Source organism: Legionella moravica DSM 19234 (assembly GCF_000423305.1).
Lineage (GTDB): Bacteria > Pseudomonadota > Gammaproteobacteria > Legionellales > Legionellaceae > Legionella > Legionella moravica.
Genome location: NZ_AUHS01000011.1, coordinates 115,343 through 173,013 on the forward strand (window position 1 = coordinate 115,343; position 57,671 = coordinate 173,013).

A 57,671-nucleotide genomic window follows, 5' to 3' on the forward strand; every position below is an offset into this window, starting at 1 on the left:
AAAAGGGGAACAATTTATTCTCAATGTTCTGTACTTGTTCCTCAATCAATACAATCCAGTCCAAAACCCTTGTTATTTGAACCCAACTTAGATATCATTCCCTACCAATCGGGGCGTAGCGCAGCCTGGTAGCGTACTAGCATGGGGTGCTAGTGGTCGAAGGTTCAAATCCTTCCGTCCCGACCAGTATATCCCCTTTAAAATCAGTTAGTTGAATCTTCTTAGCAAACTCCTTTAAAAATCAAAAATTCTGCTAGGTGTACTTCTGGGTGTACTTTGTATTCTGATATTCCCAAAGTAGCCTTTGATGGAGCGATGCGTTTTATGTACTCACTTTAGCAAACGGTAGAAGGGAGTAAAATTTAGGTTGGAACTAAATTTTTAAGATTAAACGTTCATACTTAGCATTAGAGTAATAAGGTAAGGATACAAATGAGTGATATAAACCAAAACCCGGCAAAAAATTTAGGTATTTTTTCAGTACTTGATGCAGCAACGGAGATAAAATTCTTTCTTTTAGCTGTAGCTTTTGTTCTTTGGGTTGATAATGTTTTTTTATATTTCCATCAGCCTGCAATTTTAGAACTGATGAGCAATTCAGCATTACAAAATGCTAGCCTCTCATTTAAATTGATATTTATTCTTGTGGCTTTTTCGTTTATGACTTCAATAGTATTACCTGTGTTTTGCCGTTTAGCTAATGAATTGTATTTACAATTTTTGTGGAATGGAGTGGAGAAAATTTTTGGTTTTGATCAAAGAAATTATGAAACACCTTCTGATTATGTGTATGCACACGAGCTTCAGAAGGCCGCGCATGTAGCTAAAGATAAATTTTTAATCGATATATATAATGCTTATGAAAAAGTTAAGTTCGAAAGAGAACGTTCAATTAATAAGATAGCTTCGTTAGCTCTTTGTAATCTGTTTCTATTATGTATTAATTATTTTCATTATGGACAGGGGAATACAGTTTCAAGATCTTTATTAACTTATTCAGGATCTTCGCAATTGATATGGTTTTGTATTGCAGGCTTATTATTGCTTGTGTTTATTCGGTTTCATATAGATGATAGGCAGTTGGTTTTTTGCCCTGGTTTATATCAAGATCTTGATGAGAAAAAAAAACAAAATTTCCCACAAACAGAGCCAATGGAGCAAATACGCAACTCAATATTTTAATTTGATTTGAGTATCATCCCAAATAAGTTTTAGTAATATTCAAACGCGAATGCCCGAGTTCAGAAAGCCCGTGGGGTCAGGCCTTGAATTTTGAATTACAACCACTTGCTAATAAAAAACCGGTACAATTCATAATTCAAGGCCTGACCCCATTGATGCACTGACCCCTCTCTGTTTTCACACTTCAAGCCCTGTCCCCTCTTTGTGCTTGTATATTATTTGGGCTTGTGCAAAAATTAAACATATTATTGTGATCTATAGAAAAAACAGGTTTGTTACAGGTTCCGAGTCTGTTTTTTTAGTGATTTTTTTATAATACCCTTACTTTAAAGGATAAATTAACTTATGCCTAATTCGATTTCCTTAGAAAAAGTTACACCGACTAAAACTTTTATTATTGATTCCATGCCTTGTGAAGAAAAAGCGGCACATATACGAAACGAGGCTATACAAGCCATTAAACAAAATAATGATATGGAGATGGGGTATCGATATCTTCAGAGTAGGAGCGGAAGAATCAGTACTTCTCGTGAAGCTAAACTTGCGGGAGCGTATGCTATTATTATGTTTGTAAAATTTTGTAGCGATCCTGAATTTGTATCGATGTTTGCTATGTTGTTTTACATTGCCAATATTTTTCCTAATATAAGTAACTCTTCACGTTATGAGGAAACAGAAACCGCTAGTGCTGATTTGTTGAAGAAAAAATTCGGTGAACAAGAATTCAAAAAAATCCAAGATATGCCATATAACTCAAATGGATTAGCTCGTCTTTCAATATTTTTTGAAAGTAAAAATATTACAGCTGACGAGAAAAAAACTAAAAAGATAGAAGTAATCCAAGATAGTTTCCTATCATTTACAATAGCCTGCTTCATGCCAGAATTAACCATTTTGATGTTTGGAATGCAATTGTTGACTATTCTAAAAAAGAAATTAGATTCACATTTAAATTTAGAGTCTGTTGACAATTTATCCCAAACTCCACGCTCTCCAGTTTGCCTCCGAGATCATCAAGAGGGGCAGGCTGCTTTTTGGCCCTAGTAAACCCGTGGGGTCAGGCCTTGAATTTTGAATTACAACCACTTGCTAATAAAAAACCGGTACAATTCATAATTCAAGGCCTGACCCCATTGATGTGGTTGTCTGCGCCTGTGATGACGTATTCTGAATTGCTTTGTGCTTTTAGTTCTCGCAATTATCTCTGATTCGCACCATCTCAGGAGATCCTGTATTACGACTTCGTCTAATACAGGCTTGCTAATTAAACTCAAAAATATTGAAATATTTTATTTCTTTCTCGCGACTATTTCATAGTAATGGTCAAATTTTCCGGAAATGGTCGCTTCTTTTTTTATTTCGTTTAAAGTTAAGATCTCAAAATCGTCAAAGAGTTTTATGGTTTCATTTTTCGTATGAAAGGTCATATTGTCACGATCTTTTTTATCAAATGCAGTAAAACCGGGATCAAAGGTGTTTCCGATAAAATAGCCACCTGGTTTTATGTGTTTAGTGACTTGTTGCCAAAATTGTTTAAATTGCTTTGGCTTGCAAAAGGCTAATGCGAAGCTGGCTATGACGATTTCAGATTTGGGAGTATTTTTTAAATTCAGTTTTTCAAATGATGATTCATATGTTTGTAATTGATTTTGATATGGCTTGATATCTGTTCTATTGAGTAAAATGTTCAAAGCAGACTTTTGATTATCTATTGCTAATACTTTATAACCTTTTTGAAGCAATAATAGAGTTTCATGGCCAACACCTGCTCCAAAATCTATTGCAGTGGCATTAGAGCTTGGGTTAGGAATAGATTTTAATGAATTTACAATAAATTCTCTGGGAGCATCGTTTAGTTTTTTTTGAAAATATGCATCCCATCGGTTCGGCTTTAACATTAAAAGAATGATGACTACAATGCATATTAAGGAAATAAAAATAATAAATTTTTTCATGATCTTATCAATAACGTGTCTTTGAGAAGTGCGAAATTTTAAAAAATTGCATGATACAGTTATCTATTTGAAATTTCATTCTCTATTTTAGTTCGTCATGTATGATTGAAAGTAGATCATAATGACGAGAAAAATATATAATATCATCAGTGAAAATTTTGAAGGTAGCTATTAATAACTACCGTTTGAGGGAAAATGATTCAATCCTTCTGTGTGGTCTTGGTAAAAAACTGATTTCACATGGAAAAAACACTCTAAATCCATATCCGCTGGTGACTTAGACCAGAAGGCATTTAAAATTGTTAATGAGAATATGGCAAAACATATGTATTTAAATCAAATTAAAAGAGTTGCCTAATATGAAAAAACTTGTGCTGTTATTATCAAGCCTGATTTTTATATTGGGCAATTTAAATGCAACCCCTAATAATTTTGATATTTATGGAGTTGGCCCAGAGTTACAGGAACAAATTTTTTCAAAGTGTAAGGAGGAAATTAGTGAGTATGATCATTTAAGTCAACAAATCAAATTATCTTTAAAAGTAGATAAACGAATTATCAAAAGACATGAAATTGAAACGTCAATTATTAAGAAAGTGAATACACTTGGAGATTTTAGTGTAGTTGGCATTTCAACAATCACTTATCCGCAAAATCAAACCACTTATTCAACACTTGATATAGTTCAAAAAAATGACGCCAGTCGACTTCCAAAATCACCTATTCAGCATGAGAAAAAAACTATAAAAAAATCTGAGGCCTTAAAAAAATTATTTCAAATATGGAACAATTATATTAATCGAACCATAATTTTAATGAATCAAAACAAATTTGATATGAAAGTACGATCATGTCCTTTTATTCATTGTACATGGGGCTTTGACAAAGAAGAGCTGAAAAATGATGCACCTGAATTAAAAGCCGGGTCATCAAAATACAAAGATCAGCTTATCGATATCATTAAATACAGTAATAATGATGAAGAGAGAGGGCAAGCGATTTTCATTCTGGCAAATACCGATGATTATCATGAAATTACTCAGCTGATGATAAGCCTAACTAATGATCCTAGTGAACTGGTAAGAAATAATTCTATGAGAGTATTAGGAGCTATTTTGTCAAAATATGATATCCATGGTTTGGATATACATAATATTCTACTGGCACTAAATTATCCCTATGTTACTGATAGAAATAAAGCCGCTTATGTTTTGTGGGACATGGTTCGCAAGGACAAATCCATCCATCGATTAGTAATAAAGGAGTCCGGAAATACTTTAATTAATTTATTAAAATTAAAGCAACCTAATAATCATGATTATGCTTTTCTTATTCTTAAAGAAATAAGCCATCAGAACTATTCTGAGCATGATTTCCAACGTTGGCAACAATGGATTGATTTAGAAAATAATAACCTAAAAAATTCTTAATTGGGGATAATAATTTTATGGAAAAACAATCCACCTTATTTAGAAAAGAAGTGATGGATAAGCGCCTCAATAGAAACTTAGGTACTTTCCGAATTAATGTTCCGTTAAATTATCAAATAACAGGTATTTTAACCTTGGTTTTACTTATGATTATTACTTTTTTTATGTTTTGCTGAAACTTCTGAACGATCTTATATTCGAGGTTCTTTAGATTCAGATGTTGGGGTTATTACGGTTAACTCAGAAGCATCATAAAAGACGTTGAGCAATTAAGAAAACCCATGCAACAAGTCGCTAATTCTATACTTAAGCATATGATGGAGACGGCGGATATTTGTTAATCAAAAAAATTTAATCTCTTGCACCGTTGCTCTAGTAATTCGAGATACTTTTCCTGCATTGGTTGAGATAAAAAACTGAAACCGATCAGCTCTTGCCATTTTGGTATTACCTGATGGAACTCTTGTACTATTCCATCGATCACGTTCTGGTTTAATCCTAATTGTTCAATGGCAAAATATTTAAGAAAATCACTCTTTGTTAAATTATTTTTTTTTCCTTTTAGAGGTAAAGCCAGTTCTTCTTTGGTATTTTTTTGAGCGATAGTTGAGTTAAGTAAATCATATGCTGGTGATATGGAAATTTTTCTATCCTTAGTAATTAATGAAAAATTTTTTAGATGCATGTCTTCATTGCCGATCAGAAAGTTAAACAACGTCAATTTAAATAATTTCACGAATTCAATTTTTGGGAATGTACAAAACTGTTCTATAACTGAAATCACTTTTTCCATAGAGCTTTTATATTTTGTATGTCGATCTTCACCCGATAGCTGTGCAAAATCTTCTAAAGCTAACTTTTTTTTATGGCCTATTCGATCAAAGCGTTTAATGAAGTAGGTCAAACTGTTGTCTTTGGAATAAACCAAACCATGAATCGGAACTTCAAGGCCAATGGTCTTTGCAAGGGTCATAGTAATGGCTTCATTTTCAGGCAATTCCGGATAAATATCGCTTTGTGGTTTTAAAATATATTGACCCTTTTGATCAACAATTTCAAAACGACCTTCTTTAATCTTTAGTTTTGCGCTTAGTTTCTTTTGGACGCCTTGAACAGACATCTTTCCTACTCGAGCAATTGCTTCCTGACGCTGTTCATCAGCACTTAAATCTATAGGACTAAGGTTTTTTAATTGAGGAGAAAGCAAATGCAATCCATGTTGCGAATAGTTTTCTTTGTCACTAATCTTTTCATAAGTAATAGGGCAGTGTTTCATCTTATTTCCTCAATAGTCACTGCGCCTACAACATCTTGGCCAACTAGTATCAACTGAGCAAAATAGTCATTTTTGTCAATTTTATATTTACGTAATAGTGCTTCAAGCATAATTCCTTCAGGAAGCAATCCTTCAAAAAAGGGTGGAAATACGTCAAAATCATAGATCTTATTGTTCAACGGCATAGTGAGTGAAACAGGCGCGCCCTGATAATCATCAAAGTAAGTAAATTGATATACTCCAGCTTGTAATTCTTCTAATATTCCAGCTTTAATACCATTCACTGATACGTATGCTTTTCTCATATACTATGATCCGTTGTTTGAGGAAAAGGCGTTTCAAATTTCATTTGGATATTTAAAACATCGAACACTTTTAGCAAGGTGTTCAAGCGCACCGATTCTTTCCCTTTTTCAATATCATAGATAACCGTCTTACCGACACCCGCTAACCGTGCTAATTCTTGCTGCGATAAGCCGCTTTGCTTTCGGTAGTAATGGACTAAATTGGCAATCTCGTTTGTGGGCATGGAACACCATAAATTAATCATATATTACTGTTATAGCAGTAAAAACGATAGAAATAAATTTATAATTGCATTTTTTTGCATTAATTAGCTATAAATTACTGCTATGGCGGTAAATTTGATTGATTTCCTGATTTTACCTAAATTTATTTATTAAAAATTCTTGAAAATTACTGTTACCGCGGTAAATTTTTGAGGGAATAACAAAAAAGTCATGTTCAGTCTCAAAAATTTGTCCATTATGGATTAAAGGTTCGGCTAATATGGAATATAAGTTCGTTTAAAATGGAATGAGAATAGATTTCTATGATCAGGTAAAAAACATCGGGACAGAAGAGGGGCAAGTGGGCTCCTCTTATCATTACTGGTCTAATTCGCTGATTTTTTTAATTAATACTATATTAAGCACCCGTGGGGTCATCACCCGTAGGGTCAGGCCTTGAATTTTGAATTACAACCACTTGCCAATAAAAAACCGGTACAATTCACAATTCAAGGCCTGACCCCATTGATGGTGCGGAATATTGGGTGTTTTGGCCATTTTTATTATAGAATTGCCTGTATTAACAATGAGTAAATTATAGTTCATTTTCATCCAGTAACATTTCTTCCGGAATCCTTATAGATAAATTATGAAGCTGATAATTAATGACTGAATCACAAAAAACGTGATTTAGAAATAAAAGACTGGGATTTTCCAAAGTGCATCCTTCCTTTTTGGCAAAATAAGCATGTTGATTAAACTCTTCCCACTCTTGTGCTATATGAGGTTTTAAGTCACTGGTGCTCTGGAGTGCTTCTTTGTAAATGCAAGGAGTGTGTCTTAAATTACCTGAAAATTGAGGGTGAGCAGCAAAATTAGCCAAAAGTATTTGCATCAATGAGTATCGGCTTAAACGATTTAGGAGTGTTGAGGGGGCTTCTGCTGTTTTTGAGTAATCAATAACTCCTTCGCAAATAATAGCAGTTTCAAATTGAGCGTTGATTTGTGTGGTAAAACAAAACTCCTTTTTATCAAATGAGGGCATGAAGCCTAAAATAAGTTCATCATGATAATGATGCTGCACATATCGAGAGAGCTTGATGATAACTGGAGTATTATCTTGTAATGCACTTAAAAGAATGACTTTGGCTGTTGCATATTGCGGGAGGTAGCTTCGTTTGTGATCATCATAACGAGTTACAAGCAGTTGATTTAGAATCGTATTGCTAGAAAGTTGGCTTTTCTTTTGAATAAAATGGCATGACATCGCAGAGAGTTCTTTTTGAGCACTGGAAACCAGTGATTTGATTTTATTATGGACCAGACCCAGAGTATTCAATGCTTCCAGACATGTTTTTTCATGAAGCATAAAAGAGGTAGATGGGAATTGCTTTTTAGTTAATGTCAGCACATGTGACAAAAAAACAAATTTAATATCAAAAAGAAACGCCTCATCTAGCTCGGTATAGAGATGGTTCTCTTGAAGATAGTCTTCAATCGTTTGCTTGGTATGTTCGCTAATAGGAGGTAATGTATTAATTTTTTCTATAAGTTCTTCTATGGTTTGGATAAGTACTTCCCATTGATGCCAATTATTGTTTTTTTGGTACTTATGAACCATATGCCATAGAGTAAATGCTCTGATATGACACGCATTCTCACAAACCAGAGGATCAAGGGCATACAGTTCTTTGTTTATAAACAGTTGCGCAGATTGTTGGCATAGTTTAAAAAGGTTTGTTAAGGTTTCTTTAGGAAAATTAATCAGTTTATGAAGAAAGTCGTGAGGGAAAATAGAAATGAGGTTTGGCGGCATAATGAATTATCCATAATTACACGGACTGGTATTGTATAAAAATATTACACAAAAATCAATTAATCAGCACGATTGATTAATTTTTTAGGCTCTCATTAAACGACCACATTTTGATACTCCAAATAGAGTAGGGAGATGTCTTGTGTAGTAATATTCTTTTTTATCAGATACTTGAGAGAAGAGCATATAAATTAGATACAGTTCCCGAACTGATATTGAGGCTTCGCCCAACATCACGGTTACTAAGCTCTTGTTCATGCTGTCGAAATACACCTTGAGTTTTTCGAATACTTAATAGTCTCTCGATGATCTCACCTTGGGTCACAAGACGAGTATTCTATTAACGGAATCACTGATAAAATGCTCCGGAATTGGTGATCAAGTAACGCCATAATCACTGATCAAGTGTTTCCAGAATCTACGATTAAATACGGCTGGAGTTGGTGATCATTTCATTCCGGAATACACAGACAGGCAAGATTTACTTGGGCATCGTTCAGGAAGGATTACAACTCACTATTCTTCAGCTGCACAACCGTGGGGTCAGGCCTTGAATTTTGAATTACAACCACTTGCTAATAAAAAACCGGTACAATTCATAATTCAAGGCCTGACCCCATTGATGCTGACCCCATTGATGTTCAGCTATATTGGGATAGTTAAGGCGAATAATATTATTATATTCTTCTTCATTACTGTATTTATAGCTCGCTTCGTCTTCCCACAATAAATTCATTAAATTTAAGAGAGTTTTAATACTCGATTCAGCTACATAATCTAAAGGTTTAACCTTTGGTATTAGACCGGGGGTTGCAACTATTGGAGGTCTTACCAGGGCTTTATCAAAGGATGAAGCATTGTCTCTTCCTGTAAAATACAAAGGAGATTTAGTACTAATAAATTCATAGAGATCATGCGCAAGGTATCGTTTATAAATTTTTAATAGCTCCTTATCTGCAAGTGTACTAATTTTTTCTTCTAATGGTATAAGCATTTCAGTGATTTTTGCTGCAGTAACCCAGCAAACGCGGCGTGCGGGTTTATCAGATTTTAAATAATCAACTATTGATACTGATGTTTCCTTATATTTGTCTAGATAAAATCTTGAGGTGGATAGAATATCATTTTTATTATTTCTATAAGCCTGGTATGTGATTGCTGAGGCAGCAAAAAAAGCAGCGCTGCATGTAAATGAATCAAAGTTATCCATTGGAAAAAGAAGTCCTTGGCTAATTGCAACAATGCCGGACAAACTTAAAAAAACGGTTGAGATTAGAGGGAGAAACCTTAATAAGGTACTAATTTTTTTGCATTTAGAGTGAAAGTGCATTACAACCTTAAGACTAAAGAATTGAATTGCTGTTGTTGCTAGTTGTTATCTGTGAGTGCCCCATCAGTGCCCCTCAGAGGTCTTAAATTTATTCGAAATACTCGTAACTACTTGATTTTATTGGTGGGCCCACTAGGACTTGAACCTAGGACCAACGGATTATTAGTCTGTAAAATACGGGTTTTAGCACGTTTTATCAAATTTTAAATTCTTTAAAAACCTTTTAAAATCAACGTTTATAAGCCATAATTTGCCATATTGAAATTTATTTAGTTTTAAATAAAGTGTCTACATGGCGTCTACATGGGATTTTAGAGGTGTATTATGGCGGAAGCTGAAAAGGGTATTAAATTAACCAAAACCATCGTTGATAAACTCGAACATATCCCCGGTAAAACCCAAACGTTTTATCGTGATAATGATTTAAAAGGCTTTGCTTTGAGAATTACCTCAGGTGGCGTCAAAAGTTTCATTGTTGAAACCAGAATCAATGGTAAGGTTAAAAGAGTCACTTTAGGCAAATACGGCAACTTGACAGTTGAAGAAGCCAGAAAGCAGGCCAAGAGTCTTTTGGGTAGTGTGGCCAGAGGTGATGATCCCATTGCTGAAAAGAAAACCAAGAAAGTTCATGCCATGACCTTACAACAAGTGCTGAATGATTACTTAAAAGCAAGAAAAGATTTAAAGCCACGTACCTTAAACGATTATCAATGTGTGCTGCATGAGGTCGTACCTGACTGGCTTGATAAACCTCTGGTAAATATTACCCGCGAGATGATTGCCAAACGGCATACCAAACATGGCCACGCAAATAGTAAAGCTCGTGCTAATAATGCCATGAGAGTATTAAGAGCCATTTTTAATTACGCCATGTATGAATATCAAGATGGTAACGGACATCCAATTATTACTATTAACCCAGTCAAATATCTCTCGCATACCCGGGCATGGTATCGAGTAGATCGAAAACAAACAGTCATCAAACCCCATCAATTAGCTGACTGGTATAAAGCAGTTATTGTACTGGTAGAGACCGATAACTACCGTAATGCCTTATTATGGCATGATTATTTTTTATTGCTTTTGTTTACCGGCATGCGAAAAATGGAAGCTGCATCTTTGCGCTGGGAAGATGTGGATCTCAAATCAAAAACTATTACTTTGCAAGACACCAAAAACCACGAAATCCACACACTACCTATGTCTGATTTTGTCTTTGAGTTAATGGAACGCAGGAGCCGGAATAAAACGAGTGAGTTTGTATTCCCAGCTGAAAGTAAAACAGGTTATATCTATGAGCCTAAAAAGGCGGTGAATAGGGTAGTGGAGTTATCAGAGGTACCTTTCACTCTCCATGATCTTCGAAGAACTTTTGCTACTATAGCCGATAGTCTTGATCTTCCAGCTTACGCATTAAAGCGACTTCTTAATCATAAAATGAATAATGATGTAACTGCCGGGTATATCATGAAAGATGTGGAGCGATTACGTAAACCAATGCAGCAAGTTACCAATTTCTTGCTTGAGCATATGGGAGGACAAAGCGTATGATGATATCTAAACCTAGAGGAATTTTCTTATGACTTTAAAAGATTCAATGCCATCTTTATTTGAGGTGGGTGATCTTGAAACCAAGGCTGTTTTAAAAGCAGCAGCTAAAGCTCATCAGGCCTTAGGTGAGGTAAAAGGGGTTGCTGCAAATATTCCTAATCAATATATCTTGATTGGTACTTTGTCCTTGCAAGAGGCCAAGGAAAGTTCTGCCATTGAGAATATAATCACAACGCATGATGATCTATATCGCAGTGATTATGAGTCAAAAAGCTTTGTATCCCATAGTGCAAAAGAAGTGCATAACTATGCCCAAGCATTAAATCGTGGGTATAGGATAGTTAAAGAAATGGGATTAATTACAAACAATACGCTATTAACTATTCAGCAAACACTTGAAGAAAATGACGCTGGTTTTCGTACTCAGGCGGGTACACAACTGAAAAATGATCAGACTGGTGAAGTGATTTATACACCACCACAAGATAGGGATGAGATTATTCGGCTGATGTCTGATTTAGAACGATTCATCAATGAAGATGAACGCTGTAGCTATGATGATCTGGTAAAAATGGCATTAATTCATCATCAATTTGAAAGTATTCACCCTTTTTATGACGGCAATGGAAGAACAGGTCGGATTCTCAATATTCTTTATTTAGTAAAACAAGGGTTGCTGGATACACCTATTTTGTATTTGTCGCGCTATATAAACCAGAATAAACAACAGTACTATTCATTATTACAAAAAGTACGCGATGAGAAAGATTGGGAGTCATGGATACTCTATATATTAAAAGCGGTTGAAAGCACTGCAAAGCAGACAACACTTTTAATTAGCGAGATCAGGGCACTAATGCAAAGTTATAAAGTAGAAATGAAAGATAAATTGCCTAAAGTTTATAGTCATGAATTATTAAATAATTTATTCAAGCATCCCTATACCAAAATAGACTTTGTAGTGAGTGATACGGGCAAATCTCGTCAAACGGCCTCAAAATATTTGGATGAGTTGGTACAAATTAAATTGTTATCCAAGCACAAGATAGCAAAAGACAATTTATACCTTAACGACAATCTTTATCGATTATTAATGAATATTCCCATTGTAGATTAAATAGTCATGTTAAAGAAATCGCATTTTCTTAACATGACCTCATTCTCATGTTAAGAAAATGCGATTTCTTTAACATGAGAGGTGATATAAGTTAAATTATTTGAATATTGTTAACATGATGTTAAATAGAAACTACTGGGGCAAAGCAATGAGTATAAAAAAATAAGTATGTATTTTGTTTGTTTATCCATTTGCGGAATATTACATGCAATGCTCCCTGTTGAAGTGATTCAATCCTGCAAAAACAATAACCCAGCAAATAAATCCGTTCTCATGACCTGCATCAAATGCTTATCAGTATTTTATCGCTTCAGATCCTTATAATGAAAAAAAATCAAATTATGAGATCTCGTTCTATTTTTTTGAGAAACATGATTAATCAACATTCCTTTTCACGAGTTTAAATAAGAATGAAATTGACATTATACCTTTGCCCGAGGTTGTGAATTTTATTAGTAACTTTCTTATGCCTAAAATTGTCAAAGAATCTTTAAATTAAAATAATCAGGTGGTAGTTGCAAAGTTACTATTGAAGTGAGGGACAAAAGGGACAACCGGGATGCCCTCGTCTTTATTGGGTTAGATGGGTCCCTTGCTTATTTTGAAATGGTGTGATCTAGGAGACATAATAATTGTTTAAGAGGGACAGGGGGCAATTCTTTTAACTAATGGAAGGTATAAGATTCAGCTTGCATTTAGTTTTTATCGACATTAAAATGCCGCCGCTGTAATTATTTTTAAGGATTACTTATGGAAAATGTATTTTTGAAGCATGGAATAAATGTTAATTTGGTAAGACCTCCCGCAGTTATTGAAAGTGACATTAGGTTAATACAAGAAAACGCATCCGTAATAAGCAAAAAGGCTATGGAGCTGACTGATTCATGGGCTGGTGTTATGTTTGTCTTAAGCCAAGAAGTAGTTGAGAAAGTTGCCACTGCTGTGGGTTTTGATATAAGAATTGCAAAAAATATTCACAAAGAAATTAAGAAATTGAAGTATGCCACGACAGAGAGCCAGACAACTTTTAATGAGCCTCTTGCGACTTGGCATGCCATTGATGCGACGTTGCTTGTTTTGAGAGGAGCAACAAATCTTGATCACGCGCTGTCTGATTTTTCTAACGAGAATATACAAAGCATATTAGATGCACATCAAGATGTTTTTCAACGTATTAGAGAAGCGCTACCCGAATATACTGCTCAGATGAATTTTAATCCAGAAACAGCATCTGCTGTTTTGCGATCATTTGGAGCTGATATTTCTTCAGATATGCTTTATGCCCTTGCATCAAAATATGGAACTTCTTCATGTGTTGATTTGGAGGGTCGAAGAGGTGTCTCATCTGATTTTATTCGATGTGTTACATTAACTTTAGCTTATGCTTTGAGTTAATTTTGAGTCTTGAGCAGGTTTGTAACAACCTGCTCAAACTTAAATTCATTCAAATTTCTTGTCTCAAATAAAAAAATCCTGCTTCATGGCTTTCTTAACAAGGTTTAGTGTTTCATTTGCGACTTCATTTGCCTTGATTGTTCCCTGTTGTAAAATGCTTAGAATTTCTTTTGGATGAGCCGCATACTCTTGTCGTCTTTGTCGCATAGGTTGTAATATTTGTTCAATGGAGTCGATTAGTTTTCTTTTGCATTCAACGTCACCTATTGTACCGGCTTGATATTTTTGTTTAGCTTCTTCAACCCAGTCTTTATCTAGTGTAAATGCATCATGAAAAATCCACAGAGGGTTATTCTCAATAGTGCCTTTGTCCGTAGCGCTTAACCGATTCGGATCAGTGTACATGCCCATGATTTTCTTTTGTACAGTCTTGCTGTCATCTGATAATAAGATGGCATTATTAAGCGATTTACTCATTTTTAATAAACGCCCCTCATCATTAGGTCCACCAGTACCCACTAATTTTTTTACCCTTCCAAGTTTCGCATTTACAATCGGTAACAATCCCCCTAGTGCTAAATTTTCATCGTCAGTCGCATGAGAGTCCACACTACAATAGAGTTGGTTGAACCGTCTAGCAACTTCACGGGTCATTTCAAGATGAGCAATTTGGTCTTCCCCAACAGGAACAATTTCAGGACGAAACGCCAATATATCAGCGACTTGTCCCACAGAATATAATGGAAATCCAAAAGAATAACTTTCGCCTAATTGCTTATCTCTGATCTCATCTTTAATCGTTGGATTGCGCATCACTCGAGCAAAAGGAATTAACATACTAAAGAGAAATGTTAACTCGGAAATGGCTGGCACCTCAGATTGTATAAAAATATTGCTTTTGTTAGGATCTATACCCGCAGCTAAGTAATCCAAGGTGATATCCAATACACTTTGTCTTATGTCACTGGGGCGCTCATGTCGAGTTGTGAACGCATGCATATTGGCTAACAAAAAGAAGCAATCATAATCATCTTGCAGTTGCACACGATTTTCTAATGAGCCAACCCAATGACCAAGATGTAACTGTCCTGTCGGAGTGTCGCCTGTTAGTAATATTTTTTTGCTTGCCATTTACTTTACGCCCCCCAGATAAAAAGGCACATTATATAAGGTTATCACTACGTAGACTATTTATCTGTGCAAAATTCGCTATATTCATCCAATGATTTTGAAACATAATTTTGATAAGACTTTAATGTGTATCAATAACTATATTTGATACATTCTTAGCATAACCTATGATAGCATCCCCCAACTTTAACGCATAAATTAAGCGGCAACCTCCAGATTACTACAACCTATAACTTTTTAAGAATATGGCTTAAGAGAATTGATTCATGAATGACTTTACTACCCCCGTTACTATCTCACTGAACGAGATTTCTACACAACAAATTAATAGTCTGAAACAAAATGGATATTGTTATGTAAAAATAAATCAAGAGGCAGAGTTAAATCTAATACGACTTTTAGAAGTTGGACACCGGTTTTTCAATCAAACTGAAAACTTAAAACTACTGTCTGCTTTTACTGATGAAAAATCTGAAGGTTTCCAAAATTGTGAAGAAAAAAATATGGTTCTGCAGCGCTATGCCTACAGAGGTGGTCCATTAACTGAACCATTATTGATTGAACAATCGACTATGGATAACGTAAAAGAACAATTAAAATCTCAAGTAGCTTCTGTTTTAATAAAAAAAATATTTGATCAAGGAGGCATTAGTAAATACTGCCCGGAGGTATTAAATAATTGTTCACCTACTTTAGTATACAACTTCTATAAGTATTCTCTTTCTGAACCTAAAAATAAATTAGTAGCGCATAAAGACATCACGCTCCTTACAATGATTTTTTCATCTGAGCCGGGTCTTGAAGTTTATAATAATGGAATGTGGCATAGTATAGTGCCTAAATCAGGTCATATAGTATTAATAATAGGGAAAATCCTAGAAGTAATTACAGGCGGAGAATATTCATCTGTTTTGCATAGAGTTAGTCCCCCTTTGTGTCGAGACCGTTTGTCTGTGTCAGTTTATTTAAAACTTGAACCCCATTTTTCGCTTGTAGATTACAAAAACAATAAATATATAAATCAAAACCAAAATGAATACATTAAAGAAAATCTCCAGGACGGGCTTTTACGAGAATAAGAATAGTAAGCGTATTAGCTTACCACCAGTAATCGAAACAATTACAGAAGCATAGAACGATTGTGCATTTCGATTGGGCAACATTTGTTCAATGATTGAAGTAGTGAATTAGTCTGTTAATTTGATTTAACAAGTTGGGCCCATGTTTTGTCTTTGAATAGGATCAAACCAATGCAAAGGCAAATAATTCCCATCCCACCACAAAGCAACCATATACCGTCACCAGACCTGTATTGATACGCCATACTGCCTAATATCGGGCCTGTAACATTAGCAAAAGCGTAGACAGCTTGATAAAGTCCCATATGAGTGGCTTTATTATCGTCTTTAGCTCTGTTGTACAATAGGGTCTGTAGAATTGGGAACGTTAATATCTCCCCAGTTGTCCAAATAAAACAGGATATTATTGCCAGAAAATATGAGCTACCCATAATAAGTAGGTACATGCCAAAACCAATAAGAAATGACCCAATAGCGGCGCTAACAAAAAGATTATATTTGCTAGCGAGATCAACAATAACGACCTGAAACAGGACAATCAGCAGAGTGTTAATCAAAAAAATACTGCTGAATCCCTGTTCATCAAGGTAATACTTATTGCGCATGTATATAGGATAATTCACCCATAACTGAGAAAATGTTAATGTTGCTAATAATAGTAACAGGTAAATCCAGAAGAACCCTTTGTTTTCGAAAAAGAGGGGAAGAGTCAACAATTTCTGCTGTTTTGTTTTTAGTACAGTGCTGTTATTCCGCACCACATTTAATTCTCTATTATTCGTTTTCAATAACAACAATATAATCGCGGAAAGCAGAAATGCTGTACCATTGAATATGAATAAAATTTGATAACTCAATTTCGCTAAAATACCTCCGATAACAACAGCGATACCCATTCCTAGATTGGCCATCATAAAACGTACGCTATTCACTCTAGCTCTCTGATCTTCTTCACATTGTTTCATTAACCAAATGCGATTCGCTGGAATAAATGATGAGTTCGCAGCCCCCATAACACTAGTCACACATAGTAAGGAATAAAAATCTTTGCAAAGAAGTATTGACATCAAAGCAATCGAATTTAATATTAACGAGCAAATGGAAACGGTTTTTGGCGTATATTTTTCACATAAGCGACCACTAAGATATGCACCGAATATTGCCCCAACGCTAAATAAGCTGATTAGCTCACTTGCCTCCGTAATACTGAGTCCCAAATCAGAAACGAAATAAAGAGATAGGAACAACATTGCCATTGTACCAAATGAATTCACAAAAACGGCAACCATACCCCACCATACTGGCATTGATAACTTGCCGCCACTGCTACCACGATATATTTTGGTTATATTGCTAATCCAGTTCATACTCAACATCCTATAATCCAAATGATTAAATAGAGGGCCGTACAGGTTTTGCCAGCAACAGGTGATGAAATTTTGGTTTTACCTGAAAAATTTATAGCAATTTGCCCCATGATTAATGTTCTGCTATTTCTCATTTCAATATTAGGCATAATGTATACTACTATTGCAGATAGCCTTGATTTACCTGCTTATGCTTTAATCATAAAATAAATAATGATGTTATAGCAGGGTATATTATGAAGGATGTAGAACCTTTACGTAAGCCTATGTAGCAAGTTACCAACTTTATACTCCAGTATATGATGAGATCTTCATAGCATAATGACTACCTTTTATTTGGTTGATAATACTTTTATGAATTCTTGTGTATTTATAAAAATACTAGGCGGTATGTGTTTCCAAAAAAGATTATTTATAAATAATGCATTCGCAATGACCAGTAAAACATGGATTAAGCCTAGAGTTCTACCAAATTGCTTACCAATTCTATATAGGGGAAGAGCAAGTAACTTTATTTGAAGCATAAATATCAATATTACTGTTACTAGAAGCATAAGATTTAGCGTTGCTCCTAATTCTTCGTGCGTGAAGACACTACTATTAATTCCTATTAAAAGAGGGATTATTATAAGAATATAAGAGAGGGATAAAACTCTAAAGACTCGCCAAAATATACCAGCCTCATAAAAGGTATGAGTCTTTATTTTATAAATAAATCCAATGCTTTTGCACAACCCCCAATGAAAAAGCACTATTACTGCAGCAATAAGAAATGTATTGGCTATTAATAAAAGCATGATTGGAATAATATTAAAAACTTTAAAAGGATCATATTTAAAGTATGTGGGGAATAGGCTGATGCAAACAAAGACTAAGATGTTTATAAGTCCTAGGCTGTAAATGAAATCGAGAAAATCAAACTCATAAGCTGCTATGGGATATTGGGTAATATCTGGTTTTTTGTAAACATCCAAGTGCCGTTTTATAAAAGCAATATGCTCTAGCCGACCAAGGGCTACTTTAACTGGTTTCGCAAATTCCATTGTAATTCTCCGTAATGTCTTAATGTAAAACCGATACTATTCAATACAGCTAGCAATAAACTTAGTGAAGGGAACAATATTCTGATTAACACTAGCTTGTTCAAGTGCTTCCATATACTCATTTCTTCTCTCCACAGGAATAATAGTCCATGGATAATAGCCACTTGCTAGCATAACATTCATCAGAAAACGTCCAATTCTGCCATTACCATCTGAATAAGGGTGGATATAAACAAAAAAGAAATGTCCGAGAACAACTCTAACAGCAGGCTCCTTTTCCTGAATTATTAACTGAAAAAACTCTTCCATTAGTTCACTAACAATTTGCCAACGTGGAGGAATATGTTTGGATTGACGTATAAATTCAGGACTTCGTCTATATCCTGCCAGATCAGTTGGTTTTAAAAGCCCTACAGCAACGCTAGGTTGAAATAATTCTCTATACCAATCCCCATGTTCTTTTTGTATTATTTTTCCGGGGCTGTCTCCATTCAATATTTCCATAAGGCTCTTTTTTACTGCTTGGAATGCTTGCCAATATCCACGGGCAGCTAATGCACTGCGGTGATTTCGATCTTGTTCTGTAGCATCGGGATTCCATTGTCCAGAACGAACTTTTTCAATTAAGTCGCGGCTTACTTGATAACCTTCAATAGATAGAGAATGGTAAGCGTCCGAGATGTACTTTTCATCTACCTGTTCTATATATTTTTTAATATCGATTGTTGTAAGACGAGGTTTAGGAAAGTTTTCTCGAACTACATCGCGCATCTCATGCCACATAACTTTCAAACGACTTCGGTACGCTGGCTTATAAGTTGCGGAGAAATCTATCGGTGTATTTGTTAAAAAAGGATCTTCTTCTCGTATTTGATAACCGGCACTCTCCATGGTTTTTTTGATCTCTTCTGCCACGTGAGATTTGCCAATATTTTGAAGTGCGCCACAAATCCTTCCTGCTATCCAAGAATGTCCTTCTTCTAATAAATAATGCAGAAAATCAGATGCACTATTAAACATTGATAAAACTGAGCGTGCTTCAGTAGGATATTGAGAAAAAAATTTAGGTGAACAATAGAGCAATGCTGGCACTATTGCATAAATTCGCATGTCCTGCTTAATCTCTATATCCTGAGTCGATGGCATTTTGTATTGTACTGAAAATAAGGCCGTATTATGAGGCAACTCCATATTACGATTTGTTCCGTTGGGGCTGCGTATCATGAGTTGTTTAGGCACAGTCCAATTTTCTGAATGAAGAAGTAAAGATTGTTCTGGGGAAAGGCACCATTCGTCACCAAATCGTTCATTTAAATATGAAGCACAAAAACTCCAGAAAGAAGCATACCAAGCCGTACTTTCGCCTTTTTGTTCATCAGGTTTTATAGGTACATACCAACCTTTTACAACCTCTTCTAAAAATGCATTTTCTACAAGTCGCTCTCTATGAGTACGACTTATATCTTTTGATTGGATAGCGTACTTACCTTGCTTTTGTAGATTGTGTAAAACTTCTAGTGATTCCGCTAGCTTTTCTGAAGGTTTCATAATATTTCAATTTATAGTTGTATGTGGAAATTATAGTATATTATGTTGTGGAAATCATAGTTTATTGTGTTGTTGAGATTATAGTTTATTCGGTTGCGGAAGTTATAGTTTATTGCGTTATTAAATAGATGAAAACATTAAAAATAATTATTAAACATATGGTTAAATTCGTCCAATATGGATTTTAAGTCCGTCTAATATTGAATATAAATGATTTTTTTCATTGAGGACCTTGTAAGAAATGCCTGGGACTGTTGGGACAGGTGGGGCATCCAAGCCATTACTGAGCTAGACTGGTCCCTCGCCTATTTTGCAACCTTGGGACGTATGGGACACTGATAGTTCTGCATTTAAGTTATAATATCAAAAGCTATGATAAATTCGCGATTCGCGAATTGCGAATTTATGACATGTTATATTTCATTTTTAGTATCAATCAATATCGTTCGATAACACATCTTTGAAATTGATCTTTTGTGCTTGACATTCTTTGAGGGAATACGAGATACTTTTTCCAAGCTTAAGGAGTAAGCCCGATGTTCCAATGTAGGCAATTGGAAGTCAAAGGATTAGGAGAAAAGAATATCAATCAATTGTCCAGGGTGATACTAGATGATGCGTTGAGTTCTGTTCAAGGAAGATACATCTCGGCATTTGGCTGAGGAGTAAACAATTGAGGAATGTCCTATGACTTTAAAAAAACCATCCCGTTTACATCTATTAAACGAATTTGAATCTGCGCCACATTCAGCGTTTTTTAATCAACAAACGATTGCTGCGGTATTAAGCTGCTCCACTCAGTTACTTGAACGTAACCGTTGGTCGGGTGGTGGTGTTCCTTATTTAAAAATCGGTCGTAACGTGTTGTACCGAAAAAGCGATGTGGTGAATTTTCTCCAACGACAAAAAATTTATTACTCAACCAGTGACGAAGGTCAGTTACAGCTCGTTGAGAACGCATAAATTTAAAATTCGTCAGAATGAATTTGATTCATTCTAATGGTTCACTGCTGTTTGGAGAATAATCTATGTCACAAAATCATGTTATTGAATTAGCAAATACACTAAAGCAGCGTCCAATTGTATGCGACTATGCCGGTGGTCGCTTTCGGTTAACTAGTGGGGGGCTAACTTTTATAGGTATTGATAAGGATTGCGCTCCTTCACCACCGTGGATATATGCACCATTGCATGTCGTTGCCAAAACTCGAGATGCTCAGAGCGGCGAATGGGGTCGTTTGCCAGAATGACAGGATGATGATGGGGTAACTCATCAGTGGGCGAGGCCATTGGCTTTATTGTAGGGTGATGCCTACGATGTAAGGCGAGAGCTGGCAAAATTAGAATCGAGTATTTCACCTAATAGAACAGCTCGCGATTTATTAGCCTCTATTTACTGGTTTTCCCGGTAGATACTCGTGCACGATGTGTTGATAAACTGGGTTGGGATGGGGATGTCTTTGTAACAGTTGCTCAATGTATTAGGAACTCAAAAGAAATGATTGTATTCCATAGTACCAATGCTACTGAGCCGGCTGTGTTCGTTAAGGGCAGTGTTGAAGAATGGCGCGACTCAATAGGTCGGCTGGATTCCAGCAACTCAAGATTGGTATTTAGTATTTAAATAGTACAAATATATAAGTCCAATTGGCGCAATGAATATTGCTCCAGCCCAGCATAGAGTTATTGTAAATGTTTTGATTAAGAGCAACAATAATGCATTTACTATAAACATATTATTGCCTAGTATAAAGTTAACAAAACTCTCATAAATAAAACGAGAATAGGGATATAAAATTGTATTTATAATACAATAAAATATGGCATTAATCGGAAACGAATGCCCCTTTAACATTATAAGAAAAAAAATTACAGGAAAAATTAACCCGAAAGTTAAATGCCGAAAATAATTTTCGAGTGGAATACCTGCAAATGTTTTAAGCCAAAAGTTACGCATTTTTTTCCATAAACCACATTTTAAAACCAAATTTTATATAAATTAAAGATCAAAAGCTAGTGTCTTGGTAATCAGCTTCAGAAAATGCATGATGCGCAAAATAGTAGTGGGTTTCTTGGGATTTACGGTATCAAGTGTAACCGATTGATTTTACTGGCTTTAATTGGTGGGCCCACTAGGACTTGAACCTAGGACCAACGGATTATGAGTTATATGTGATTAACAATTGCCCATCAATATCAGCAAATAACAATAATTTAATCAGGAGGTTAACTTAAAACAGTTGTTCTTGTCTATTGTGGATTATTGTCACTTTTTATCTCTGAGTGCCCCACCAGTGCCCCATGAATTCAACTGATATTTTTAAGAAGAACTATTAAGCTCAGAAATTAATTCTTTTTTCATGTCTAGAGTACAACCACCATTAAAATATATTTGCCAACTACCAGTGTTATTTTTTTCCTGAATCTTATCAACTAGCCAATCTTCAGTATTATCTTGGATAATTTCTGTACTAAATATTTTTTTGCTTTGTTTGTTATAGTATATGTCGCGATTAAAATGATATTGAAAGTTATTTGAATTTAAAATTTCCTTTTTAGTTTTCATAACCTCTCCATTGTAGTGCACTTTCCTATGTTATGATTATAGAGCAAATAGATTAAGTGACTTACACCCATATAATCATTGACCAATTTTAGCGATATAAATTATCAAGGATTATAAATTTTGTTATATATAGGGAGATAAGTAACTTCAATATTAGCAAATAACTTAAGTACACCGTCATCAATTCTACTTCTTACAGAGAAAAAAACATGTTGTTTTTCTTTTACCCAACCAAGAGCTACAATCTCATTCTCATCTTCAGGAACTTTTTTAAGCACCATACCTTCGCCATATTTATCTCTAAGCTTTTCTAAAATCTCATTAATTTCTTCTTTACTATCTGTAGAATAGGATAGGCTATATCCATATAGACTATTATCTAAAAAGTAATAACCTACATAAAAACTTTTGCTGTATTCTGGTAAAAACAATGAATTTTGCAATATCATCACAACTTTCTCGGCATTATGAGTTGAACTTGGAGCTGGTTGTATTACTCCTCTCTCACCATCCATATCTGGCGGGATAAAACCTCCTCCCCACTTTGTGTTACCTTCACCATTAGCATGCTTAACTTCCTGTTCAGACATTCCCCATTTTGAATTTAAGATAGCTTTTGAAGAATTATTAGATATATAGGCATAGCAAAAAACTATTAAAGTTGCGATTATAATTAAACTGAGGGTTATAATTAATTTGTTCTTTGTCCAGTTCACTCCTTCTGATATCCACCAAAGGCAACTTATTATAATCACTGGCAAAATGCCCAATATTAAAAATATAACCACACCTGTCATTACACTTTCAACATTTGCGAAAAATAGGGAAATAAGCATAGAACCAAATAGCCATAAAATTCCGAAAGATATACCTATCCTTTGTCTCAGAGGTAAACTTCGCATAATTCATTCCTTTTATATAAATTTTGTCCCTATCCCCTTTATAAAATATAGTAGATACGCTGGTGTAATGAAAAGAAATGTAACCAATGTCCGCTGATAACTACTGTCATTACTAGGTTTTTTATGATCTAATCAATGAAGGTTGACACTATACACGCGCACGTCATGGACTCTGGATTTATGTAGGAATAGGAGGGTAAATATGGTTGCATTGTATTTTGATAAAAACTTTAATGTCCGCATTTCATTATTTGCTAATTCTCCGAAAACTCGACGATCTGAAAGGGGAACATGTAATGCTAAAACCAGAAAAAATACTCTATGTCATGCTCCGTCTGTTTGGGACAACCTTAGAGATAGAGCTATAAACGGACGTTGTAAATTGCATGGTGGTCTGTCAACCGGCCCTAAAACCGAGTCTGGTCGACAAGCAATAAGAGAAAGTAATCGGAGGCGTAAAAAATAGAGTTGAATATTGGGCAAGACCCAAATATTTATCAATCGTTTTTTGTGAATTTAGAATATTCTACAAACCTTCTAGCCTTATCATTTTGGGCTTGTAAATATTGTAGTGTCGCTTTATGAAACCAAAAGGAAAAACCACCTTCCCAACCAGTATTTCGTTGCTTGTCACAGTTCCATAGGCAATCCATGCCTTGTAATTGCTCTAATTGATCAGGTTTAAGTACCATACCACTCTCTTGTTGCCTCAATAATTTTTCTTTACTTTTATTTCGCCAAACTGAAAAACAATTATCAGCTAAATCACTGATCGCCCCTGTTCCTTTATTATCTAATTTGCCAGGTGGCTGTGATTCATCAGCGCCTTTTCGAGGATGGACAACTACATGAATATGACAGTTATGTTGATTTTTAAAATCACATAGTTGTTCAATAAACGTCTTTTGCGCTTTGTAGTCGTCTTCAGATATATCAAGTTTCATTAGTGAGTCAATTACAAAGACATCTATCCCATATCTCTGACGAGCATAAAGAAAAACATCTAGTAATCGTTTTGATTTGGCTGTTCCAACTAAATCAAATATCCATAGTTTATCTTGATACCATTCATGGATTGCTTGAATATATTCTTTCGTAGGGGTGGATAGTGCCCCAGCTTGTCTAGTTAACCTCATTAATAGCTGTTTAGGTTTCAATTCAAGGCTGGCGATACAAACCTTAGCACCTTGCTGCATGCAGCTTAAAATAATTTGGCCCAGAAACTGACTTTTTCCATGTCCATTTATCCCTGTCCATATAGAAAGCTCTTCTGGCCTGAATAAAATTGAATCTTTTACTTTTCCCCATGGTGAAAAGTACCCAAGAGGGGTATTGGGGGACGGATAAAATTGCTCAATTACCTCATCCAGAAAGAGATATGCAGATTTCAGCTCGTCAGGATCGCAAGTTCGAGCCTCTTTAAAATATTGCTTTATTTCATCTCGCTGGATATTTGCAAGTAGACATTCATTTGGATCTTTGTAGGGTAGTTTTACAATTCGACATCGGTGTCTACCTAAACGTTCTACAAGTTCCGCGACAGCTAAATGTCCCTCTCTATCATCATCAAAGCATAGAAAAATTTCATCGAAAATACTTAACCGATCATATTCTGATTCAATCCAACGTTGCTTGTTACCGCTACCACCTCCGAATGGGACCGATAGGGCAGGTATGCCATATTGATATAAAGTCATTGCATCTATTTCACCTTCACAGATAGTCACAGATCTTGTGGTGTCTGAAATTAAATGCCAGCCAAACAGACAAGGCTCACAGCTGCCTTCTACAGATATGATTTTTTTATTATTGGGGCGATATAAATCAAGATATTTGACAAAAAAAAGCTGATTATCGCGCCAATAGGGAAAAACAATTTGGTTATTTCGTGCCCCAATTCTAAAGGCCTTAATTGTTTCAAAATGTAATTTTCTTTTCTCTATTAGATATTGTTTGGCTTCGGATGAAGCATCATGTATTTCTTTATAGTTTTGTTTGGGTTTAATGTAATTTGGTTGTTTATATACAACAAAGCTGGGTTGAGATATACCTAGATAAAGGGATGATTCTTTCATTGCATTAGCGATGTTTATTCTTTTGGTTTTAGCCCACAAATCAATTAGGTCACCACTGTCACCATTTGCGAAATCACACCATACACCAGATTTTTCACCATTAAGATGTACTTTTAATGATTTCCCAGTATCTCCATTAATATTCCCTGCACACCATTCACTGCCAATTTTTTTTCCATTTGGTAATAGTAAACGTGCAATTTCTTCAGCCCGTTGAGCTAATAATTTTGATATTTCTTTGGGCATCATGATTAAATTACTCCTTTCATAAACTCAGGTAATGAGCAATTAAGATCGTTATTACCTAGTAACTTGTTATTGCTAGTATTAATGAAATTTTCAATATGTGTTGAGTCACGTAATATTAATTCAATATCATTGTAAATCTGACCAGCATTATTTTTCCCCATGTGGAATGGTGATTTGCTACAACCATCTATTGCTTTTTTTAGCTCTATCTTGGTGTAACTATTTAATGCATTTTTTATTCGTTGTTCGCGTTTCTTATCCATTTTTGCTTTTGGGTGATTCATTACCTCTTGCCAATAGCTAAAAATTTCTTTTATGTCAGATATGATATTTGTTTTGGGCTTAGAATCAGAATCTGTTGATGTGGATTTTTTGATGATATTACTATTGTTATTAGAAGTGCCTTTGGCACTGAGGGGGAGTGCTTTCTGCACTTGGAGGTAAGTGCTACCTGCATCTGGGTGCTGTGGGCACTGGGTGGACATTGCACTGGGTTGTTCGATAATATTTAAATTAAAAGCGTACTGATTATTACGTCCTAAAATTCTAGTAATCTTTAGCAATCCTTTATTTTCAAGAGCTTTTATTGCTCTTTTGATTGAATCAACTGATAGGCTACAATCATTTGCAAGAGATGGTATTGAAGGATAACAGCTTGATTTTTTCCCCATATAGCTGGCTAAAAAGAACATAACCAATTTTTCATGTGCATGTAGGTTATAGTCACCAGATTTTCTGTGACGTAAAAAACGATCTATGGTAATTTGTGATTGCATAGTTTTTTCATCCCAATAAGGCGGATGCTTGCAAAGTGGTTTTATAAGTATAAAACTGACTGAGTTTCGTTACTCATATCGACTCGCAAGCATTCAGCTCTTATTTGTCATCTATTGTTTTGATAATGTTCTTAAGCTCATGTAAATTTTGTCTTATTAACGTAATACCTGGGTTATTTTCGCAATATGAATTTGCTATTTGCAGGGCTTGTATAAGACTTTTAACGCAGCATCTCAATCGATTAATATCAATGGACTGTATAGAAACGGAATTGTTCACTATGGAGTCTCCTTTCTGCCACGGTAAAGATATAGACCTATACGATGAACTGCCCCGTTATTGTCAGTCTGATAAACCCAATGAGTATCAATTAAATATCCTTTTTTTCTTAACTCTAATACCCGTCCACTTGGATGAGGGATTCCATATTTATCACGAGCTTCAAAGGTAGATAATGTGGGTGAATTTTTAAAATGCTTTAATATTCTTTTATGTTGTGCTAGTAATGAGTTGTCATAAGTAGGCTTTCTTTTAAGGTTGCCCAGATTTTCTGGGCTGCTTTTCTTCTCCATGATTATTTCCCTTTTCCTTGACTTGCAATCCATTCAAAAAATGCTGCTTCGTCAATAAGCACACGTTTGCCAACTTTTACGACTACGTTTTCAAAGCCATTTGTTTTTTTGTTGAAAATCAAATTGCGTAATGCCGCAATAGATGGCCAATCGTGATACCTATCCCAATGGGGTACCGGAATGTAATGAGGGTGTTTTTTGCTGAATGATGGTTCTTCTTTAATCATCATACTGACTCCTACTGGTTAAGGTTAATGCAGCGTTATTGCCGTTAGTCAGTAAGATGTCATATTATTTGTAGTTAAAAAATTCAGGTAATTAGGGTGATTTTTAATAAAAAAATACCCTAATTTTAGAGGCCATAATATATGGGAAAGTTTTGGAAATAGGGGTAAAAAATTATTTTGGTAATAATAGGTTGTTACCCAAACAACGCTTGTAGTCGTTTTAAATCCTCACACTTATTTCCTTTTACCCCATTTTGGAATTTAAATTCTGTGCAACTCAAATAGTTTTCAGCTATTGTTGATGGGCTAGTATTAAAAATTTTAGGATATAATTTTTTTAAAATTATAATGAATCCTTTTTTTGGAGTGGGCATCTTATTTTTATCAATAAATATGTTGTGCTTTTGGGCTGTGATAATTAATTCATTGATGGCACTGATCATATCTTTTAATTTTTGCTCTGATTTTTTCGTTTTTGGAGGGTTGGAGCTTTGCCGATTACATTTATTGATAACTTCTTTTTTCTCGGAAGAGGGGGCGGTGATGTTTAAAATGAATAAATTTACTGGAGGTGGTTCCTTTTGTGTTTTTGAAGGTAGATCTATATTTAATTGAGTTTTAGAAAAATTTTCTGGTTCGTAATCACTTAGCAATTTCTGTCTGGTTTGGCTAGCACTTATAAAATTTTGAAGATCCGTAGGAGCATTAAATGATGGACTATTTATCTTTATGTTTTTTGATAAATTTTTTATAAAATCGACTTTAGGTATTACACAAATTGCTTCTAATTGTTTTTTTGTATTTTCAGCGGATTTTGCAAAATACTCTGCTACAGCAAGACTAGCGTGCATTGACTCCAATGCTTTTGTAACTAACATAGTATGTCCTTATATATTATTGTTAAAAATCTTCTCATTCATACTGGCTACCACTTTGCTGGTGTGTGCATCAGACAAGTGGGCATAACGTTTAACCATTTGCAAAGTTTTATGACCCAAAATTTCAGCTATTTCGGCAAGGCTTGCTCCATTCATGACTAGATATGATGCACAGCTATGTCGTAAGTCATGCCATCGAAAATCAGCTATTTCTGCTCTTAGTAATGCATTTTCAAAGGGAGTGCGGAGATCAATGGATTTTTGGAAGTTATGACTGGGAAAAACAAAATCGCAGTTTACATGGCGGACTTTCGCATGCTCTTTCATTAATTCAAGAGCATGGCCAGCTAGGGGTAATACCCTACGTTCACCATTCTTAGTTTCGTGAAGCACGATAATGCCACGATTTAAATCAACATCTTTCCAACGTAAGCCTAAAATTTCCATTTTTCGGCCTCCAGTGGATAAAGCTAATACAACAGCTATGTATAAGTATGGACTTTCGCTGTTTTTACACTCAGATAATAATTTTGCTCGTTCCTCATCGGATAAAAATCTCACGCGACCACTTGGTTCTCTAGGCTTTGTGACTTTACGAAGTGGGTTTTCATCGACCCATCCCCATTCTTTTACTGCAATGGTATAGGCATGAGATAGGGCAGCCAAATAACGTACAACAGTAGATGGTGATCGTAATTCATTGCGAGAAGTTGTTCCTGCTGCTAATTCATCTCTTTTTTCAGCTATCAATGCAGGTGATATCTCAGCTAAGCTATATTCTCCTAATTCTTGCTTCCACCAATTCAGATGGAGAATGGTATTTTTGCTGTTTTTAGGTTTTTTAGGGATAAACTCTTTGATATATCTGTTAATCATTTCTGCGAGAGTTCTGCGTTTAGCTTCGCTTGTTTTGAAATGCCGACCTTCACGGATTGCTGATTCCGTTTGTTGTACCCATTTCCTAGCATCTGTTAGTCGTTCAAAAGTTGCTGTTTGTACAGGAAAACCTTTGAGTCTAATTTTTACTCGGTAGGATGTTTTACCATCTTGCGCTGATCTCTTCTCAATACTAGCCATAACAATTAATAAAAAATAAAAACACACTACAACAGTCAAATTATTAAGTCAAGATTTATCCATATTGAGCCTTTATTATTCATTGAGAATTGCAAGACATAACTAAAACACAAGGAGTCATATGAATATTAATCATATTGAAATTTTCAATAAGTGATTATATTTACAAGGAATAATTAATATTTTAATTTATCATGGGACACTCAAGGGACATTTGAAGCGGAAAATTACTAAAATATTGCAATTCCAAATTAAATATGATTAAATATTGCACATTTCGTGGTTGCGAATTTAATATGGTTCCCCAAGGCAATAAAATATTACCAAAGAAATATCCTCTGGGCGCGGCTCTTTTATATCTTCGCGGCGCCAGAAAAAACCTTGATGAGTCCTTAAGTTCTAAGGATAGAGAACTAATTTGGATTAGGCGTAAAGAACTTTCAGTTATTCTAAATGGAATAGAAGAAAGCCATAAGGAAGAATCTGTTAAGCAATCGCTTGTTACATATTATTTAATCAATAATTTAGAAATTGAAATAAGTTTATCTATAGCTATGCTGGATGCCGCTTCTTCTTATCTATCTGCTGCACTTTCTCTGGCTTGAGTATTTTTGTTAATTTAGTAATTTCCTTTGCGTAATTCGATTTTGTGGCATGGAGTATCAAAGCCCAAAGATGATATTGATATGCATTGTTTTTTTTCTTCTCAATGAGCTCTAAATTATCAAGTCCAGCTTTAAATTCAGTTAATGCTGGTTTTTTCAGATTTGTGCGGTATTGCTTCTCAGCAAGGCGTAAGGAATAGGCGCTCTTATAATCATTAAAAATTTCAAAAAAAGATTTTCTTACAAATTCTGTGCTATCACTCGGTTTATGCATTTTTGTGTGGTAGTGATGTGCAGGGCTACCATGACCTACAATCTTATATTCTATTCGTATGTTAGCATCTGGTTTACCGCGATAAATAGTTTCAATTTCTTTAAAAAATCCTTTAATTGTATTTTCGGCTTCTTGAAAGAGTTGGTTTAAATTGTTTTTTGGTAATTTAGTATTTAGTGGAATAATTCGCACACTATAATTTTCATCAACTGCCATAAAGCTAATTGATTTTTCAGAGCTGTCCCAACGAAATGCTGCAATAATATCCATATTTATTGACTCCTTTGCCCCAAAGGGGGTGGCGAAAACGCCTTATGTAGACTTAACGCCTACTTGGTTGAGACCGCCAGTAAGCACGAACATGAACAGGGAAGCTTGATAGCTTTCTCCAATGTTGCCTTACATAAACGGTTTTTAGCTTGTTCAGCATAAAGCACCTTTATTATTTTCTTGGATTAGTCCAAGCCCTCTTAGAGCATTATTGCCCTTCATCACAGCAATTGCTCAGAGGAAAAATAATAATAAGGCAAGACGCCACTGTTTAATTATAGAGCATAAATGAGTCCTCATTTTCTAAACTAGACTAAAAATAGATAAAAATGGCAAATAATGAGAAAAAACAATGAACAGGACTTAATAGTTCCTATTAGGCCATTTTTAAAATGGGCTGGTGGTAAGTTTCATATAATAAATAAGATTCGAGCCAGCTTACCTCAGGGGTCTCGTTTGATTGAGCCGTTTGTAGGTTCTGGAGCAGTTTTTTTAAATACATGAATATGGGCTCAATAATGCCTTTTGCTTATTGCTAGTAGGGTAATTTTATAATTCTTTAAATTCGTGAATAGCAGAGCCCCAAATATTTTCCAATTTTATTAAAGCAAAAAGGCAAGATCTGCACCCTTTATGCAATCATATTTCTATTTTTTATGGGGCTTTATATGTGTATGTCCTTTATTTCCCTTAGGGATTATCGAGTGTTCTTTCATTTGAGACAAAACCTTCAAAAGGCTCTCTTTGCTAAATCTTGTTTTTGAATGATGCCAGTTACTATGGAACTCATTAATTATGAGATCATCTGTGATTTCTTTTTTATCAATCAATAAATCGTTCCAGCAAGCAAATAGAGTAGCTACAACCTCTGCTTGAGTAGAATTTAATTTTTTGAATTTATCTATTACACGCTCTAATTCATGTGTCTCTTCACCAAATATTAAGTGTTTATTTTCTTCAATTTCATCAATATTATTTCCAGGAATAAAATGGACTCGTTCACCCGTATGAACCATAGTAAAATATCCACGCTCTAAAGCTAGTTTTTCTATCTTATCTTGTTCATTATAAAAAAGACTATAATCCAATGGTCCAGCTTGTTCACGGTAATATTTGGTTTTCAAATTATGTTTTGAAAGCATATCTGTAATGTAGAATACTTTTGCGAACTTAGTTTTTCCAAAATTTCGGCTATTTGAAGCTAGTGATTTTACTATCATAGCTGCGAGTGTAAGTTTTGTTTCGCTAGCTGAATATTTTTTTTCTATTATCTTATTATTTGCTAGAGGTTGTGTTTTCGGAAAAGAATTAAAATAGTCAACAGACTCGCTTACTAATAATTCATAGAAAGCTTGTTTAGTTTCTTTTAATAGTTTTTGAATATTACTATACAAGTCTAACAACTTTAGATCATTTGTTTCTTTAGCATAATCTCTTATTTGGATAATACCAGCGGTTGGTTTAAGCATTCCTTCACCAATAAAATATGGGCGTTGATAAGATACCCTAATTTCAGGAGTGATTTTGAATTTTGTTTTCCATTCGTCATATAAATCATTTACAGATTTAACTAAACGAGCTGGTAATAAGTCTGTTTGTTTTAAAAATAATGGTGATAAAGTTTCTGACCAAAAGGAGTCTGGATCTACGGGATTCATTGGATTATAACAGTTAATTTCAATTGCACCGTTTATAGGGTTATTCGCAGGAAATAATGTTTCTACGCATTCATTTTCAGCGAATCCAATTGAAAAAGAATATTTTGCAACAATATCCTCTATATTTTTCTTTATATCAGGTACCCAGATTTCAAATGCATCAGCCCATAATGGATAACCCATCTCATAAAATACTCTTGACAATGAGAACCACAAAAATGCCTTTTTTGATGAATTGTAATCATGGGGACAATAGCCCCGATTATCTGGTGGGCCTGAAAAACATCTTGATCTTTTAGAATCCATAAATTGAGAGTTTAGACGAAACCATGGATAATTGTTTTTATACGATAAGTTAACACGACATGGTGTGAGCTCATCCATGAATCCTATAGATAAACCGGTGTTTTCTCCATATGTGCTCTTATTTTTTGTTATACGCTCATCACCTATAGGTAATCCGCCACAATAAATAATTTCACGTTCTGCCTTTCTTTTATTACGTATAAAGTCTTTCCGTTTTAATCCTATCCAATTTTTAATTAAAGATCTTTCAGCACCAAAATTGATTATTATGCTTTTTTTATCATTGACTAATTTTTCGCAATGTTCATTTAATAGGTTTTGTTCAGTCCAAGGCAATATGGTTAAATCGTGCTTCTTAATCCAAGTGAGATCCCTTATAAAAATCTCATAGTTTTCTCTTATGATATTGGTTTTTCTATAGCTCCAAATAGTAAATGCAATTGGAAACTTTCCTTTTAAATCAAAAAACTCCTTACCGTTTACAAGCATCCCATCGATAAAATCAAAAGATGAAAAAATTTCTCTACGTAATCGACTAAAGCTTTTCCTATTTATTAGCCATGTTGATTTTGTAAATAGGAGTAATATAGATCTATCTGGTAAACCGCTACTAGAGGCATGATCACATATTAGTTTCATTTGTGCTAAAAAATAACCATAGCTCTCTGTTACTTCTTCACCAATTATATCAATAATGGAGGAGTGGATTTCATAGTTAGGCTTATTTGCTGTTTGGTCATCATGACCACGGTAGGGTGGATTACATAAAAATGCAAGTGGCTTATTAAAGGTTAGGCCTTTATCTTTTAATGCATTATTTATAATATCAATATATTCTTGAGCACTGATATCAAGAAAGTTAAGTCCTTTTTGCTCTTCTACTTTAGGCACTACAGTAAATTTTCCATTGTGCCAAACATCACCCTTCATGCGTTTTTCAACGGCATATAATAATTCAGGTTCAATTTCGCTTACTATTTTATGCCTGAGCTGTAATGGAGAGCGCCAATTGGTTACTAAATTCCCACTACCACAGGCTGGATCAATAACAATGTAGTTTTTTCCAAGATCTGGAATATTTTTTTTAACTAGCCACATAGCGAATTTGGATAAATCTAAATTTGTAAAAAAAATTCCATTTTGAACTCTAAAATTTTCATCAACCACATTTATTGCTTTATCATATTGGGCGAAAAAATCATCCGTGTTTTCATTTTCAGATAAACATATGTAATAATTTTCAACAAATTCTTTAAATCTTATTCTTTTATCAGGCAATAGAAATTTTATTATTTCACCACTTAAAGTAGCTGCTGTTGAGTCTTTATTGCTTAATATTAAAATAGAGTTTTGATCCCAGCTATAAATCATGGCATAAAAAGCATTAACTGCTTTAATAGGGCGTGCTGGGTCGAAGTACTCAACCATTTGTTTTAATATTGAAGTAAAATTCTTTATTGTTATTTTTTGTCTTACTTTTCTACATGATTTAAGTGTATTTTCAAAAGACTTTATCTTTTCAAGGACTAGCTTTTTATCATTCAAAAAAAGTCCATACAATTGATCATCGTACCAAATTGCACTTTTTAATATTTCATGTTTTTGATGTTTAAATAATGATGCAAGCTCTTTTCCTATTTGATTGGGGGCACTTTTTTTGCTTAGCATAGCTTCATAAATCTCACTTGGGATATCTTCTATATGCCAAATTGCTAAAAATCCTTCGGCTGCTACTACAATAACTGTAAAATCCAGTGTTTTTTTATATGCTAAACCTTGAAAAAGACCACTGTACCAATCAGTAATTTTTCCTTTTAGTTCTAGTACGAAATGCCCAGGGACATATCCATCTGCTCTGTTTGCGTCTGATTGACGAGTAAAGTTGGGAAATAATTCTCTAAAGTATGAGAGCGCAAGATCCTCGTTTGCCTTTTCATGGGGCTTGCCAAGAAATTGAATTAACTTCTCAACATGCTGAGGAAAAGTTGATCTAGCCATTTCTGTCCTTGTATAAATTAGTCCCTGATTTTAAAAGTAATCTCCTTTATTATAGTTCCAATTTTATTTTTATGTTTTAGGGTGCTGTGTTGTTAATTAGCGAGTGCCCCGCAAATGAGAAAGTCCTCAAGAACCTGCAAATAGTTGTGGGTTGTTTTTATTTGTTATTTGATAGTGTCCCGTGAGTGCCCCACGGAGGGAGTTGCTTTTGGATTATTTACGTTAACTACTTGATTTTATTGGTGGGCCCACTAGGACTTGAACCTAGGACCAACGGATTATGAGTCATGCTTAACAATTTTAACCACTTGATTTTATTATAAATTTTGCCGCGGGTTTTTCCTACAAATGGCGTACTGTGTCGTACGATGTCGTACTCAAATACGACGATCTCCCGAAGGGGTATTTTTGTATTATTTATTAAAGTAAGAGATTATATTGTTTGTAAGTCATTATTCTTTACATAAAGATTTTAGATTAGTTAATATTTGATTTTGAACCAGTGCTTCGTCTTGCTTCCATATTATACTCAATTTCTTAATGGCGATACCTACATTCCAAGGCATGTTTGGTTCCCCTTTTTCCTGAGTAAATGGTCCATCTGTTTCAGTTAACAATTTATCTCGAGGAATGTTTTTGATTAATTCTATTCCTTTTTTAGTCTGTAACATATTTGGTCCTACACTGAACCAGCATCCAAGGCAAATAGCCCTTTCTAATTCTTTTAAAGTTCCTGAGAACCAATGAAGGATAGGTATTCCTGATTTTTTATGAGTTTCGAGTAAATCCAAAACTTCTCTAGTCGCACGTCGTGAATGCAAACTTATAATGCGGCCACCATTTTTTGCACATGAATGTAGTATTTTGTCTAAAATATTTTTTTGTAAGCCCATACTGTTAGAATATTGAGGAGAACCATCCAAGCCGACTTCTCCAATATACCGAGCTTCAGGTATTAAGTCACATAAGACATCAACTTCATGGCCGAGTTCGCCAATCAATTGAGGGTGTAGCCCAAGAGCTGCACGTACATATTTCGTTCGCTCGGCTAACATATTATTTCTTTGCCATGCTCTAGGAGTAGTTGTAACAGCAAGAGTATATATTCTCCTATGTTCACATTCAGTGACTAGCTCAGGAAAGTTTGGATAAAGATCCAAATGGCAATGAAAATCAACTAATTCTAATGACAAAACATACCTCATTTCTAATTTGGTGTAGTTACTACGCCTTGTAAGAAGTTTTCCACTTCCTTCATACCACGTTTATAGACGTCCTTTAGGTCATTAAGAATTGCTATATCTTCTAATAATGGTCCCGGTTTATGTATAAGCATAGGTAAATAAGAAGGTTTATTATTCAAATTTGCAAGAGCGTATTGGAATGCTCTAATTTGTATGCCCTCAGCTTTTCTTGAATCCAAGGGTTTTTCAAAAATATTAGGGGGGCTATATGGCGTTGTATCTTCACCCAATTGCCATGCATGATTTAATGCTGCCCGTCTTATAATACAGGGCACACAATGTCCACAATGATGGTACATCCCTCCACCGAGATATCGGCTAGCAGAGGGGTGTGCACAAGAAACTGATAAATGGACTATGGATTTCAGAAAATCCTGATTTGGGCATTCCTTAACCATTTCCCCCTTTGTTTTATTCCAGTAAGGATTGAAAATTGTACCTGGGATATTTAATGTTTGTAATAACTCATTCCATCGATGAATATAATACGGATGTGTTGTTCTTGTGCTTAAAGAACCTAGCCGTGTTGGGTCGAGTGGTACATTAAGTGCTATCAAACCATTTTCTGGGACACGTAAATCAAATGATTTTTTTAACCCGGAGCCCGAAAAAGCACCTAAAGCAAAAAAAAGAAATGATCTTCCTCGCGTAGAGTTTTCCGAATGTATTCCTGGAAATAAATTTTTTGGGAAACGAGCTGAAAGAAAGCGTAGTCTATTGACCCTATTGTCAGTATATTTATTGATCAATTTTTCAAAAATAGCTTTTTGCGGGCTACTTACAGCTCCTTCACCTGCATGGCTTATAAAAAGAGGAGTAATACCCGATTCAAGAGAATCTATCGCTCCAATAAGGCTATCAAGGCCGCCTGAAAAAAGTGATAATCCGTTATAATTGTAAGGTAAGTATGGCTTTTGGGGGATTAGATTCTCGAATCCATCAGGTCTAATCCTAAATTCAATTTCCCATAAATCGCCAGTCAAGAAACGTAATATCTTTTCTAGAACTGATTTGCTTTTTGACCAAAGCTCAGTATCTGACACAGGTACGACTAGACGAATTTCACGCGTCCATGCATCCTGTGAAGATTGAATACGATTTAATCGGGTATCGGCAGCTTGAACCATTACAGCAAATATCAGGAGATCAAGTCCCACTTCAGACGGATAAATATTAAATTTAGCTAATTGCCTTATCGCGCCTCCAATACCAAATCGGAGAGAGTTTTTTCCTGTCAGAAAATCTAAAAATTTTAGTTGTTCGCCTTTTTTCTCAGTATACTTATGTTCTGCTGCGTCAGCACTACCGAATCCTCCCACCAATATATATTTTGTCATTGTTCTGCCTCATGTTCCGCAAGTGCTTCAAGGATTGCAAACGAGCGCTCAAATATAGAATTTATAGTTCTACTTGTTTGGCCAGCAGAAAAAAAACTACTATTTGTCATCGCATCAGAGACAGCACCACGAATAAAATCCTTTAATTGATTTTCAATATCTTGCACAATCAAAATATTGTTAGGTAATATAATAATCTTTGTGGCAATTGCATTCATGATACGATCTTTAATGGTGTTTGAGATGAAACATTCCATGATGGTAGCAATTGTAGCTGTTGATGGTTGTTCCAGGTCTGCTAATCCCAATTCGGCTACTTCCCCAACTGCCTCTATATACGCATCTCGAACAATAGAATCATCCAGATCACCACCCATTGGGCAAATTACATCTATTAGCGCTGCATAAATTTCAGCGATAGGCCGATTAGCAAGATTTTCTAAATTGAGGTTTTTAATAACGGATTGAATACCGTTGACACTTGCCATTGAAAGAATGTTGCCAAGTCGTACACTGGCTTGACGCTCTGATTTCATTCTTTTAGCAGCTTGTTTTGCACCACCTGTTGTTTTATGTATATAGGAGACAATAGCTCGTCCAAGCGCAGCGCGATCAGATCCCCCTGAATTTATAAATGCAGTAAAGTTACGACGCGCAGTGCTATAACGATTATCGACTGGCAACACACTTGGTTGGGGATTACTAACTATTGTCTCTGAAGCAACCTGAGATAAATCAGATTGGTCAGTCGAAGTATCATCATTTTTGGGGGTCGTAGTCTCATCTATTAACTCTGGCTCCAGCCAGCTTGGAATGAGAGGATTAGAGTTTTTGCCACCCCCAAAGGCTGTAGAAGTTCCCATTATTGACCTCTATTGTTTTGAGGTTGTGCTGACAAAGCGGCTTTTAATGGAGTCGAACCATTAGTTCTCCAGTTCTGAATGAGTCGTTCTAATTGTGCTTTATATATTTGGTCGGTTATTATTTTTTCATGGCCAGCAGCTGCCCATGGCCCAAGCTGTTTGACGGGTAGTTCTTCAAGTATCTCTACGTATCGCATTTGAAGTGCTTTCGGATGGGCTTGCACCAGCTCAGCAATACCAAAAATTGTAGGTGGCTTAGTAGAAAACGCATTACTTCCTAGTAGTTTTGAACGAAGGGCTTGTAATAAAGATTCAATTTCGTTCGATGTTAAACTCGTTAAATCTTGTCTACATCCCATAGCATTTGCCTCTCCTCCAGATAATTTCTCAAGCAAGGCCATTAGTTTTGGAGATAATGGGGCTGTAGATCCAAGATAATTTTTACGATCTTTAATAACGAATAAATATGGTTTCAGCGAAGTTGTGCCAATTTTAGGTTCTATCGACGCCCATTTAACTACCTCTGAGCGCATCTTCCAATCAGCAAGTGTAGAGCTTTCCTCAGATGAGGTTTCTTCTTTATTACTAGATTTTTTTGTTTGTCCTTTGCTGGTTTCTTTTAGCCGTTCCCCTTGTTCTAAGATATTAAGTTCCTTGCATATTCCATCATCTGCATTTGCTGCTGAAGTGGCAATATGTTCAAATACTGAAACGGGTAAAAACAATTCAGCAAGCATAAGTTTTGCCAGGATCTCAGCTCTGATGTTGTCACCAAAGCCGCGAGCATTAGAAACTTGAAGTCTTAAACTGAGTGCGTTTAGAAATCGTTTAATCTGTCTGGGGTTTCCTTTTGTGCCAGCTGATAAAATTGGGCTAATTTGCTCTGTGATTAAAAGTAAATCTGATACATCATCATACTTATCACCCAGTATAGTTTTAATTTCGGAAGTATTTATCCCTTTACCTTCCCATGGGTTACACAAAGCATTTCTTCCTAATTGAAGAAGCTTTTTAAATTCATCTGAATCCTCTCCTAAACGGCTTCCTACCGCAAGCAATGTTACATATATGTGTGTTTCTGTTTCACCTAACGCAGGAATTCGCATAGGTACTTGTATAAGCTTCTCAAGATAACTACGTGCATACCCCTGGGAGCTACTTGATTCTGGAAGATCTGGGAAATGATTGCGCACCGCATATTCAATCATTGCCTCATCAGCTCCTACAATAAATGCCGTTTTTGGCAAAAAAACAAACAAACGAATAGCTTCTAATGTTTCGATTGCTGTCTCAGGTAAGCAGCGATCAAGGTCATCAATCAAAACAATAAGCCTATCAATCTTTGCTTTTTTTAATAAATCACTAAATGCTTTACGAAATTCATGTATCTCTTTAGGAACACTGCGACTCTCGCCATCTTTCAGCAAATCAGAAAACAATTCGGATGCCGCTTCTGCATTCTCTTTTGTTGCCAGTGTCGCAGGATCAGATAGTTTGTCTTTAACAGTATCGAGGACACTTTTTAGTTGCTCTAAAGTTGGGAGTCCAGTAAAAGCAGTAAAAGCTAACCCACCTATTTTTTTTGCCGCTTTCAACCAATCAATACGCCGTAATATGTTTTTTACTTCTTCATTTGCGTTTGTCAGTGATGATCGATTAGCAATTAGCTCTGTTACTATTCCTTCAAGAACGGCGATCTTAGCATCTTCAAATCCCTGAAATTGCCAGCCATTGAATTTTATACAAAGCATTTTTTCGTTTTCAGTGAAGGCCTCCTCAATCATTTCAAGTACGCTAGATTTTCCTGCTCCCCAGTCACCATGAACACCGATAGTCATCGGACGCTCTGGAATTTCTTTAATCAATTGCACAATTGTACGAGCAATCGCCTCATTATTTAAAAGGTCAACCTTAGTTTCATGATCAGATAAAAAAAGTACAGATGGGGACACAGTCATGTTTTCTCCATAAACACAATATTCACAGCTACGTCAAACAGTATATAAGTGTAATTTATTTCCATATAACTGGTTCTCATCATTAAAAAATCGGTACGAATAGATGAGTGGCCTTGCTTATCTATTTGTGATTGCACATCTCACCTCCTTGATGAGAAAGATTGTTAATCTGCTATGGTCTTTACAATATATAGTCAAAATTTGTTTTTTCAACGCTGATGGGTGCAATTATTTAACTGAAAATCCATTTTTATTTTAGTGGTCTTAGATAGGTGCCCCATATTATGGGGCTAAAAGGTTGAAAAAATATGCATTGAATTTTCAGATTCAACCGAACAGTAATCATTGATAAAAAGATCCCGAGCAAAAGCCTCAAAATCAAAATAGCAGATCAAACTATCCGGCATTTGATGGGCATAACAGTCATCAAATAACTGCCTGGCAAAATCAGCCTCCGAATCATAACAACCTTGGTAATGATCCTCCAACATGGTTTGTGCATCATCTACCGAGTAATCACAGAGTAGGGCTAATCCTAACTCTCCGTGTTCTTGAATAAATGAAGCGTATTCCACAATGTTACTTATTGACTCATATTCATGAATTTTGATGCTGCCGAATCCTTCATAATCGTGTATGGCGTATTCCTCAGCATTGGGTTCTGGGCTGTTATCCAACATTTCCCAGATTTCTTTCATGATGTCGTCTTCGCTTTGAGTAGCATCTATCCAAACACCATGCAGGATGGCGTTATTGTACGATGCTAAACAGGCGACGTAGATTGAAGGGGTGTCCATGGGATTATCTCCTTATGTGAATGGAGCAATCCCACACGGGAGCTTGCTCCCGTGCTAGGGTATGATTAAAACGGAATTTCTTCCGAATCCGGTTGCAACATTTCACGCATCTGAGCCATGTGCTCTTCTGCGGTTTTGTTACTGGATTCGTCAGCTGATTTTGGTGAGTTGAGAAGCTGAATGTGGCTAACAACAATACTTAATGCTTGACGCGCTTTGCCTTCATTGTCAGTCCATTGATTGGAACGCAATTTACCTTCGATGTAAACTTGCGAACCTTTCTTTAAATATTCAGCGACTTTAGTCAGTTTGCCAAAAAGCACCAGCTGATGCCATTCCACTCTGGTTTGCCATTCATCATTCTGCTTGAATGATTCATTAGTTGCCAAAGTGGCGGTGACAAAAGATTGTCCTTCTTTTCCGGCGATGCTTTTAGGATCAGCACCGAGATTACCGATTAATTGAATGCGATTTAAAGATGCAGTCATTGTATTCTCCTGTTATTTTTTAATGTGAGCCGCATAACAGAAAAACATCCGCATAGGCAGGTGGTTTTCTGTTATGCGGATAAGACTTTTATTACCTCAATTAACAAGCGATTCGTTGAGTATCGAACTGTTTAACAAAGGAAATTAGGGATTCCAATTTGTGTAAACTTAACTCAGCTTGCTGTATGTCATGGGTATTGATTTGAAGTCGATGACGGCCTAAATCATTCACACAACAATTTAGCTCAAAGAGCAAATGTTCAATTTCAAGTTGTACTGGTTTCTGTTGTTGCATGGTAGCTCCTTAGGGTAGGGAGGATTAGCCCCAAAAAGGACTGTTCATCCCAATTGGGTTATGCAAAAAAGATCACCGAAACATCGGTTGATTTACCTGGTTATTAATGATGATGTGCTTAAAGCACTCCTCGGGCGTAAAGCCGTAAAACATCTCTTGGTGGGGTTTCCCTGCTAAACGCTTTGCCATGGAATTAGGGGAACAAGATGGCATATCACAAGACCTGGTGGTTTCGTCAGAATTGCACTGACTCATCAGTTGTGTTGCTTTCAGAATATCAAGCCAGTATTGGAAATCAAGATTTTTTTCTTGGTGATATTAAATGAACCCAAATGAACTAATTGTGCTCTTTTAGTGATAGAGAATGTGTTTCGATAGTTGGTGATTCATCAAGCAGGATGTTGTCTTCATTAACTCCTACAACGATTACCAAACCGTTGCGTTAAATATGCCTGATGCTCAACATCAGTTTCGTATGTTAATGCCATGCGTAAATACTCTAATCGCCCAACGCAAAACTGAACACGATTTAAACTTAAGACACCATCGGGGTATTGCTCGATTGCAGGAATTAATTCTTCTATATAAAAAACATTATGAGGTTTGGCACTTTTAAACACGGCTTCCCCGCTAAAAACCACGATATTATGGATACACTGTGGCTCTATGAAATCAAGGGTCTTTTGTATGGCTTTAACGTGTCTATAATTCTGATGGATGGGATTTTGAAATCTGAATTTATCGTAATAGAGCGATTGAGACCAGCTTCTTGCGTTTGCTTTAGCGAATATCCATCCCTTGTAATGCTTTGTTTCTATAACGAATATGCCTTTTGTTGTAATTAGAATATGATCGATTTGAGTTGTGGAACCATCCTCTAAACGTAAAGTAATATTACTTAGAATATGAGCATCTTTGTTTTGGCAATACTTTGCTAAAGTGTGCCTGACTCGGGCTTCACCGCAATTTTCAGCTGCCCGTTTACGATATCGTCCGGCAATATAACCAAATACTATACCTAGAGAAATTAATGATAATAAACTAACGATTTCAAGATCAACCATACATCTTACCCCCAACAAGCACATTATTTTAACAGTGCTAGTCGGTATTTTCCAATTTGGTGAAACCCAAGAGCTTGGTATGCGCATATAGCGGAATTATCATTGGTGAACAAAATTGCTCTTTTGACCTGCCGGTCGGCAGCTTGTTTTAGACAAAGATATACAGCAATTCTGGCAAAACCTTTATTTCTTAATGAAGGCGGGGTATAAACAGGGCCGATCTGTACAATATCAGGTAGATTGGCATTAAATCCACATAGAGAAACAGGCGTGTTGTTTACAAATAAAATCCATCGATTTTGGCTAAGTTGTGTATCTTGAATTTCATCAATAATGGATTGTTCAAGTGTGGGATTGTTAACATCGTCCCCAAGTGCTTCTATATGATAAGCGATAAGCGATAAGCCATTAAGCTGTTTGTTCTCAAAAGAGCCATAATATTCTCCGTGAAATGGTGCATCTTGGTAGGTAATTCCCGAGTGGTATAAATTATTCCTAATGAACATGGTCGTTTCTTGATAATGATTGAGATAGGATGACAATTCATCTACATGCAATTCGTCTAGTTTTTTTATCGCAATCATTTTTTCCTCGGTATGATGAATATTTTTAATACACTTTTAAGACCTATGTTAAGATAGCCCACTATTGATTATTATTAAATACAAAATCTTAGAATATGATTACCTTAGAGCCTCATAATCCTGCATGGAAAGCTGCATTTGAAGTTGAAAAAGAACAGCTATTACAATTGAGTATCAGGAATATAACCCAAATTGAGCATATCGGCAGTACAGCTATACCTGGAATTTGTGCAAAACCAGTAATTGATATTTTAATTGGTGTTAAGTGTTTGAGTGAATTTACTTCCGAATATATCCAAAAAATTGAATCATTGGGTTATCGTTATAACCCGGTTTTCGAAACAGTTTTTCCACATCGGCGTTATTTCCAAAAAGACAATGAACAGGGTGAGCGAACGCATCAGATTCATTTGGTTACTTATCCCTCTTCTTGGTATGCGAAGCATCTGTTGTTTCGCGATTATTTGCGTCTTTACCCCAAAATTGCCAACGAATATGAAGCACTTAAGCTCAACTTGAGCAAAATCCATGACAATACGATTGATTATGCCAATGCTAAGAATGAGTTTTGTCAGCTTATAGATAAGAAAGCTTTTTTACATTTTGGCGTTAATAAACCATTCATTGAAACAGCTCGTCTTATTGCATTTATTCCCCAAGTAGCTTGTCACAAAGACTATGCAATAATGCTTTCAAATCCTGAGTTTATTCAATGTTATGGTGTTTCATACAATGAGGACCAGGCTTTAAATCGTTTGGAATCGGATATGACGCATTACAACCAATATGGTTTTGCTCCCTGGATGTGGTATGACAAAGAAACCCACAACTACGTTGGGAGAGGGGGATTAAAGACTTTTATATTTGAGGGAAAAGAAGAAGTTGAGTTAACTTATCAAATAGCTCAAAGCTATTGGGGAAAAGGTTTAGCATTTGAAATAGGGCAAGCATCCTTGGAGTATGCCGAAGAGCATTTGGATTTGGCTAGCACTATTTGTTTTACTGCATACAATAATTATCCATCTTTGCGCGTTATGGAAAAATTAGGTTTTAAATTTGAGTTTGATTTTGAACATGCAGGGATTACGCACAAGTTTCATAGAAAACCTACAATAAAGAAACTATAGAGGTTGTAATGGATAAAGTAAAAATTGACACAAACTTAGTCCAAAAGCTGATTGCTGAGCAATTTCCGCAATGGCAATTACTACCGATACATTCAGTTGCTCAAAGTGGTTGGGATAATCGAACGTTTCATTTAGGTGAGGAAATGGTAGTTCGTTTGCCTAGTGATAAGGAATATGAGCCACAAATAAATAAAGAATATCAATGGCTTCCATGGCTTTCCAAACAGCTTTCATTTCAGATTACGCATCCTATTGCACTAGGAAAACCATCACCAGCTTATCCATTGCATTGGAGTATCAATCGTTGGATTGAAGGGGAGTCTGCTTCAAGACAGAATATTCATGATATGAAATGTTTTGCGGAAGCATTAGGGAAGTGTTTAAGAGAATTTCAATCTTTAGATGCCACGGGTGGGCCTGTGGCAGGCGCACATAATTTTCATCGAGGTGGTTCGTTAAAGGCTTATGATCATGAAGTGCAACTTGCAATTCCTAAAATTAAAGATGCTCATGAGCAAAGCTTTGCTTCATCATTGTGGCAACAGGCACTCTCTTCTGAATGGCACTTAAAACCTGTTTGGGTTCACGGAGATATGGCTATTGGCAATATTTTAGTTCGTGATGGAAGGTTGTGTGCACTAATCGATTTCGGCCAACTTGCTGTAGGTGATCCTGCGTGTGATTTGGTAATAGCATGGAATTTCTTTTCTGGCGAAGAAAGGACAGCATTTAAGAACGCAATTCAATTGGATAATGATACTTGGATACGAGCTTTGGGGTGGGCATTTTGGAAAACCTTATGCTGGCCAATTAAAGGTACTGATGTAAAAGGAGTTTTGCATGAAATTTATTCCGATTATGAGATGGTTAAGTAACCATATCGAATGAAATTATGTGTTGAAAACTGTCAGCCCAAATAAATTTTTGTAATACTCAATCTCGAATGCCCAAGCAACTGGCTAATAATTTCTCTTGCGGTTCTGTCCCAATATTTTTCAAGAGGGTTAAGTTCTCTATATGTTCTACCACCTTGTATTGGGCATATAAGGCCATTACCAGTTTTGTCATAGGATTTTGTAATTTCATGATATCTTCGCTGAGCATAGGCATGGCGAAGGCCATGGCATTTGCTTAAGCCCATTTTTTCTATCACTTCATGATACTGAGCTAGATGATTTTTATAAGTCTTTTCTTTAGGAATGAGCGATTGTCCAGCAGGAACTTGCTTTGTAGCATTGAGTAGCCATAGTCGTTGTTGCTCATTCGTTAGTTTAATATCACGTCCTATTCCACCTTTTGTCCAACTGGGCTTTATAACCAATTTATTTCCTTGCCAGGCATCGCTTAGTACAATCTTCATCGATTCTTCACGGCGGAGACCAAATAGGGATTGGGCTTCCAGCGATAAACGGATCATTGGGTCTGAGCATTTGGAAAAATCGACATTATTTATTGCTTTATTATATTGGGGAGCATAATTTCGTTTGTTGATTTGGTAGCAGTCGTTTCCTTGTTTAACCAGCTCCGGTTTGTTTAGCACTGAGGCCACTTTGCGCAGTTTAGCCATGTAATTTTTTATTGTTGCAGGATTTTTATTCTGGGCTTTCCAGTGATCAACCAGGATGTGTATGTGTTTTGGTTTTAATCCTTTTACGTGTGTGATCATGTAGCCTAATTCGTGCAGATCTTTAACGCAGCGATTCAACATGTGTTTCATATCTGCTCGGCTGGCGTGGGAGTAGTTTTGGATTTTCTTAATACATTCATTGATTGAGTACTTGGCATTTTTAAGTTTGGACTTACTCATTGAGATACCTCCATAAAGAATCACGAGATTTGATGCCCATTTCGCTGCGAATAACCCAATAGGTTTCATATTTCCCCAATATGGGTAAAAGATATTGAGCCATCTGTTTTGCATAGAGGTAGCGGTAGGCTTTGTTAATTGGTAGGGCATTTTTTTTTAAAGCCTTTCGCCAGGCAACTTTGGTATCTTCGTAATCGTTAAATTCAGCAATGGATTTACCGTCAGTCAGCTTTTTGATTTTATCCAGGATGGCTTTTTGCATTTCAAATCTGATAGGGATTGTTCTGTCTAAGGAATTAAATGCGATGTTTCTGGTTAACCAAATGCTGTCTGCCTGGATGTTAATTTCAGGTTTTATATAAATGGCCTCTTGAAAGGTCAGGCCAAATTCTGTTTGTAATGCCATGATGAGGCGTGGTATTGGATTGTCCCATGAGTGCCAGTGGTCGTGCTGGATTTTGAGTTTTCTTTTACGCTTTCGGGTGGTTTTACTAAGTTGTAGGGATTGATTGTCTATATTGGGAATGGGGCAATCTATGCTGGTTAGATAATGCCTGACGATAGTCATATGATTCATAATCGTGCTGGTACGTATTTTACTCTTTTTCCAATGGGCTACCAGTTGGTGAATATGGTGCGATTGGATATTTTTCCAGGAAAAAGGTACATCACCAATAGTATAGAGATCATCGATCATTTTTCGAATGACGTATGCCCTTTGTTTTTTGATTTTGTAGCTGCCTTGATTGCCGAGCTTTAAATATTGATTGGCAGTTTGTCTTAAGTTGTATTTTCTCATCATCCCATCCGATAAAAATTTATTTGCCCTGTCTTTGGTTTAGTGTTGAACGAGCGGCTCACTCAAAGATGAAACCTGGCCAAAGCCATTAAGCTCGAAGTGGGGGGCAAATCAATCGTTATAAGGCAAACGATCTCGCCGATTTACAACAGTCTTTGGGTGCTTATTTTCTCCTTGTTTTGATGGTTAATAAAAACGACAAGACAATGGCTCTTGTCATACAAGTCCATGGTCAAATTGAAATAAATTGACTTAAACTCCCGAGGGAGTTGCCCTGCCGGATGACAGAGATTCCTAGATGGTTTTCCCTACTGAACGTCCAGCCACGGGGTTTGGGAATGAAGTGGCTTAGCATAAGACGTCGGTTGACGTTTCGCCGGACTTTCACCAGCTCATCAGTCATGTTTAATTCCAAATTAGCAAAGCGGTGCTTGCTTCGCAAGGGATTTTGGAAAGAATTTTGTCCAATCCCGATTGGCGGGATCGGACAAAATGCTGAAATGTGTTGATTTTACGCGGTAAAATCAAGGTGATTTTTCTGCGTCACTGCTGGAAAATTGCAGTGACGCAGAATGCATGAGGTGCAAGTTAGCCAACGGTTATCTGCCCGGCGTAATGTGGCATGGACTAGTGAGAGCGTCGCCTGAGATTCCTTTTCCTCCTATGGTTTCTATATCTGTAAGCTCGCTCCTTCCTCTAAGGAGAGCCGATTGGTCTCATCTAGTAGCGTTTTTAGATTATCCCTTGCCGTAGCGTAAGATGCTGGAAGCAATTCTGCTGCCGTGTTCATGGTCTCATAAGCTTTAGGGATATCGCCCTGTGCCTTGAATGCAATTGACAAGTAATAATATGTGTGAGCAAAGTCTTTATTTAAGCTAGCCGCTTTTAACAAGACTGGAATAGCTTCCTGATGACGTCCAAGATTTACCAGCATTACTCCCTTGCAATTTTGTGCATTAAAATATTCCGGATCAATCGTGGTAGCCTGGTTAAACGCTTTGAATGATAATTCTTGGTAGCTGGCAATGCTGGGTAGGCTGGCGTAACACTGGCCGATATACCACCATGCTGCCTTGTCATTTGTATTCAGCGTCACCACGGCCTGGAACGATTTTAGCGCATTGTTAAAGTCTCGGGGTGTTTGATTGTAAAAAGCCATCCCCTCTGATATGAGTTCATTGCAGATATTGCTTGCACTCACTAAATCTTTTTGAGCTAAATCAAAGGCGTTAAAAGACTCATACTCTTTTGCTCTGGAGCGATAAGCTGCTGCTAACAATCGACGTTTTTCTGATCTATCAGCCGCTTCGAGTGCTTCGATTGCTGTGGTTAATGTCCTGGTATCTGAAGAGCTGAATAGCCCAAGTTGAACGACAGGAGATGTCTGTATTTTTTTTTGAGGTTGAACAGTAACACTAATGATCGCTGTCTTGAATGCAATTGCTAACGATCTTGGATCTCTATTGCTGGGGTCTACTTCACAAGGTTTGCATGCATTTGGCATGCTAAAATGAATATCCATATCATCATTTAGTTCTGCAGGAATATCTATAATTATCTGTTGTTCCGGTCTGGACGTATTATATTCATAGATTTTAGTTTCTAAACCTTTTCCTGAGATAATCAATTTTTGAGTAATTTTATTGGAAATAAGCGCAGTTGTGTGAAATATAATGTGACTAATTGTATTATTTTCCATGGATATTGGTATCGTTAAAACTGCTTCATTACCATCTGTCCAGCGATGAGTTTTTTCTGCACCTGAAAATCCTTTTGTTAATTTGAAAGGTAAAGACTCATTTACCCCCATGTTAACAACAGTTATTTTCCTGGGTGAAAATGTACTGGAACTTGATGAAACAATAGACGGTGGAGACGAACTCGAACCAACTGAGAAGTCAAAAGAACAGTGTCCAGTTTCTAGCAGACGTCGTAGTGAAGCACTTAATAATATCTGCAATATTTTACTGATACTTTCGTTTGGGTTAACATCCATGATTTTTAGTACTTGATCGACTGCCTGGTATTTTGAGTCTGTAGTTTGTCTTATGATCTCCAGTGAGGCTTGATCGTTTTCTTTATGCAGGGCATCGTAAAATTCTGCCCAGGTCTTTTGAAATTGTTCCATATACAGTTCTTTATACTGCTTCAGCAAGACAGACCAATCGACCTTAATATTATGTATTTGACTCATCAGCAAAGTGTCGATGGTTTCTTGAAGCGGTTCAAACCCCTTTAATAACGTGTTCAAATGAACTGTTGGTTCTGAAAGAGGACGTTGCAGCGCTGATTCACAGGTTTGCGTTAATGATTTTAAAAGGGACTCATTTTGTAAGGCATGATAAAGTCTTTGATTACGTGTAAAGAAACCTTCGAGCTTTTCAAAATAAATGGCTTCTTTTTGACATAATACATAACGTTGATCTGACTCAGTTTTAATAAACGATGCACGAATACTATTTAAAGTCGATAATTTCTCATCAGCATTCAATTGCTCCCATGCGGCAATCCGTTCTGAGTACTCACCAGGATTTGCGGTTGCCCACCTTCTCAGAAATATAATATAATCATCCTGTTCGCATAAAATCATTTGGCAATCACCAGGCTGACCTTGTCGCCCTGCTCGCCCATCGCCCTGACCTTCAACTCTTGGATTTTTTGGGTAAAATCCAAAGATGAAACGTAAACCACCCGCCAACTTACTGTTCAGTGCAAGAATAATGTCTGTACCGCGCCCCGCTGCATTTGTGGCAATGGTAATGGTTCCAGGCTCGCCAGCCTGACCAATTAAATAGTCCTCATCTTCGCGTTGGGTCAGATTAATTAACTGGGGAGTGATTCCTGTATTGACAAAAAATGTATTTAATTTTACTGATTCAGCAATGGTTTTAACGAGAACGAGCATTGGTCGGCCTTCACTTCTCATTGCTCTTGCATGTTCCAGGATGCGATCGTATTGCTCGTCCGGTGTTTTTGCAAAATAAGCCGGTAATTTCTTTCGCATGCTGGGGTAGTGGGGTGGTACATCAAAACTTCCCACGTTATAAATTCGTTGAATTTCTTCACGTTCAACAATCTGTCCCATGGTTCCTGTCAGGCCTATGATGCGGCGGAATTGGGTGAAATACGTTGGGTGAGACAAAGAGGCTACGCTTAATGATTCAGGTGTTATCTTAAGTCCGTGCTTTGCCTGTAAAAATTGATGCAAACCATTTTGCCAGTGACATCCTTCGTTTAATCGACCGGTGTTATTAAAATCAACGATAACAATATCAGGTCCTGTTGATAACTCCTTAACCAGATAATCGCGGTCAATATGTTTAGTAAATAAAGCTTCGCGGGCGCTTCTTAACCACCGGCTGAGTTGCCTATCGTTTATTTGTTGAAGTTGTTCCAGATATGCCGGGCTCAGGGTTGATTGCATAAAGTTCTTTAACTCAGCTACCGGCGCACTGCTGGACGAGTTATTAGCAAAGGATAAAATAGGCTGATATATCCAACTCCTGTCTTCTGTTCCGGGTATGGCTAATATGGCAGAGTTAAGTGCGGCATCTAAAAATAAATTATCCACTTCATCGATTATCGCAGTGTACTTTCCATCGTTTAATCCCAGGCAATAAAGACTGTTTCGCAGCATCGCAAACTCAAAGTCTGTGTTGGTTCCATAAATAATATTCGCTTTAAATTGTTCTACTTTAGGAGACTCGGTGCAAATATTCGTACTCTTAAAGCCCAAACTGTTGAAAAAAGGCTGGTATTTTTCCTGGTCACGAATCGCTAAATAAGATGTTGGGGTGATTACATAGACTGCTGGATCAAAACAGGCAAAATAGGCTGCAAGCATCGCAATGATGGTTGATTTTCCTTCGCCGGTATTAATTTGGGCAATACGGCCTTTTAACAAATGTTCAGGTGTATTGAGCAAAGCCATGAAAGCGAGCATTTGCGTGTCGTGCGGGAAAATGTTGTAATGACGACGAATTAATTCAGCAATAATTGCGATTAATCGACGATGATGTTCAATTTCTTTTCTTTCATTCCAGATTTCCGCAGATTGCAATGCTTTTTCTTTTAAATCAGTACTTGAACGTTTTTGCAAAAAGGCGAACCAGGGATTGATGGCTATGTATTCCGCCTTCAAGTGTGTCAATTCTTCACGAGACAATGGAAATTCAATGAAGCTATTCTCTCCAAAGCGGACAATTGTTTCATGAATGTCTCGACTTGGGTATTTTTCAGCGAGATAAGTGGCTTGTTTTTCTTCTAACCGTTGCACCAGCAAGGTCAGGTTCGGCATGCTTTGCTTGACCAGGTTCGTGAGTCCGCTCGTTTCTTGCAAATCGATGAGCAATTGACAGGCGGCAATATAATGTTCAAGCCTTCTTGATTCAGGGGTAACCCGTTTGGAAAAAAGCATGAAAAAAAGCTGTGTACCAACGTTATCTTTAAGATACTTCCCTAACGTAAGTAATTTTGCCAAGTCGCTGGTGTTGCAGTGCTCATGCAAACAATCAAATGCGATTTTCATCAACATCAAACGGTTTGTGTTGTTGAGCTCTGAGCTATCCACGTGCCGACAAAAAGCATCCCATGCGGATTGATGCTGACTAAACAGTGTAGCGACACAGGTCGAAGACTCCAGTTTGAACTTCGAATAATCTACCAGGCCTAATACAGGCTTATCTGGACATGCTGCTGGCGTGATCATGCAACCCCCTCGTTAGATGACGCAATAAACTGGCATCGGCGTGAGCGTCTAGCGATTTAAAGAGTCCCAATTGACATAAACTTGCTGTATTGGCAGTGCGTTGTAGCTGTCGTTCAAAGTCAGTCATTTTTTCATAGAGCAGCGTATGATTCTCCGTACTTAATTGTTCAACCGCAACAGGTTGTAAGCTTTGATCACCCGCCATGACAATGCGGCAAGCAATTTGAAGATGGCCATTTAGTAAGGCTGTTTGTGCTGCGGTCAGATCGGTTGCATCTTTGATTGAATAGTCTGCTTGATACTTTAGAAGTGTGATGACTGCCCCGAGTTTTCCTTCCTTGGCTGCCAGGATAAGCGCTGTTGTTCCGCCATCATTTTTTTGATCCACATCAGCACCTGCTTCAAGCAGGGCTTCGATGATACGTACATGGCCAAACCTCGCAGCAACATGAAGGGGGGCATCACCAAATCGATTTTTTAGATTTAAGGGGATGTCGTCATCTTGAAGCAATAATTCAATAGCTTCTCCAGAGTTGTTTCTTGCGGCACTATGCAACACACTGTTACCGGACTCATCCAGGGTCGTTAATGTGCGGCCATTTAAAATCATTTCGCTAACGACTTCAGGGTGATCTACCATGACACCTGCATGGAGAATTTTACCTGCACGTTCTGGTTGATGATAGAGTGACATGTTTTGCACGAAACGGAGCATCTCAGGGTCTTGACTAATCACCGCATATTCACACAGCCCATTCCCGACGGCATCCGTCGCATACATGTCCGCACCAAACTGTAATAATGTTACTACTGCATCCAGTTGTGCTTTTAATGCTGCGTAATGCAGGGCTGTTCGTTTTAGTGATCGTTGTGATCTTTTTTCGGATGAGGGGCACTCGACTTGATCTAACCCAAATCCTCGTTGCGCCAAATATTTAATGACGTGAACATGTCCGTGCAAGGCCGCCAAATGCAAGGCATTTCGTCCCAGAAAATCAACTTGATTTAAGACATTGCTATCAGAGCAAAGCGCACTGACGACAGACAACATGCCTTGTTGAGCCGCATATAATAAGGGCGTCATTCCCTCTTGCGAAGCGTGATGACGCTGTCTGAGTAGTGGCAATATATGCAAAGCAACTGCTTCTGATTTTCCGAGAATGGCATAGTGCAAACTGTTTAATTGCTTATGATCGCGACGGTCAGGTTGCGCACCTCTGGCAATGAGTAATTGCGCGATAGGTACATTTCCTTGCAAAGCGGCCAGCATCAACGGCGTTTGTCCTTTTGCGTTGAGACAATCAACAACAGAGGTTCGAGAAAGCAGCTGTTTAGTCAGCTCATAATTATCTGAAGCTACCGCCTGGTGAAGCGCATTATAATTGGGACTCTCATGTGCTTGAGTCAAACGGCAAAGAGAATCGCATTGATCAAAAAATTGGTTAAACCGTTTTATTAAAGCCAGCTCAGCACAATTTTTTCCTGAAATAACTTTATCTTGTACTAATGCAGCAATGCACTCGGGAAAAACCTTGGCGAACAGGGTTAATCGGTAGCAAGCCTCTTCATCGTTGCTTGATGCGAGAATTGATAATAAGGGATTACGACGTCCGGTAAAACAGCTTGGATCCATGCCTTTCGATTTGAGAAAGGCTAACAGTCTGTCTGGTTTCCATGGAAGATCCGTATCGGGCGTGAGCTCATCATCTTGAGAATCAAATAGTTCTGCATAGTCGTAGGAGTTTTCTAGCGTTAGTCGCAAAACTTCATTGAGATTTTTTATCTCACCAAACTGTGATCCGGGTTGAGATAATAAAGCAATTGCGTCATCAAATTCCTGATCATTTAATAAAGAAATTAATTCCTGCCTTCGTTCTCCTTGAATGCGATCATCCAATACAGATTCTGCCGTGATGTTGGCTGAAATTTTTTGCTGTAGCGCTGTTTTAGGCAAGCGTTTCTCATATTTAACTAATAATTTCTTTAAATTTGAATCAAGTCTAATGCTATTCATGCTCCAAAGGTCAGCCGGCCATTCTGCCGGTTGACTTAGTCTGAGTAATTTCTTGAACGATTGCGCATCATTATTGGCAAAAGCCAAGTGAAATGCCGTTTGTTGTTTTGCGTTTTGAATCAGGAAATCAGCACCGGATTTAACAACCAGTTCTATAATTTGTGTGTTACCGGTGGCAGCTGCTAAATGCAGTGGCGTATTCCCCAGATGATCTATCACGCAGCGCATATCACCCTGTTTTTTTATAATGGCATCGACTGCCGTGACATGCCCATTTGTGATGGCAATTTTGAGAAGCTCTGCAGCAATGATTTCCTCTTTACTTAATTTATCTAATAAAAAACGCAGACAACGTACACTGCCAGCTTGTGCGGCAAGCTTGGCAAGAGGCGCACTATTTCCAGAAAACTGCTCTCTTAAATAACCAATCTCATCGGCCATCACCGCATACCCAAGCAAATCAGGTGAATTATTGACAGCGATGAATGAGCATCCCTGATCCAACAAATAATAAACAATCTCAAAATGACCGTATTGGGCGGCAATATGAATTAAAGAATGACCATGTATAGGTTTATCCAAGGGAATCGAATGGCTCTCGATTAAATTTGCGAATCGATGAAATTCACCATTACGAACCAAATAATATAAATAAGAGTTGCCGTGCACGTCTTCGATTAATGGATTTTCTCCACGTGCAATCAAGCAATCTGACACCGCAACCTGCCCGTATTGAATGGCTAGTAGTGATGCAGATTGGCCTAGTTTATTGGTGGTATTAAGGTCGATTACTTGTGCCAGGCGCTCAGCCACTTGTGACTGACCGGCTTTTAAAGCCAACATAAGCGGTGTGTCACCATCGCTTGTTTTCGTATTAGGCACTCCCAGACTAAGTAAATAATTAACCACTTCCAGGTGTCCGGCTTCCGACGCAAGATGTAGTGCGTTTTTTTGCGACTCCAAAACTGATTTAATGGAAACGCCACGCGCAACCATTGCTTGCATCATGGCTAATTCTCCTAACGCTGCTGCAGTATGCCAAGCAGTGTAACCGTCGGATTGTCGAGGGATGTCTAGCGCACTCCCTCCGACAATCAGTAAGAGTACAACGTCGCGCATTTGATTTTCGATAGCAACATGCAATGCGGTGAGACCACTATCAAGCTTTTGATTGAGATTTAGCTCTCGGCCATTTTTTATTAAGGCAATTGCTATGTCAGAAAAATTATTCTGAATGGCGAGCATCAGGGGAAATAAGCCATTAGGTAAAAGATGATTTACGTTGGCACCAGAGGCTAATAAAGTATCAACGCTGTTCCTGCATCCATACTCAATGGCTGTTATAATAGGGGTGGCGTGGCGTTGATTGGTTGCTTCAAGAAGGGTAGGGTCTTTTTGGAGCAGGTATTTTACCACATCGGCCTGATTGTCTTGGGCTGCAGCATGTATTGGTAGATGGCCAAAGAGATCACGTTTATACAATTGTTCTGGGTGCGTTTCAATGACTAGTCTGGTTTGATCTGCGTTTAAAAAGCTTGCGATGTAATGAATTAATGAGGCACCGCTTTGATCCACTACGTCACTCAGCCCTGCATTGGTGATTGCTAACGATTCCCCAGTATTCATTACTCGGCTAAATACATCACACAGTGATGATTGCTCATCGCTTAAGAGATCTTCTGCAGTAGATTTTTCAATGACGCCAATGCGCAGTGCAGTATAGGCTCGACCATCGACAGTGAATTCGGCCATATCTTTTAATGATTCACCAAATGCATGGACAAGTGCGTCGCAAAATTGTGCACTTTTAGCTAATACTCTGGTTGATATATTAGGAAGCGAGACGCCACAACCGCCAATAATTTTAAATTTATCCCCGGTTTTTTTATCGAGTGCCTCTCCGGTGAAGCCGATAACCGAGTAGGTGTATGTTTTAGCAATGGGAAAATTCATTAACTTTTCATGAGTCATCCAGTTTGCAACCATATGTTGCAATAAGGAAAGATGTCGACTCAGTCGGCTGATTTCACCTGTCATGATTTGTTTTAAGTAGGCTTCAGCCTCTTGTTTGCATAGTTCATTTAAAATCGTTTTTGAGCTAACTCTTTTATTACACTCTTCAATTGCTTGATCGTTTTTAGTTTTAAAATGTTGATTCAGCTTGGCAATGCAAGGGGCGAGATCGCCAGCGACGTCTGCCAGTCGTACTGATATGATTTGTTCAATCAGTCCCTGGTTTTCATCGTTGAAAAACTCACGAATAAATGCATTAATGCTGGCCGGGAGTTCTGCATTGATGTTCGCTATATCTTGTTGAAGCGTAGCAATGAGTTGATTGTTTTTGGAAATGAACTCATTGTTTTGCGCTATTTTATTGCTTATTTCTTGTACAATGGCATTAAGTCGTGCAATTTCCTGATCCCTACTCGCCCGGTTTTGGCTAATTATGGCCTGATTTAGCGAGATAAGCCTGGGCGGAATAGATGCATACCATGTATCAAACTCCTGGCTAACTTGTGCAATGCTGTTATTTACCTGCACAATCAGACCGTTATTTTTGACGTTAGCTTCATGGATTGCTGCAATTGCGTTTCCAGCTTCATTTATTGTTGTTTGTCGTTTGGCGATGTGTTGGGCTGCTTCATTTTTAGTGTCTGCAATATTTTTCAGAATAAGAATGATGTGATTTTTTTCTTTTTCATTTTCTTTAATAATATATTCAATTTGCTTTGGAAGCTCTTCATTAATTGAGTTTTCAATTTGTAGAAATTTATTGCGCACGAATTCAATGAACTTTATTTTTTCTCCCGTTTCTTTATTTACCGTCACCATCATGTTATTCGTGAGAATGTCAAAGATTTCAGTTTGTGCAAGCGCAGGGTTTGCATTCCAGCGGGCTAACAGTGTTTCAGTATGCGCTTCAAGTTTCCCAATGCTTGCCTGAATGCGGGCAGGTAAGGGGAGGGGAGCCAGAGATGTACGTTCCTCTTGCGCTAACATCAGTGTGGATTTTTTTACGGTATCAGCGATGTTGAACTGAGCCGATTGAAGTTGCTGAGTTAGCAATTGGGTGGCCAATTGGCTATAGTTCTTCAATTCACTTTGATTTAATTCAAGCATTGCTTCGCTGGTACCTGCAGCTAATAAATGGTTTTTTACTATCGCTTCGATGGTGCTTTTTATTTCATTAACCAATCGTGGTGGTAATGTCATGCGCTGACGTGGCGTATTAAAACAGGCAAACAATAACTCATCGAGTGCTGATTCTGAGCCTAAGTTAGCTTGTATGGCCTGTAACACTTGTTTAAAACGAAGGTCGATAGGTTTAGTTTCAAAATAACGTACAGGAATGGGGGGAAATGCTTTCGGGACACTAACCTGCATGGTTGATGTAAGAGGAAGCAAATCGGGTTGTTTACCCATTTTATCGAGGGTGGCATAAAAATAACTAAAGGTATTCATGACACCGAGTAAACGAAAGAAGTCCTGACAGAAGGGGAGCTTCGGCATTTTTTCTTTAATTTCTTCGGCGAATAATTCGTAACAATCGCGTGTATGTTGATAATCTGATGGATAATGTCCGTGTTCTTGCAGGTAGGACTCAACATAGTTTTTATAATCGGGCATTAAATCAATGCTGTACTCAATCCGAAAATTCGAGTGAGGTACCAGGATATTTTCATGACGTTCAATAGCCTCCTGGTACGCAATAATACGAAATGAAGTCATGAACGGTTGCTTGTAAGGTGAGTTCTCGCTACTATGCGATTCGTTTATCCCGTTGCGGTTCATGAGTTCACGCAAAGAGATGTAAGGCAAGCCATCAGCATTTGTTTCACAGTATTTTTTTAGGTCAATGATCTTTTGTCTTAAAAAAGATTCATCACATTGCCTTATTTCATGCCAGAGTTTTAGGAATTCTTCATCATAAATCCCTCCATTTAAAAAACCTTTCATCCAATAATCAAGCAGGGCAATAATCTGACCAACCAGCGTGTTTTGCAAAGCTGGGTGGATGACGGGATATAAATAGCCAAAATTATTAAAATGTAAACTGAAAAACGGTGAGGTTTTGTGAGTAAAATATGCTTCTTTTAATTCTTGCTGAATTTGGTAAACCATTTCTTTCGAAAAGGGAAACTGATCGGATTCAAAACAAAAAATATAATTATCCGCTTCCGCCTGCGCATCGCTGTCTATGAGATCCGTGATTGTTGCCACTTCTCCAGCAACCCCGCCGATTTCACGAGCAAAAGCCTTTACATCGGAAAGTTTTGAACTTGGATTAAAAAGATTATAGCTGCTAATGAGGTTAGTGCTGGAAGCGAGGGAGCGAAACTCCGATCGGGATAAGTTATAACCCAATCCCAGATTCATATGGGCTCGCAGATATGCAGAATCCATGCTGGGTTTAAGCCGACTC

General features: G+C 36.8%; 48 protein-coding genes, 1 tRNA gene and 2 pseudogenes (1 of these 51 cut by a window edge). 16 read left to right on the forward strand and 35 right to left on the reverse strand.

What is annotated here, in order from left to right:
• Positions 1–109: 109 nt before the first annotated feature.
• The 3 genes from G543_RS0102975 (at position 110) to G543_RS0102985 (ending at position 2,226) form a co-directional block, all read left to right on the forward strand.
• A tRNA-Pro gene (locus tag G543_RS0102975) sits at positions 110–186 on the forward strand.
• A gap of 246 nt (positions 187–432) precedes the next feature.
• The gene (locus G543_RS0102980) at positions 433–1,182 is read left to right on the forward strand and encodes a hypothetical protein (protein WP_028383210.1); all 750 of its coding nucleotides are present in this window, start codon (positions 433–435) and stop codon (positions 1,180–1,182) included.
• Positions 1,183–1,527: 345 nt separating this feature from the next.
• The gene (locus tag G543_RS0102985) at positions 1,528–2,226 is read left to right on the forward strand and encodes a hypothetical protein (RefSeq protein WP_028383211.1); all 699 of its coding nucleotides are present in this window, start codon (positions 1,528–1,530) and stop codon (positions 2,224–2,226) included.
• Between the two features lie 245 nt (positions 2,227–2,471).
• On the opposite strand, the gene G543_RS0102990 is transcribed toward G543_RS0102985, so the two are convergent.
• The gene (locus G543_RS0102990; RefSeq protein WP_028383212.1) at positions 2,472–3,137 is read right to left on the reverse strand and encodes a class I SAM-dependent methyltransferase; all 666 of its coding nucleotides are present in this window, start codon (positions 3,135–3,137) and stop codon (positions 2,472–2,474) included.
• Positions 3,138–3,496: 359 nt separating this feature from the next.
• On the opposite strand from G543_RS0102990, the gene G543_RS0102995 reads away from it, so the two are divergent.
• Entirely contained in the window at positions 3,497–4,567 is a 1,071-nt protein-coding gene (locus G543_RS0102995; RefSeq protein ID WP_028383213.1) for a HEAT repeat domain-containing protein, read from the forward strand.
• A 337-nt stretch (positions 4,568–4,904) separates the two neighbouring features.
• Here the strand turns inward: G543_RS0102995 and G543_RS0103005 are convergent, their stop codons facing one another.
• The 6 genes from G543_RS0103005 to G543_RS0103030 form a co-directional block, all read right to left on the reverse strand.
• On the reverse strand, positions 4,905–5,843 hold the full coding sequence (locus G543_RS0103005) for a lpg2370 family Dot/Icm T4SS effector (protein WP_028383214.1): 939 nt from the start codon (positions 5,841–5,843) through the stop codon (positions 4,905–4,907).
• On the reverse strand, positions 5,840–6,148 hold the full coding sequence (locus tag G543_RS0103010) for a HipA N-terminal domain-containing protein (RefSeq protein WP_028383215.1): 309 nt from the start codon (positions 6,146–6,148) through the stop codon (positions 5,840–5,842). Before G543_RS0103010 ends, G543_RS0103005 begins: the two co-directional genes overlap by 4 nt.
• Positions 6,145–6,372 (reverse strand): helix-turn-helix transcriptional regulator, encoded by a 228-nt coding sequence (locus tag G543_RS0103015; RefSeq protein ID WP_028383216.1) that lies wholly within the window; start codon positions 6,370–6,372, stop codon positions 6,145–6,147. The genes G543_RS0103010 and G543_RS0103015 overlap by 4 nt, the downstream gene beginning before the upstream one ends.
• A gap of 448 nt (positions 6,373–6,820) precedes the next feature.
• Positions 6,821–6,958, reverse strand: coding sequence for a hypothetical protein (locus tag G543_RS18895; protein ID WP_155824902.1), 138 nt, complete (start codon positions 6,956–6,958; stop codon positions 6,821–6,823).
• A complete protein-coding gene (locus G543_RS0103025) occupies positions 6,948–8,168 on the reverse strand; it encodes a hypothetical protein (RefSeq protein ID WP_028383217.1) in 1,221 nt (406 codons plus the stop codon). Before G543_RS0103025 ends, G543_RS18895 begins: the two co-directional genes overlap by 11 nt.
• A 562-nt stretch (positions 8,169–8,730) precedes the next feature.
• On the reverse strand, positions 8,731–9,378 hold the full coding sequence (locus tag G543_RS0103030) for a hypothetical protein (RefSeq protein WP_028383218.1): 648 nt from the start codon (positions 9,376–9,378) through the stop codon (positions 8,731–8,733).
• A gap of 444 nt (positions 9,379–9,822) precedes the next feature.
• On the opposite strand from G543_RS0103030, the gene G543_RS0103035 reads away from it, so the two are divergent.
• From G543_RS0103035 to G543_RS0103045, 3 genes are all read left to right on the forward strand, one after another.
• Positions 9,823–11,049, forward strand: a complete 1,227-nt coding sequence (locus G543_RS0103035) for a tyrosine-type recombinase/integrase (RefSeq protein WP_028383219.1) — start codon at positions 9,823–9,825, stop codon at positions 11,047–11,049.
• A 28-nt stretch (positions 11,050–11,077) separates the two neighbouring features.
• Positions 11,078–12,166 (forward strand): Fic family protein, encoded by a 1,089-nt coding sequence (locus tag G543_RS0103040; RefSeq protein WP_035921289.1) that lies wholly within the window; start codon positions 11,078–11,080, stop codon positions 12,164–12,166.
• Positions 12,167–12,916: 750 nt separating this feature from the next.
• The gene (locus G543_RS0103045; protein ID WP_028383221.1) at positions 12,917–13,561 is read left to right on the forward strand and encodes a hypothetical protein; all 645 of its coding nucleotides are present in this window, start codon (positions 12,917–12,919) and stop codon (positions 13,559–13,561) included.
• Between the two features lie 63 nt (positions 13,562–13,624).
• Here the strand turns inward: G543_RS0103045 and trpS are convergent, their stop codons facing one another.
• The gene (trpS, locus tag G543_RS0103050; RefSeq protein WP_028383222.1) at positions 13,625–14,692 is read right to left on the reverse strand and encodes a tryptophan--tRNA ligase; all 1,068 of its coding nucleotides are present in this window, start codon (positions 14,690–14,692) and stop codon (positions 13,625–13,627) included.
• 266 nt (positions 14,693–14,958) lie between these two features.
• Here trpS and G543_RS0103055 point away from each other — a divergent pair, with 266 nt between their 5' ends.
• Positions 14,959–15,771 (forward strand): 2OG-Fe(II) oxygenase family protein, encoded by an 813-nt coding sequence (locus G543_RS0103055; protein ID WP_028383223.1) that lies wholly within the window; start codon positions 14,959–14,961, stop codon positions 15,769–15,771.
• A 116-nt stretch (positions 15,772–15,887) separates the two neighbouring features.
• On the opposite strand, the gene G543_RS0103060 is transcribed toward G543_RS0103055, so the two are convergent.
• From G543_RS0103060 to G543_RS0103075, 3 genes are all read right to left on the reverse strand, one after another.
• The gene (locus G543_RS0103060) at positions 15,888–17,138 is read right to left on the reverse strand and encodes an MFS transporter (protein ID WP_035921291.1); all 1,251 of its coding nucleotides are present in this window, start codon (positions 17,136–17,138) and stop codon (positions 15,888–15,890) included.
• Between the two features lie 332 nt (positions 17,139–17,470).
• Positions 17,471–18,181, reverse strand: coding sequence for a hypothetical protein (locus tag G543_RS0103070; protein WP_028383225.1), 711 nt, complete (start codon positions 18,179–18,181; stop codon positions 17,471–17,473).
• A 36-nt stretch (positions 18,182–18,217) separates the two neighbouring features.
• The gene (locus G543_RS0103075) at positions 18,218–19,729 is read right to left on the reverse strand and encodes a Fic family protein (protein ID WP_028383226.1); all 1,512 of its coding nucleotides are present in this window, start codon (positions 19,727–19,729) and stop codon (positions 18,218–18,220) included.
• Positions 19,730–20,265: 536 nt separating this feature from the next.
• On the opposite strand from G543_RS0103075, the gene G543_RS19385 reads away from it, so the two are divergent.
• The 3 genes and pseudogenes from G543_RS19385 to G543_RS18580 all read left to right on the forward strand — a co-directional run.
• On the forward strand, positions 20,266–20,391 hold the full coding sequence (locus tag G543_RS19385; protein ID WP_274519376.1) for a hypothetical protein: 126 nt from the start codon (positions 20,266–20,268) through the stop codon (positions 20,389–20,391).
• 25 nt (positions 20,392–20,416) lie between these two features.
• Positions 20,417–20,692, forward strand: coding sequence for a hypothetical protein (locus tag G543_RS0103090; protein ID WP_028383227.1), 276 nt, complete (start codon positions 20,417–20,419; stop codon positions 20,690–20,692).
• 65 nt (positions 20,693–20,757) lie between these two features.
• Positions 20,758–21,350: pseudogene (locus G543_RS18580) on the forward strand (DUF927 domain-containing protein); the annotation flags it as partial.
• Positions 21,351–22,049: 699 nt separating this feature from the next.
• On the opposite strand, the gene G543_RS0103105 reads toward G543_RS18580, so the two are convergent.
• Entirely contained in the window at positions 22,050–22,295 is a 246-nt protein-coding gene (locus G543_RS0103105; RefSeq protein WP_028383230.1) for a hypothetical protein, read from the reverse strand.
• 104 nt (positions 22,296–22,399) lie between these two features.
• Positions 22,400–23,197 carry a hypothetical protein gene (locus G543_RS0103110; protein ID WP_028383231.1) on the reverse strand — a complete coding sequence of 266 codons (798 nt, stop codon included), beginning with the start codon at positions 23,195–23,197 and terminating at the stop codon, positions 22,400–22,402.
• Positions 23,198–23,399: 202 nt separating this feature from the next.
• On the opposite strand from G543_RS0103110, the gene G543_RS19525 reads away from it, so the two are divergent.
• On the forward strand, positions 23,400–23,663 hold the full coding sequence (locus tag G543_RS19525) for an HGGxSTG domain-containing protein (RefSeq protein WP_035921292.1): 264 nt from the start codon (positions 23,400–23,402) through the stop codon (positions 23,661–23,663).
• A gap of 31 nt (positions 23,664–23,694) precedes the next feature.
• On the opposite strand, the gene G543_RS0103120 is transcribed toward G543_RS19525, so the two are convergent.
• From G543_RS0103120 to G543_RS0103145, 6 genes are all read right to left on the reverse strand, one after another.
• Entirely contained in the window at positions 23,695–25,521 is a 1,827-nt protein-coding gene (locus G543_RS0103120; protein WP_028383232.1) for a bifunctional DNA primase/helicase, read from the reverse strand.
• Between the two features lie 2 nt (positions 25,522–25,523).
• Complete coding sequence (locus tag G543_RS18285) at positions 25,524–26,297, reverse strand: helix-turn-helix domain-containing protein (RefSeq protein WP_028383233.1); 774 nt, start codon at positions 26,295–26,297, stop codon at positions 25,524–25,526.
• Between the two features lie 279 nt (positions 26,298–26,576).
• Positions 26,577–26,870: a helix-turn-helix domain-containing protein gene (locus G543_RS16950; protein WP_051190558.1), complete on the reverse strand. Its 294-nt coding sequence runs from the start codon at positions 26,868–26,870 to the stop codon at positions 26,577–26,579.
• Between the two features lie 2 nt (positions 26,871–26,872).
• Entirely contained in the window at positions 26,873–27,100 is a 228-nt protein-coding gene (locus G543_RS16955) for a hypothetical protein (protein ID WP_035921294.1), read from the reverse strand.
• A 191-nt stretch (positions 27,101–27,291) separates the two neighbouring features.
• Positions 27,292–27,975, reverse strand: a complete 684-nt coding sequence (locus tag G543_RS0103140; RefSeq protein ID WP_028383235.1) for a hypothetical protein — start codon at positions 27,973–27,975, stop codon at positions 27,292–27,294.
• A 9-nt stretch (positions 27,976–27,984) separates the two neighbouring features.
• Positions 27,985–29,091: a tyrosine-type recombinase/integrase gene (locus G543_RS0103145; RefSeq protein WP_242602597.1), complete on the reverse strand. Its 1,107-nt coding sequence runs from the start codon at positions 29,089–29,091 to the stop codon at positions 27,985–27,987.
• Positions 29,092–29,348: 257 nt separating this feature from the next.
• Here G543_RS0103145 and G543_RS0103150 point away from each other — a divergent pair, with 257 nt between their 5' ends.
• Complete coding sequence (locus G543_RS0103150) at positions 29,349–29,657, forward strand: hypothetical protein (RefSeq protein WP_133141393.1); 309 nt, start codon at positions 29,349–29,351, stop codon at positions 29,655–29,657.
• On the opposite strand, the gene G543_RS0103155 is transcribed toward G543_RS0103150, so the two are convergent.
• Complete coding sequence (locus G543_RS0103155) at positions 29,605–30,201, reverse strand: hypothetical protein (protein WP_028383238.1); 597 nt, start codon at positions 30,199–30,201, stop codon at positions 29,605–29,607. The two genes, G543_RS0103150 and G543_RS0103155, sit on opposite strands and share 53 nt — an antisense overlap.
• 339 nt (positions 30,202–30,540) lie before the next feature.
• Between G543_RS0103155 and G543_RS18585 the strand changes: the two are divergent.
• Positions 30,541–30,702 (forward strand): annotated as a pseudogene (locus G543_RS18585) (DNA adenine methylase); the annotation flags it as partial.
• Between the two features lie 146 nt (positions 30,703–30,848).
• Here the strand turns inward: G543_RS18585 and G543_RS0103165 are convergent.
• The 11 genes from G543_RS0103165 to G543_RS0103220 form a co-directional block, all read right to left on the reverse strand.
• Positions 30,849–34,163, reverse strand: coding sequence for a hypothetical protein (locus G543_RS0103165; RefSeq protein ID WP_028383239.1), 3,315 nt, complete (start codon positions 34,161–34,163; stop codon positions 30,849–30,851).
• Positions 34,164–34,615: 452 nt separating this feature from the next.
• Positions 34,616–35,356 carry a Qat anti-phage system TatD family nuclease QatD gene (gene qatD / locus G543_RS0103170; protein ID WP_202972360.1) on the reverse strand — a complete coding sequence of 247 codons (741 nt, stop codon included), beginning with the start codon at positions 35,354–35,356 and terminating at the stop codon, positions 34,616–34,618.
• A 14-nt stretch (positions 35,357–35,370) separates the two neighbouring features.
• Entirely contained in the window at positions 35,371–36,744 is a 1,374-nt protein-coding gene (gene qatC / locus G543_RS0103175) for a Qat anti-phage system QueC-like protein QatC (RefSeq protein WP_028383241.1), read from the reverse strand.
• Positions 36,741–37,607, reverse strand: coding sequence for a Qat anti-phage system associated protein QatB (qatB, locus tag G543_RS0103180; protein WP_028383242.1), 867 nt, complete (start codon positions 37,605–37,607; stop codon positions 36,741–36,743). The genes qatC and qatB overlap by 4 nt, the downstream gene beginning before the upstream one ends.
• Positions 37,607–39,565 (reverse strand): Qat anti-phage system ATPase QatA, encoded by a 1,959-nt coding sequence (qatA, locus tag G543_RS0103185; protein ID WP_028383243.1) that lies wholly within the window; start codon positions 39,563–39,565, stop codon positions 37,607–37,609. Before qatA ends, qatB begins: the two co-directional genes overlap by 1 nt.
• Positions 39,562–39,702, reverse strand: a complete 141-nt coding sequence (locus G543_RS18900; protein ID WP_155824904.1) for a hypothetical protein — start codon at positions 39,700–39,702, stop codon at positions 39,562–39,564. The genes qatA and G543_RS18900 overlap by 4 nt, the downstream gene beginning before the upstream one ends.
• 153 nt (positions 39,703–39,855) lie before the next feature.
• The gene (locus tag G543_RS0103195; RefSeq protein WP_028383244.1) at positions 39,856–40,362 is read right to left on the reverse strand and encodes an antirestriction protein ArdA; all 507 of its coding nucleotides are present in this window, start codon (positions 40,360–40,362) and stop codon (positions 39,856–39,858) included.
• Between the two features lie 65 nt (positions 40,363–40,427).
• Entirely contained in the window at positions 40,428–40,850 is a 423-nt protein-coding gene (locus G543_RS0103200) for a single-stranded DNA-binding protein (protein ID WP_028383245.1), read from the reverse strand.
• A gap of 100 nt (positions 40,851–40,950) precedes the next feature.
• The gene (locus G543_RS0103205; RefSeq protein ID WP_028383246.1) at positions 40,951–41,145 is read right to left on the reverse strand and encodes a hypothetical protein; all 195 of its coding nucleotides are present in this window, start codon (positions 41,143–41,145) and stop codon (positions 40,951–40,953) included.
• Positions 41,146–41,555: 410 nt separating this feature from the next.
• Positions 41,556–42,209: a nuclease-related domain-containing protein gene (locus G543_RS0103215; RefSeq protein WP_028383247.1), complete on the reverse strand. Its 654-nt coding sequence runs from the start codon at positions 42,207–42,209 to the stop codon at positions 41,556–41,558.
• Positions 42,210–42,232: 23 nt separating this feature from the next.
• The gene (locus G543_RS0103220) at positions 42,233–42,793 is read right to left on the reverse strand and encodes a GNAT family N-acetyltransferase (protein ID WP_028383248.1); all 561 of its coding nucleotides are present in this window, start codon (positions 42,791–42,793) and stop codon (positions 42,233–42,235) included.
• Positions 42,794–42,888: 95 nt separating this feature from the next.
• Between G543_RS0103220 and G543_RS18290 the strand changes: the two genes are divergently transcribed.
• Together G543_RS18290 and G543_RS0103230 are read left to right on the forward strand one after the other, a co-directional pair.
• The gene (locus G543_RS18290; RefSeq protein ID WP_028383249.1) at positions 42,889–43,920 is read left to right on the forward strand and encodes a bifunctional GrpB family protein/GNAT family N-acetyltransferase; all 1,032 of its coding nucleotides are present in this window, start codon (positions 42,889–42,891) and stop codon (positions 43,918–43,920) included.
• Positions 43,921–43,928: 8 nt separating this feature from the next.
• On the forward strand, positions 43,929–44,795 hold the full coding sequence (locus G543_RS0103230; protein ID WP_028383250.1) for an aminoglycoside phosphotransferase family protein: 867 nt from the start codon (positions 43,929–43,931) through the stop codon (positions 44,793–44,795).
• 32 nt (positions 44,796–44,827) lie between these two features.
• On the opposite strand, the gene G543_RS0103235 is transcribed toward G543_RS0103230, so the two are convergent.
• The 4 genes from G543_RS0103235 to G543_RS0103250 all read right to left on the reverse strand — a co-directional run.
• Positions 44,828–45,727, reverse strand: coding sequence for a phage integrase N-terminal domain-containing protein (locus tag G543_RS0103235; RefSeq protein WP_028383251.1), 900 nt, complete (start codon positions 45,725–45,727; stop codon positions 44,828–44,830).
• On the reverse strand, positions 45,720–46,526 hold the full coding sequence (locus tag G543_RS0103240) for a phage integrase N-terminal domain-containing protein (RefSeq protein ID WP_028383252.1): 807 nt from the start codon (positions 46,524–46,526) through the stop codon (positions 45,720–45,722). The genes G543_RS0103235 and G543_RS0103240 overlap by 8 nt, the downstream gene beginning before the upstream one ends.
• 670 nt (positions 46,527–47,196) lie before the next feature.
• Positions 47,197–51,234, reverse strand: a complete 4,038-nt coding sequence (locus G543_RS0103245; protein ID WP_028383253.1) for a preprotein translocase subunit SecA — start codon at positions 51,232–51,234, stop codon at positions 47,197–47,199.
• A protein-coding gene (locus G543_RS0103250; protein ID WP_028383254.1) for an ankyrin repeat domain-containing protein crosses the window boundary here: on the reverse strand, positions 51,206–57,671 show its 3' portion. It continues 548 nt past the right edge of the window; the window shows 6,466 of its 7,014 coding nt (coding positions 549–7,014); the start codon falls outside the window, past its right edge; it ends in the stop codon at positions 51,206–51,208. Before G543_RS0103250 ends, G543_RS0103245 begins: the two co-directional genes overlap by 29 nt.

What these genes read in the sequence shown, in the direction of transcription:
- G543_RS0103075 (WP_028383226.1), bottom strand. Translation starts at nt 19,729, where the DNA reads ATGAAACCTTCAGAAAAGCTAGCGGAATCACTAGAAGTTTTACACAAT.
- G543_RS0103230 (WP_028383250.1), top strand. Translation starts at nt 43,929, where the DNA reads ATGGATAAAGTAAAAATTGACACAAACTTAGTCCAAAAGCTGATTGCT.
- trpS (WP_028383222.1), bottom strand. Translation starts at nt 14,692, where the DNA reads ATGGCAAGCAAAAAAATATTACTAACAGGCGACACTCCGACAGGACAG.
- G543_RS0103235 (WP_028383251.1), bottom strand. Translation starts at nt 45,727, where the DNA reads ATGAGTAAGTCCAAACTTAAAAATGCCAAGTACTCAATCAATGAATGT.
- G543_RS0103120 (WP_028383232.1), bottom strand. Translation starts at nt 25,521, where the DNA reads ATGATGCCCAAAGAAATATCAAAATTATTAGCTCAACGGGCTGAAGAA.
- qatB (WP_028383242.1), bottom strand. Translation starts at nt 37,607, where the DNA reads ATGGGAACTTCTACAGCCTTTGGGGGTGGCAAAAACTCTAATCCTCTC.
- G543_RS0103215 (WP_028383247.1), bottom strand. Translation starts at nt 42,209, where the DNA reads ATGGTTGATCTTGAAATCGTTAGTTTATTATCATTAATTTCTCTAGGT.
- G543_RS0103010 (WP_028383215.1), bottom strand. Translation starts at nt 6,148, where the DNA reads ATGAGAAAAGCATACGTATCAGTGAATGGTATTAAAGCTGGAATATTA.
- G543_RS0103045 (WP_028383221.1), top strand. Translation starts at nt 12,917, where the DNA reads ATGGAAAATGTATTTTTGAAGCATGGAATAAATGTTAATTTGGTAAGA.
- G543_RS0103105 (WP_028383230.1), bottom strand. Translation starts at nt 22,295, where the DNA reads ATGAAAACTAAAAAGGAAATTTTAAATTCAAATAACTTTCAATATCAT.
- G543_RS19385 (WP_274519376.1), top strand. Translation starts at nt 20,266, where the DNA reads ATGTTCCAATGTAGGCAATTGGAAGTCAAAGGATTAGGAGAAAAGAAT.
- G543_RS0103155 (WP_028383238.1), bottom strand. Translation starts at nt 30,201, where the DNA reads ATGGATATTATTGCAGCATTTCGTTGGGACAGCTCTGAAAAATCAATT.
- G543_RS16955 (WP_035921294.1), bottom strand. Translation starts at nt 27,100, where the DNA reads ATGATGATTAAAGAAGAACCATCATTCAGCAAAAAACACCCTCATTAC.
- G543_RS18895 (WP_155824902.1), bottom strand. Translation starts at nt 6,958, where the DNA reads ATGAACTATAATTTACTCATTGTTAATACAGGCAATTCTATAATAAAA.
- G543_RS18290 (WP_028383249.1), top strand. Translation starts at nt 42,889, where the DNA reads ATGATTACCTTAGAGCCTCATAATCCTGCATGGAAAGCTGCATTTGAA.
- G543_RS0103015 (WP_028383216.1), bottom strand. Translation starts at nt 6,372, where the DNA reads ATGCCCACAAACGAGATTGCCAATTTAGTCCATTACTACCGAAAGCAA.
- qatA (WP_028383243.1), bottom strand. Translation starts at nt 39,565, where the DNA reads ATGACTGTGTCCCCATCTGTACTTTTTTTATCTGATCATGAAACTAAG.
- G543_RS0103220 (WP_028383248.1), bottom strand. Translation starts at nt 42,793, where the DNA reads ATGATTGCGATAAAAAAACTAGACGAATTGCATGTAGATGAATTGTCA.
- G543_RS0103195 (WP_028383244.1), bottom strand. Translation starts at nt 40,362, where the DNA reads ATGGACACCCCTTCAATCTACGTCGCCTGTTTAGCATCGTACAATAAC.
- G543_RS18285 (WP_028383233.1), bottom strand. Translation starts at nt 26,297, where the DNA reads ATGCAATCACAAATTACCATAGATCGTTTTTTACGTCACAGAAAATCT.
- qatC (WP_028383241.1), bottom strand. Translation starts at nt 36,744, where the DNA reads ATGACAAAATATATATTGGTGGGAGGATTCGGTAGTGCTGACGCAGCA.
- G543_RS0103005 (WP_028383214.1), bottom strand. Translation starts at nt 5,843, where the DNA reads ATGAAACACTGCCCTATTACTTATGAAAAGATTAGTGACAAAGAAAAC.
- G543_RS0103245 (WP_028383253.1), bottom strand. Translation starts at nt 51,234, where the DNA reads ATGATCACGCCAGCAGCATGTCCAGATAAGCCTGTATTAGGCCTGGTA.
- G543_RS0103165 (WP_028383239.1), bottom strand. Translation starts at nt 34,163, where the DNA reads ATGGCTAGATCAACTTTTCCTCAGCATGTTGAGAAGTTAATTCAATTT.
- G543_RS0102985 (WP_028383211.1), top strand. Translation starts at nt 1,528, where the DNA reads ATGCCTAATTCGATTTCCTTAGAAAAAGTTACACCGACTAAAACTTTT.
- G543_RS0103110 (WP_028383231.1), bottom strand. Translation starts at nt 23,197, where the DNA reads ATGCGAAGTTTACCTCTGAGACAAAGGATAGGTATATCTTTCGGAATT.
- G543_RS0103035 (WP_028383219.1), top strand. Translation starts at nt 9,823, where the DNA reads ATGGCGGAAGCTGAAAAGGGTATTAAATTAACCAAAACCATCGTTGAT.
- G543_RS0103240 (WP_028383252.1), bottom strand. Translation starts at nt 46,526, where the DNA reads ATGAGAAAATACAACTTAAGACAAACTGCCAATCAATATTTAAAGCTC.
- G543_RS0103205 (WP_028383246.1), bottom strand. Translation starts at nt 41,145, where the DNA reads ATGCAACAACAGAAACCAGTACAACTTGAAATTGAACATTTGCTCTTT.
- G543_RS0103070 (WP_028383225.1), bottom strand. Translation starts at nt 18,181, where the DNA reads ATGGAATTTGCGAAACCAGTTAAAGTAGCCCTTGGTCGGCTAGAGCAT.
- G543_RS0103140 (WP_028383235.1), bottom strand. Translation starts at nt 27,975, where the DNA reads ATGTTAGTTACAAAAGCATTGGAGTCAATGCACGCTAGTCTTGCTGTA.
- G543_RS0103200 (WP_028383245.1), bottom strand. Translation starts at nt 40,850, where the DNA reads ATGACTGCATCTTTAAATCGCATTCAATTAATCGGTAATCTCGGTGCT.
- G543_RS0103090 (WP_028383227.1), top strand. Translation starts at nt 20,417, where the DNA reads ATGACTTTAAAAAAACCATCCCGTTTACATCTATTAAACGAATTTGAA.
- G543_RS0103030 (WP_028383218.1), bottom strand. Translation starts at nt 9,378, where the DNA reads ATGGATAACTTTGATTCATTTACATGCAGCGCTGCTTTTTTTGCTGCC.
- G543_RS0102980 (WP_028383210.1), top strand. Translation starts at nt 433, where the DNA reads ATGAGTGATATAAACCAAAACCCGGCAAAAAATTTAGGTATTTTTTCA.
- G543_RS0103055 (WP_028383223.1), top strand. Translation starts at nt 14,959, where the DNA reads ATGAATGACTTTACTACCCCCGTTACTATCTCACTGAACGAGATTTCT.
- G543_RS0103150 (WP_133141393.1), top strand. Translation starts at nt 29,349, where the DNA reads ATGGTTCCCCAAGGCAATAAAATATTACCAAAGAAATATCCTCTGGGC.
- G543_RS0102990 (WP_028383212.1), bottom strand. Translation starts at nt 3,137, where the DNA reads ATGAAAAAATTTATTATTTTTATTTCCTTAATATGCATTGTAGTCATC.
- G543_RS0103040 (WP_035921289.1), top strand. Translation starts at nt 11,078, where the DNA reads ATGACTTTAAAAGATTCAATGCCATCTTTATTTGAGGTGGGTGATCTT.
- G543_RS0103060 (WP_035921291.1), bottom strand. Translation starts at nt 17,138, where the DNA reads ATGAACTGGATTAGCAATATAACCAAAATATATCGTGGTAGCAGTGGC.
- G543_RS16950 (WP_051190558.1), bottom strand. Translation starts at nt 26,870, where the DNA reads ATGGAGAAGAAAAGCAGCCCAGAAAATCTGGGCAACCTTAAAAGAAAG.
- G543_RS19525 (WP_035921292.1), top strand. Translation starts at nt 23,400, where the DNA reads ATGGTTGCATTGTATTTTGATAAAAACTTTAATGTCCGCATTTCATTA.
- G543_RS0102995 (WP_028383213.1), top strand. Translation starts at nt 3,497, where the DNA reads ATGAAAAAACTTGTGCTGTTATTATCAAGCCTGATTTTTATATTGGGC.
- G543_RS0103025 (WP_028383217.1), bottom strand. Translation starts at nt 8,168, where the DNA reads ATGCCGCCAAACCTCATTTCTATTTTCCCTCACGACTTTCTTCATAAA.